The 55,796-nt window shown below is 71.4% G+C and carries 54 protein-coding genes (2 of these 54 running past the window's edge); 32 read left to right on the forward strand and 22 right to left on the reverse strand.

Features of this window, described 5'->3' with window-relative positions; translation table 11 throughout:
• On the forward strand, positions 1 to 242 hold the 3' portion of the coding sequence (locus tag ACH4SI_RS24275) for a hypothetical protein (RefSeq protein WP_398298930.1). 235 nt of this gene lie to the left of the window's left edge; the window shows 242 of its 477 coding nt (coding positions 236-477); the start codon falls outside the window, past its left edge; it ends in the stop codon at positions 240 to 242.
• Between the two features lie 115 nt (positions 243 to 357).
• Here the strand turns inward: ACH4SI_RS24275 and ACH4SI_RS24280 are convergent, their stop codons facing one another.
• Complete coding sequence (locus ACH4SI_RS24280; protein ID WP_398298932.1) at positions 358 to 996, reverse strand: hypothetical protein; 639 nt, start codon at positions 994 to 996, stop codon at positions 358 to 360.
• A gap of 221 nt (positions 997 to 1,217) precedes the next feature.
• Here ACH4SI_RS24280 and ACH4SI_RS24285 point away from each other — a divergent pair, with 221 nt between their 5' ends.
• From ACH4SI_RS24285 to ACH4SI_RS24300, 4 genes are read left to right on the forward strand one after another with little or no spacing between them, the layout of a single operon-like run.
• On the forward strand, positions 1,218 to 1,799 hold the full coding sequence (locus ACH4SI_RS24285) for a hypothetical protein (RefSeq protein ID WP_398298934.1): 582 nt from the start codon (positions 1,218 to 1,220) through the stop codon (positions 1,797 to 1,799).
• On the forward strand, positions 1,799 to 2,251 hold the full coding sequence (locus ACH4SI_RS24290) for a hypothetical protein (RefSeq protein WP_398298936.1): 453 nt from the start codon (positions 1,799 to 1,801) through the stop codon (positions 2,249 to 2,251). Before ACH4SI_RS24285 ends, ACH4SI_RS24290 begins: the two co-directional genes overlap by 1 nt.
• 23 nt (positions 2,252 to 2,274) lie before the next feature.
• Positions 2,275 to 2,715 (forward strand): hypothetical protein, encoded by a 441-nt coding sequence (locus tag ACH4SI_RS24295; protein WP_398298938.1) that lies wholly within the window; start codon positions 2,275 to 2,277, stop codon positions 2,713 to 2,715.
• Positions 2,716 to 2,740: 25 nt separating this feature from the next.
• On the forward strand, positions 2,741 to 3,784 hold the full coding sequence (locus ACH4SI_RS24300) for an ATP-binding protein (protein ID WP_398298940.1): 1,044 nt from the start codon (positions 2,741 to 2,743) through the stop codon (positions 3,782 to 3,784).
• Here ACH4SI_RS24300 and ACH4SI_RS24305 read toward each other — a convergent pair.
• Positions 3,749 to 4,768, reverse strand: coding sequence for an alpha/beta hydrolase (locus ACH4SI_RS24305; protein WP_398298942.1), 1,020 nt, complete (start codon positions 4,766 to 4,768; stop codon positions 3,749 to 3,751). The two genes, ACH4SI_RS24300 and ACH4SI_RS24305, sit on opposite strands and share 36 nt — an antisense overlap.
• A 242-nt stretch (positions 4,769 to 5,010) precedes the next feature.
• On the opposite strand from ACH4SI_RS24305, the gene ACH4SI_RS24310 reads away from it, so the two are divergent.
• Positions 5,011 to 5,607: a TetR/AcrR family transcriptional regulator gene (locus tag ACH4SI_RS24310; protein WP_398299482.1), complete on the forward strand. Its 597-nt coding sequence runs from the start codon at positions 5,011 to 5,013 to the stop codon at positions 5,605 to 5,607.
• A 23-nt stretch (positions 5,608 to 5,630) separates the two neighbouring features.
• On the opposite strand, the gene ACH4SI_RS24315 is transcribed toward ACH4SI_RS24310, so the two are convergent.
• The 5 genes from ACH4SI_RS24315 to ACH4SI_RS24335 form a co-directional block, all read right to left on the reverse strand.
• Positions 5,631 to 6,230 carry a hypothetical protein gene (locus ACH4SI_RS24315; protein ID WP_398298944.1) on the reverse strand — a complete coding sequence of 200 codons (600 nt, stop codon included), beginning with the start codon at positions 6,228 to 6,230 and terminating at the stop codon, positions 5,631 to 5,633.
• Complete coding sequence (locus ACH4SI_RS24320) at positions 6,227 to 6,727, reverse strand: hypothetical protein (RefSeq protein ID WP_398298946.1); 501 nt, start codon at positions 6,725 to 6,727, stop codon at positions 6,227 to 6,229. The genes ACH4SI_RS24315 and ACH4SI_RS24320 overlap by 4 nt, the downstream gene beginning before the upstream one ends.
• A 217-nt stretch (positions 6,728 to 6,944) precedes the next feature.
• Entirely contained in the window at positions 6,945 to 8,123 is a 1,179-nt protein-coding gene (locus ACH4SI_RS24325) for a lipase family protein (protein WP_398298948.1), read from the reverse strand.
• Positions 8,124 to 8,319: 196 nt separating this feature from the next.
• Positions 8,320 to 9,399: an AraC family transcriptional regulator gene (locus tag ACH4SI_RS24330; RefSeq protein WP_398298950.1), complete on the reverse strand. Its 1,080-nt coding sequence runs from the start codon at positions 9,397 to 9,399 to the stop codon at positions 8,320 to 8,322.
• 186 nt (positions 9,400 to 9,585) lie between these two features.
• Positions 9,586 to 9,789 (reverse strand): cold-shock protein, encoded by a 204-nt coding sequence (locus ACH4SI_RS24335; protein ID WP_009715975.1) that lies wholly within the window; start codon positions 9,787 to 9,789, stop codon positions 9,586 to 9,588.
• 362 nt (positions 9,790 to 10,151) lie between these two features.
• On the opposite strand from ACH4SI_RS24335, the gene ACH4SI_RS24340 reads away from it, so the two are divergent.
• The 6 genes from ACH4SI_RS24340 (at position 10,152) to ACH4SI_RS24365 (ending at position 16,867) form a co-directional block, all read left to right on the forward strand.
• Positions 10,152 to 11,024: a menaquinone biosynthetic enzyme MqnA/MqnD family protein gene (locus tag ACH4SI_RS24340; protein ID WP_398299484.1), complete on the forward strand. Its 873-nt coding sequence runs from the start codon at positions 10,152 to 10,154 to the stop codon at positions 11,022 to 11,024.
• 68 nt (positions 11,025 to 11,092) lie between these two features.
• Entirely contained in the window at positions 11,093 to 12,928 is a 1,836-nt protein-coding gene (locus ACH4SI_RS24345) for a serine/threonine-protein kinase (protein ID WP_398298953.1), read from the forward strand.
• Positions 12,929 to 12,985: 57 nt separating this feature from the next.
• Complete coding sequence (mqnC, locus tag ACH4SI_RS24350; protein WP_398298955.1) at positions 12,986 to 14,185, forward strand: cyclic dehypoxanthinyl futalosine synthase; 1,200 nt, start codon at positions 12,986 to 12,988, stop codon at positions 14,183 to 14,185.
• On the forward strand, positions 14,185 to 14,634 hold the full coding sequence (locus ACH4SI_RS24355; protein WP_398298957.1) for an imidazolonepropionase-like domain-containing protein: 450 nt from the start codon (positions 14,185 to 14,187) through the stop codon (positions 14,632 to 14,634). Before mqnC ends, ACH4SI_RS24355 begins: the two co-directional genes overlap by 1 nt.
• Positions 14,635 to 14,702: 68 nt before the next feature.
• Positions 14,703 to 15,395: a demethylmenaquinone methyltransferase gene (locus tag ACH4SI_RS24360; protein WP_391171968.1), complete on the forward strand. Its 693-nt coding sequence runs from the start codon at positions 14,703 to 14,705 to the stop codon at positions 15,393 to 15,395.
• A 149-nt stretch (positions 15,396 to 15,544) separates the two neighbouring features.
• The gene (locus ACH4SI_RS24365) at positions 15,545 to 16,867 is read left to right on the forward strand and encodes a geranylgeranyl reductase family protein (protein ID WP_398298959.1); all 1,323 of its coding nucleotides are present in this window, start codon (positions 15,545 to 15,547) and stop codon (positions 16,865 to 16,867) included.
• A 13-nt stretch (positions 16,868 to 16,880) separates the two neighbouring features.
• On the opposite strand, the gene ACH4SI_RS24370 is transcribed toward ACH4SI_RS24365, so the two are convergent.
• Entirely contained in the window at positions 16,881 to 17,666 is a 786-nt protein-coding gene (locus tag ACH4SI_RS24370) for a VOC family protein (RefSeq protein WP_398298961.1), read from the reverse strand.
• A gap of 212 nt (positions 17,667 to 17,878) precedes the next feature.
• Between ACH4SI_RS24370 and ACH4SI_RS24375 the strand changes: the two genes are divergently transcribed.
• On the forward strand, positions 17,879 to 18,298 hold the full coding sequence (locus ACH4SI_RS24375; RefSeq protein ID WP_398298963.1) for a CBS domain-containing protein: 420 nt from the start codon (positions 17,879 to 17,881) through the stop codon (positions 18,296 to 18,298).
• 119 nt (positions 18,299 to 18,417) lie between these two features.
• Here ACH4SI_RS24375 and ACH4SI_RS24380 read toward each other — a convergent pair whose 3' ends face one another.
• Positions 18,418 to 19,230 (reverse strand): C40 family peptidase, encoded by an 813-nt coding sequence (locus tag ACH4SI_RS24380; protein WP_398298965.1) that lies wholly within the window; start codon positions 19,228 to 19,230, stop codon positions 18,418 to 18,420.
• 760 nt (positions 19,231 to 19,990) lie between these two features.
• Here ACH4SI_RS24380 and ACH4SI_RS24385 point away from each other — a divergent pair.
• From ACH4SI_RS24385 to nuoN, 14 genes are read left to right on the forward strand one after another with little or no spacing between them, the layout of a single operon-like run.
• Positions 19,991 to 20,350, forward strand: coding sequence for an NADH-quinone oxidoreductase subunit A (locus tag ACH4SI_RS24385; RefSeq protein ID WP_398298967.1), 360 nt, complete (start codon positions 19,991 to 19,993; stop codon positions 20,348 to 20,350).
• A gap of 32 nt (positions 20,351 to 20,382) precedes the next feature.
• Complete coding sequence (locus ACH4SI_RS24390) at positions 20,383 to 20,937, forward strand: NADH-quinone oxidoreductase subunit B family protein (RefSeq protein ID WP_361485071.1); 555 nt, start codon at positions 20,383 to 20,385, stop codon at positions 20,935 to 20,937.
• On the forward strand, positions 20,934 to 21,671 hold the full coding sequence (locus tag ACH4SI_RS24395; RefSeq protein ID WP_398298969.1) for an NADH-quinone oxidoreductase subunit C: 738 nt from the start codon (positions 20,934 to 20,936) through the stop codon (positions 21,669 to 21,671). The genes ACH4SI_RS24390 and ACH4SI_RS24395 overlap by 4 nt, the downstream gene beginning before the upstream one ends.
• The gene (locus ACH4SI_RS24400) at positions 21,671 to 23,005 is read left to right on the forward strand and encodes an NADH-quinone oxidoreductase subunit D (protein WP_398298971.1); all 1,335 of its coding nucleotides are present in this window, start codon (positions 21,671 to 21,673) and stop codon (positions 23,003 to 23,005) included. The genes ACH4SI_RS24395 and ACH4SI_RS24400 overlap by 1 nt, the downstream gene beginning before the upstream one ends.
• Positions 23,006 to 23,022: 17 nt before the next feature.
• Positions 23,023 to 23,832, forward strand: coding sequence for an NADH-quinone oxidoreductase subunit NuoE (gene nuoE, locus ACH4SI_RS24405; protein WP_398299486.1), 810 nt, complete (start codon positions 23,023 to 23,025; stop codon positions 23,830 to 23,832).
• On the forward strand, positions 23,832 to 25,211 hold the full coding sequence (nuoF, locus tag ACH4SI_RS24410; RefSeq protein ID WP_398298973.1) for an NADH-quinone oxidoreductase subunit NuoF: 1,380 nt from the start codon (positions 23,832 to 23,834) through the stop codon (positions 25,209 to 25,211). Before nuoE ends, nuoF begins: the two co-directional genes overlap by 1 nt.
• Positions 25,208 to 27,697, forward strand: a complete 2,490-nt coding sequence (locus ACH4SI_RS24415; RefSeq protein WP_398298975.1) for an NADH-quinone oxidoreductase subunit G — start codon at positions 25,208 to 25,210, stop codon at positions 27,695 to 27,697. The genes nuoF and ACH4SI_RS24415 overlap by 4 nt, the downstream gene beginning before the upstream one ends.
• Positions 27,694 to 29,061 (forward strand): NADH-quinone oxidoreductase subunit NuoH, encoded by a 1,368-nt coding sequence (gene nuoH / locus ACH4SI_RS24420; protein WP_398298977.1) that lies wholly within the window; start codon positions 27,694 to 27,696, stop codon positions 29,059 to 29,061. Before ACH4SI_RS24415 ends, nuoH begins: the two co-directional genes overlap by 4 nt.
• On the forward strand, positions 29,051 to 29,695 hold the full coding sequence (gene nuoI, locus ACH4SI_RS24425; RefSeq protein ID WP_398298979.1) for an NADH-quinone oxidoreductase subunit NuoI: 645 nt from the start codon (positions 29,051 to 29,053) through the stop codon (positions 29,693 to 29,695). Before nuoH ends, nuoI begins: the two co-directional genes overlap by 11 nt.
• Entirely contained in the window at positions 29,692 to 30,564 is an 873-nt protein-coding gene (locus ACH4SI_RS24430; RefSeq protein WP_398298981.1) for an NADH-quinone oxidoreductase subunit J, read from the forward strand. The genes nuoI and ACH4SI_RS24430 overlap by 4 nt, the downstream gene beginning before the upstream one ends.
• Positions 30,561 to 30,860 (forward strand): NADH-quinone oxidoreductase subunit NuoK, encoded by a 300-nt coding sequence (gene nuoK / locus ACH4SI_RS24435; protein WP_009715954.1) that lies wholly within the window; start codon positions 30,561 to 30,563, stop codon positions 30,858 to 30,860. The genes ACH4SI_RS24430 and nuoK overlap by 4 nt, the downstream gene beginning before the upstream one ends.
• A gap of 16 nt (positions 30,861 to 30,876) precedes the next feature.
• Positions 30,877 to 32,817 carry an NADH-quinone oxidoreductase subunit L gene (gene nuoL, locus ACH4SI_RS24440; protein WP_398298984.1) on the forward strand — a complete coding sequence of 647 codons (1,941 nt, stop codon included), beginning with the start codon at positions 30,877 to 30,879 and terminating at the stop codon, positions 32,815 to 32,817.
• A gap of 3 nt (positions 32,818 to 32,820) precedes the next feature.
• Positions 32,821 to 34,485 (forward strand): NADH-quinone oxidoreductase subunit M, encoded by a 1,665-nt coding sequence (locus ACH4SI_RS24445; protein WP_398298986.1) that lies wholly within the window; start codon positions 32,821 to 32,823, stop codon positions 34,483 to 34,485.
• Entirely contained in the window at positions 34,482 to 36,134 is a 1,653-nt protein-coding gene (gene nuoN, locus ACH4SI_RS24450; protein WP_398298988.1) for an NADH-quinone oxidoreductase subunit NuoN, read from the forward strand. Before ACH4SI_RS24445 ends, nuoN begins: the two co-directional genes overlap by 4 nt.
• A gap of 598 nt (positions 36,135 to 36,732) precedes the next feature.
• On the opposite strand, the gene ACH4SI_RS24455 is transcribed toward nuoN, so the two are convergent.
• From ACH4SI_RS24455 to fahA, 8 genes are all read right to left on the reverse strand, one after another.
• Complete coding sequence (locus ACH4SI_RS24455) at positions 36,733 to 39,465, reverse strand: fumarate reductase/succinate dehydrogenase flavoprotein subunit (protein WP_398299488.1); 2,733 nt, start codon at positions 39,463 to 39,465, stop codon at positions 36,733 to 36,735.
• Positions 39,466 to 39,494: 29 nt separating this feature from the next.
• A complete protein-coding gene (locus ACH4SI_RS24460; RefSeq protein ID WP_398298990.1) occupies positions 39,495 to 40,277 on the reverse strand; it encodes an ABC transporter ATP-binding protein in 783 nt (260 codons plus the stop codon).
• Positions 40,274 to 41,062, reverse strand: a complete 789-nt coding sequence (locus tag ACH4SI_RS24465) for an ABC transporter permease (protein ID WP_398299490.1) — start codon at positions 41,060 to 41,062, stop codon at positions 40,274 to 40,276. Before ACH4SI_RS24465 ends, ACH4SI_RS24460 begins: the two co-directional genes overlap by 4 nt.
• 92 nt (positions 41,063 to 41,154) lie before the next feature.
• Positions 41,155 to 42,513 (reverse strand): ABC transporter substrate-binding protein, encoded by a 1,359-nt coding sequence (locus ACH4SI_RS24470; RefSeq protein ID WP_398298992.1) that lies wholly within the window; start codon positions 42,511 to 42,513, stop codon positions 41,155 to 41,157.
• A gap of 10 nt (positions 42,514 to 42,523) precedes the next feature.
• Positions 42,524 to 42,751: a ferredoxin family protein gene (locus ACH4SI_RS24475; protein ID WP_358627876.1), complete on the reverse strand. Its 228-nt coding sequence runs from the start codon at positions 42,749 to 42,751 to the stop codon at positions 42,524 to 42,526.
• Positions 42,752 to 42,814: 63 nt separating this feature from the next.
• Entirely contained in the window at positions 42,815 to 43,609 is a 795-nt protein-coding gene (locus tag ACH4SI_RS24480; protein ID WP_398298994.1) for a GntR family transcriptional regulator, read from the reverse strand.
• Between the two features lie 215 nt (positions 43,610 to 43,824).
• Complete coding sequence (locus ACH4SI_RS24485; RefSeq protein WP_398298996.1) at positions 43,825 to 44,328, reverse strand: hypothetical protein; 504 nt, start codon at positions 44,326 to 44,328, stop codon at positions 43,825 to 43,827.
• 58 nt (positions 44,329 to 44,386) lie between these two features.
• Complete coding sequence (gene fahA, locus ACH4SI_RS24490) at positions 44,387 to 45,652, reverse strand: fumarylacetoacetase (protein ID WP_398298998.1); 1,266 nt, start codon at positions 45,650 to 45,652, stop codon at positions 44,387 to 44,389.
• A 496-nt stretch (positions 45,653 to 46,148) separates the two neighbouring features.
• On the opposite strand from fahA, the gene ACH4SI_RS24495 reads away from it, so the two are divergent.
• From ACH4SI_RS24495 to ACH4SI_RS24510, 4 genes are all read left to right on the forward strand, one after another.
• The gene (locus ACH4SI_RS24495) at positions 46,149 to 47,156 is read left to right on the forward strand and encodes a polyprenyl synthetase family protein (protein WP_398299000.1); all 1,008 of its coding nucleotides are present in this window, start codon (positions 46,149 to 46,151) and stop codon (positions 47,154 to 47,156) included.
• A gap of 236 nt (positions 47,157 to 47,392) precedes the next feature.
• Positions 47,393 to 48,697: an outer membrane lipoprotein carrier protein LolA gene (locus ACH4SI_RS24500; RefSeq protein ID WP_398299002.1), complete on the forward strand. Its 1,305-nt coding sequence runs from the start codon at positions 47,393 to 47,395 to the stop codon at positions 48,695 to 48,697.
• 21 nt (positions 48,698 to 48,718) lie between these two features.
• Entirely contained in the window at positions 48,719 to 49,672 is a 954-nt protein-coding gene (locus ACH4SI_RS24505) for an ABC transporter ATP-binding protein (RefSeq protein WP_398299004.1), read from the forward strand.
• The gene (locus ACH4SI_RS24510) at positions 49,659 to 50,660 is read left to right on the forward strand and encodes an ABC transporter permease (protein WP_398299007.1); all 1,002 of its coding nucleotides are present in this window, start codon (positions 49,659 to 49,661) and stop codon (positions 50,658 to 50,660) included. Before ACH4SI_RS24505 ends, ACH4SI_RS24510 begins: the two co-directional genes overlap by 14 nt.
• Before the next feature lie 46 nt (positions 50,661 to 50,706).
• Here ACH4SI_RS24510 and ACH4SI_RS24515 read toward each other — a convergent pair whose 3' ends face one another.
• From ACH4SI_RS24515 to ACH4SI_RS24525, 3 genes are all read right to left on the reverse strand, one after another.
• On the reverse strand, positions 50,707 to 51,708 hold the full coding sequence (locus tag ACH4SI_RS24515) for a M28 family metallopeptidase (protein ID WP_398299009.1): 1,002 nt from the start codon (positions 51,706 to 51,708) through the stop codon (positions 50,707 to 50,709).
• Between the two features lie 222 nt (positions 51,709 to 51,930).
• Positions 51,931 to 52,935, reverse strand: a complete 1,005-nt coding sequence (gene rarD / locus ACH4SI_RS24520) for an EamA family transporter RarD (protein WP_398299011.1) — start codon at positions 52,933 to 52,935, stop codon at positions 51,931 to 51,933.
• Positions 52,936 to 53,059: 124 nt separating this feature from the next.
• On the reverse strand, positions 53,060 to 53,917 hold the full coding sequence (locus tag ACH4SI_RS24525; protein ID WP_398299013.1) for an SDR family oxidoreductase: 858 nt from the start codon (positions 53,915 to 53,917) through the stop codon (positions 53,060 to 53,062).
• 182 nt (positions 53,918 to 54,099) lie between these two features.
• On the opposite strand from ACH4SI_RS24525, the gene ACH4SI_RS24530 reads away from it, so the two are divergent.
• Positions 54,100 to 54,426 (forward strand): winged helix-turn-helix transcriptional regulator, encoded by a 327-nt coding sequence (locus ACH4SI_RS24530; protein WP_398299492.1) that lies wholly within the window; start codon positions 54,100 to 54,102, stop codon positions 54,424 to 54,426.
• 36 nt (positions 54,427 to 54,462) lie between these two features.
• Here ACH4SI_RS24530 and ACH4SI_RS24535 read toward each other — a convergent pair whose 3' ends face one another.
• Together ACH4SI_RS24535 and ACH4SI_RS24540 are read right to left on the reverse strand one after the other, a co-directional pair.
• Positions 54,463 to 55,545: a 2-oxoacid:ferredoxin oxidoreductase subunit beta gene (locus tag ACH4SI_RS24535; protein ID WP_398299015.1), complete on the reverse strand. Its 1,083-nt coding sequence runs from the start codon at positions 55,543 to 55,545 to the stop codon at positions 54,463 to 54,465.
• Positions 55,538 to 55,796, reverse strand: the 3' end of a protein-coding gene (locus tag ACH4SI_RS24540) for a 2-oxoacid:acceptor oxidoreductase subunit alpha (RefSeq protein WP_398299017.1). Its footprint extends 1,694 nt past the window's final position; the window shows 259 of its 1,953 coding nt (coding positions 1,695-1,953); its start codon lies beyond the right edge, outside the window; it ends in the stop codon at positions 55,538 to 55,540. The genes ACH4SI_RS24535 and ACH4SI_RS24540 overlap by 8 nt, the downstream gene beginning before the upstream one ends.

A 55,796-nucleotide genomic window follows, 5' to 3' on the forward strand; every position in this document is an offset into this window, starting at 1 on the left:
CCGAGTTCTTCAACGCTGGTGCGCACAAGGCGTGGACGGCTACCCGCCTGGTCGGCGGTGCCATGACTCTGGGAGCTTCGGCTTTGGCGACGGGCCGCAAGAACAAGGGTGCTGCGGCCATCAACGTCGTGTTCGGCAACGGGGCAGCCCAGTCCTGGGTCGTGAAGCCGGATGCTGCGGACCTGAAGGCGGCCAATCAGTACTCACGCCTTCAACGCCCTTGCTCGGCAGCTGGCGGCTGAGGAGAGCGAGAACAGTCCGGATGCCGATGAGTGAACCTGGACTGTCGCATCGGGGCCGACGAGCTGGAGCGTCGGTTGGCCATCGCGTAATCCTTCGGGGCGCTGGGGCACCGTGCTATGCGTTGAGGCCCAGCTTCATGTAGATCGTCTCGTAGCCGTCGGCGATGCTCAGGTCGGCATTGAGGAACGCGGTGCGTGGTGGGACGTTGACCCGCACCGTGGCCTCCATGCGCTCGTCGTCGGCGAGATGGTCGGGGAGGGCTTCGCGCTTCATGCCGTCGACCTTCCAGGTGCCGTACACGATCGAGCCGTCGGGCAGGGACTGGCCTTCGTGGAGGCTCTCGTAGAGGTCGCTGCCGGCGAGATCGAGGACCTTGCCGCTGCCGTTGATGATCAGAACGGTGTACGTATACGTGAGGTCGCCGGGCTCGTGGTTGTCGTCACCCGGGGCCGGACGGATCCGCCGGGGCGTGCCGAAGGTCACGTCCACCCCGTTTTCGTACGGCTGGAGGATCCCGTCACGCTCCGGGTTTTCGCCGGTCACATCGATGCTGCCGTCGTGGGCCTCGATGTCACGCTTCACCGACCAGTTCAAGTAGAGAAGCGCGCACATGCCGCACAGGACCAGGATGAGCAGCGTGACCAGGGCCGCTGTGACGGCGCTGCGGGGGCCGACGAACTCGGGTTCGGGCGTCGGGCTCAGCTCCAGCTGCGGTGGGTCGGGCCGGGTGGGGCGCGGGTGGGATGTGGGCATGGCCGGAAGCTACGGCGCCGGACCGGACCGTCACATCCGCGCGGGGGCGGAGGGCGCCTAGGTACGGAGGCTCAGACGGCGTCCGGGCGCCGCAGCCGCAGGGCGATTTTTTCGATCAGTGAGTGCTGTATTCCTGTCAGTTTCTTTCACGGTATGTGTTATCCACTGTTACGGCGCTAATATGTGCTCGTGTACATGCGGTCGTAACGGGGGGAACGCGCATGCCTGACACCACAGCGGGGAAATCACTGCGATCCGCGCGCGACTTGATCGAAAAGGCGCTGCGGGAGATGGCGGACAAGGCCGTCCTGCCGAAACCGGGAGCCGATCGGGGCGTTGTCGGCAAAATCGCGCTCCGGCACATCCTGAAGATGATCGACGTCGTGATCGCGGCGCTGGAGGCCCCGCCGGAATCGGACTCGATCGTCGTGTACGGGATCCTCGCCGAGGAGTGCGAGCCCGTTCTGGGGCTGCCGTCGAGTGACGTCTTCAGCGCCCTCGTCGAGATGTGCGGCGAGCCGCACGGGTCGTCCATCCGGCCGGAACTGCCGCGGGCGAAGGCGGGGGTGATCGAGACGCTCCGCCGGGAGCTCGTCGCGGTGACCGTCGAATACCGGGCCCGGCCCGGGGGCACGGGGGTGCGGGTCATCGAGATGCTGTACGGCGCGGACCGGCAGAAGGTCCGACGGAAGCGCATCAAGCAGGAGATCGACTGGGGCGATATACCCGAGGACGTGCGCGCGCGGATCATTCGTGACGGCGATGAGGGCGTCACCTTGAGCCTTCCACTGGGGAGGGTCTGATGGCTTTCTTCATTCCTCTGATCATCCTGGCCCTCGGGCTGACCATGTGGAATCAGATCATGGTCTGGGCCCGGGACCAGCTTTTCCCCTGGGTGGCCGAGCACCTTCCCTGGATGTCCGACACGGTGAAGCTCGCATTCACCGAGCTGGACAGGTACGCCACCGCGATCCGCAGGAATGTGAAGGCGGCCTGGAATCAGCTGCGGACATATCTGCTCGAACAGGTCATCGAGTTCGAGAAGGGATTGGTCCCGAACACCTACGTCCGGCGCATGACCGCGCTGATGAAGAGCCATCTGCGAAGCGACGCGCCGGTCAAGCGGATCGTGGTCGAGGAGGACGTCGCCTGGGACGACCTTCCCGAGAAATACCGTCAGTCGATCGTCGCGGGCAGCGCGGGCGGTTATCGCATGGACGTGACCAGGATGCGCGACCAGGAACTCGAAGAATGACCCGCAGAGGAAGAAACGGGCATATGTCGCTGTGGTGGTGGACGGGCGTCGGTGTAGTGGCGGTGGCGGCGGTCCTGGTGGTGTCGCGGCAGTGGCCGCGGCCCGCCGGGCGTGCGGGGGGCCGCGGTCTCACCGCCGTCGTGCTGGATGCCCTGGCCGAGGACTGGGCGGCGCGCTTGGACACGGGCCCCGATGACATCCGGGCCGCCGTTCTCGGGTCCGGAGCGCCCGAGTTGCGCGCCCGGCTCGCATCGGAAGTGCGTGAGGTGGAGGTCGTGTTCATCAGGCCCGCGACCGGGCGGTCGGACGCGCACACCGTCGTCCGCTGCGTCTTCGGAAATCCCGAAAGCGCATTGGTGACCGAGACGGTCACCGGCTGGGACGACATTCCCGACGCAGTCCGCGCGGAGTTCATCTGCCAGGAAAACGACGAGGTCAGCCGCCGCTGGACCGTGGCGGGCTGACACACACTGATACGGGGGGCAGTGCATGGACGAGGGACGTAACACCGTGCCGCGGCGCTGGACGTTCGCCGATTCCGGCGACGGCGCGGCCAAGTCGGCGACGGCGACCTCGACCGCGACCGTGAAGGCGGATGCCGGACGTACCGAAGGCGGCAGGGAATCAACGGAGGGGGTCGACTTCCGGGTGGAGCATCCCACCCGGACCTTCGACGATCTCGTCCTCGCGGATGTGGTGCGCAGACGCGTCGACACCGCGCTGAACGTCGTCGCGCACCGGGACGTGCTGTTCAAGGAATGGAATCTGGCCGCGATTTCACCGCACCGCGGCGGTGCGGTGGTGAGCCTGTACGGCCCGCCCGGTACGGGGAAGTCCGCGTGCGCGGAGGCCATCGCGCACCGGCTCGGCCGGCCGTATCTCCGGGTGAGCTATGCCCAGATCGAATCCCGTTACGTCGGCGAGACGCCGAAGAACATCGTGCGCTGTTTCGCCGAGGCCCGCCGGAGCGATGCCGTGCTCATCTTCGACGAGGCGGATTCCATTCTCGGGCGGCGGCTGAGCCGGGTCACCCAGAGCGCGGACCACAGCGTCAATGTGTCCCGCTCGGTGATGCTCACCGAACTGGACCATTTCGACGGCGTCGTCGTCTTCACGACGAACTTCCCGGAAAACTACGATGTGGCGTTCGTCCGGCGGATCCTGGCGCATATCCGGCTGGAACTGCCCGACCTCGCCGCCCGGCGCGATCTGTGGACGAAACTCCTCCCGGAGGAGATGCCGGTGCACCCCGAGGTCACCGCCGACATCCTGGCGGCCGAATCCGAGGGCATGGCCGGCGGCGACATCGTGAACGTCATCATGGCGGCCGCCGCGGCGGCCGTGGCCCGTCGCGGAGAGCGGCGCGTGGTCGAACTCGCCGATCTCCGCGACGAACTGACCGCCTCGGCGCGGGCGCGGCGCGAGGTCGGGCACCCGCCCGCGTCACCGCGCCTGGTGGCCTGGGAGGACGTGCCCCACCCCAGCCAGGAGCAGGCCTCAGGGGCGGGTGAGGGCGGTGGTCAGAAGAGGTAGCGCACGGCCCAGTTCGCGCTCCCAGTACGGCCAGGTGTGGGTGCCGGGGCCGTAGAGGCGGGCGGTGAGGGCCAGGCCGTGGGCCCGGGCGCGGCGTACGTAGTCCCGGGCCATCAGCCCGAGGCCCTGTTCGAGGGTGTCGACGGGACGGTCCGCGGGGTCCAGCGGCCCTGGGCTGCCGTCGCCGCAGGAGACGTACACCGGGTAGCCGCGGGGGAGGCGGGTGAGCTGGGTGTACGGGTCGTGGGCCGCCCAGAGGGCGGGCTGGGCCGCGGGGTCGCCCCACAGGGCGGTGGGGTCGGCTCCGTACCGCTGCACGATGCCCTGGATGCCGGCCGGGTCCCGCAGCGGGTGGATGACGCCGCTGAACGACGCGGCCGCGCGGAAGAGCCGGGGGTGGCGGGCCGCGTAGGACAGGGCGCCGAAGCCGCCCATCGACAGGCCCGCGATCGCCCGGCGGCCGTTGCCGCGCAGCGCGCGCTCCAGCAGCGGGCGCAACTCGGCCAGGTGGAAGGTCTCCCAGGCGGGCGGGCCGTAGGCGCCGCCGTTCCACCAGTCCGAGTAGAAGCCGGCGGGGCCGCCCTCCGGGGACACCACCAGGGCGGGGAGGGACGCGGTCAGCCCCTCGACGTCGGTGTTGAGGGTCCAGGCTTCCCAGCCCGGGCCCGGGTCGCAGCAGCCGTGCAGGAGGTACAGGACCGGCCAGCGGCGGTGCGGCAGGCGGTCGTAGCCGCGGGGCAGCAGCACCCGGGCGTGGCCGTCGCGGGCGAGGGCGGGGGAGTGGATGGTCAGGTCGAGGACGCGTTCGCCGACGCGGTCGGCGGCGGTGATGCGGGCCCGATCGGTGGTCGTGCCGCGGGCCCGGTCGGTGGAGGTGCTGCGGGTCCGGTCGGCGGGCCGGGAGCGGGCCTCGGCGGGGGTGGGGAGAAGAGGCGCGGCGGCCAGTGCGGCGAGAGCGGCTGCGGCGCGGCGGCGGGAGGGCATCGTCCGTATCTCCTTCGCTCGGTGCGTGCGGAGCTGAACGGGGCGTTGCACATGCGCAGTTGCCACTGTGAAGGGGTTGGCGGGCCGTGACAAGAGTGGTGCGCCGGGCAGGTGATCTTCGTCGTGGTCCGCCGTAGGCTGGTGGGCGTAAGGCGTGTGCGGGGGCACTGGCGGAGGGGGCGGTCCGCGTGGGCGGGGCGACGAGGAGCAAACGCGTACCGCGGGTGGTACGGGAGCAGCAGATGCTGGACGCGGCGGTGCGGGCCTTCGCGCGGCGCGGCTACAGCCACGCCTCCATGGACGACATCGCCGAGCTGGCCGGGGTGTCCAAGCCGCTGGTCTATCTGTACCTCAACTCCAAGGAAGACCTGTTCGCGGCGTGTATCCGGCGCGAGGCGGCGTCGCTGGTGGCTGCGGTGCGGGGCGCGGTCGAGCGGGGCGCGCCGGCGGACCGTCAGCTGTGGAGCGGGCTGAGCGGCTTCTTCGCGCACACCGCCCGGCACCCCGACGGATGGGCGCTGCTGCACGTTCAGGCGCGGACCCACGGTCACCCTTACGCGCACGAAGTGGCGGCGATGCGGGCGGAGATCGTGGCGTTCGTGACCCAACTGATCGCGGCGGCGGCGCGCAAGGGCGCGCGGGAGCGGCGGCTGGCCGCTGCCGAGGTGTCCGGGCTCGCGCACGCGCTGGTCGGGGCGGCCGAGTCGCTGGCGGACTGGGCGGGCGACGCGCCGGAGCCGGACGGGCCCTCGGCCCAGGAGGCGGCGGCGACCCTCATGAACTTCGCCTGGGCGGGGCTCGGGAACCTGCTGCGCGGACAGGGCTGGTCGCCCGCCTAAGGGCCCAAGGGCCCTAGGGGGTGTCAGCCGATCCGCGCCCGTGCGTACAGCGCCGCCGGGTCCGCCGCGCGGGACACCGCCGAGGGGTGCGCGTCCCGCTGGGACACCGGATGTCCGACGCCCTCCCGCCAGGCAGCGGACGGGTCCGTTCCGCTGTCCGAGCCCGCCTTGTCGGGCGCCAGGTCGAGCGGCAGGAAGTTGGACGGGGCGGTGTGCCAGCCGTCCGGTGCCACCCGGGTGGCCAGCAGGTACGTCCGTCCGGGCAGCAGTGCCGGGGCCTCGCCCACCTCGACCCGCTGCCGCCGCAGCGGATCGTCGCCGCCCTCCTGGGCGACCCGTACCTTCCCGGACACCTTCCCCTTGAGGGTGGACTGGACCTCGACCCGGTACGTCGTCCACAGCAGCCGGTCGCCGTCGGTGCGCCGCACCCCCTCGCGGGCGGTGACCTTGCCGAGGAACACGTCGTCGGCCCAGCCCGCGGCGAGCCCGGGCGTGTCCAGCCGGACCGCGTAGGTGGGGTGGTAGTGCGTACTGCCGTAGGGGACCTCGAACCAGGCAAGCGTGGCGCCGCCCACCGCCGCCAGGGCCGTGCCCAGCGCGATCGTCGCGGTGCGGGGCCTCATGAGCCCCACACGGCCCGGTACGCGGCGATGTCGGCGGCCGCGGGGGCGAAGGCGGTGCGGGTGTCGTTGCAGTACATGACCGCGCCGCGGGAGGAGCGGTGGCCCAGCCGGAGGGCGTGGCCCAGCTCGTGGGTGACGATGCCGCGCTTCACGTCGGCCGGATACGCGTCGAGGAAGTGGTGGTTGAGGACGATGTCGTCGGAGCCCAGCTCATGGGATTCCCACAGCCCCGACCAGCCGATGTCGGCGCGGTCGACGTCGGTCGTGTCGACGTCCGCGTAGGCCGAGCCGGAGTGCGGTTTGATGTCGACCTTGCCCAGGGCGTTCCAGGCCTCCCGGGCCCGCGCCCACTCCGCGGTGTACTTGGTGTGCAGGGTGTACGTCAGCTCCGAACCGTCCACCGATCCGGTCGTGTTCGGGTCGTCCGGGCAGTCGGCGGCGACGGCCGGTGCCGCGGGCAGCCCCGCGCACAGCCCGGCGGTCAGGGACGCGCTCACCGCGACGCGTATACACCGCCGGGTGAAACGGGCGCCATTCCATCGACCCACGTCCGCAAACCCCTCGTTCGTGTGAGGACCTTCGTGTGAGGACCCAAGAGCTTCAACGTACGAGGGGCCGCGGCGCGCCGCATGCGCACGGGGGCCTCCCGGGGGAACCGGAGGCCCCCGGGCCGGCTTCCGTGGTTCAGGTGCCGGTGGTTCAGGTGCCGCCGACTCAGGTGCCGCAGTTACCGGCGGTCGGCTCATCGGCGAGCCGCGCGCCGAGCCAGGCCATGGCGGGCGGGACCCCGCTGATCGCGGTCGTCACATGGTCGGTCGGGTAGCTCTTCCACTCCACCGGCGCGCCCCGCTCGCACCACCGGGTCCGCAGCCCCGCACCGACCTGGTACGGGATCAGCTCATCCGCCGTGCCCTGGTAGAGGTAGACCGGATGGTCGGGGGCGCGGTCGCCCAGATAGGAGGCGCGCAGCGCGGCCTTCCAGCGCGGCGAGGCCAGCGGATCCCGGACGGTCACGTCGGACAGGTTCTGGAAGAGCCCGGCGATGGTGCTGATCGTGGCGCAGTTGTTCCGCATGAAGGCGACGTCGTCCTTGCCCTTCTGGTTGAGGTAGGAGTCCAGGTCCAGTTCGGGGAAGGCCGCGTCCTGCCCGGCGAGCGCCATCAGGGCGAGCCCGGCGCCCACACCCCCGTCGTTGTACTCGAGGGTGGCCGGCAGATCGGCGGGGACGCCCCCGGCGACCGTGCCCTTCACCCGCAGCTCGGGCGCGTACGAGGAGCGCAGCTGGGCGGCCCATCCGGCCGCCTGGCCGCCCTGCGAGTAGCCCATGATCCCGACCGGGCCGTCCGGTGAGAGGCCCGCCTCGGGGAGCCGCTGCGCGGCGCGCGCCGCGTCCAGCAGGGCGTGCCCCTCGGACCGGCCGACCGTGTAGGTGTGGTCGCCGGGGGTGCCCAGGCCCTCGTAGTCGCTGACGGCGACGGCCCAGCCGCGGCGCAGCGCGAGGTCGATCAGCTGGCCCTCGGAGCTGGTGCCCTGCGGGAAGCGGTTGGAGGCGGCGCAGTCGTCGGCGAGGCCGACGGCGCCCATGCCCCAGGTGACGAGCGGACGGGGGCCGGTCTTGCCGTCGTCGGGGACGATGACGGTCCCGGAGACGACGTCTCCATCGCCCCGGGCGGTGGTCGAGCGGTAGGTGATGTGCCAGGAGCGGGTGGTGACCGGGGCGCCGGGCACGGTGCGGAACGATGTCGGGGACTTGGTGACGATGTCGCCGGGCCTGCCCTGGGTGGTGGCGGTCCGGTCGGTGTCGCTCGTGGCCATGGCCGGTGGCGCGAGGGGCAGCGCGGCGGGCAGGGCCAGGGCGGTGAGGGCGGCGAGCACGGTGGTGCGGGTGCGCATACGGCTCTCCCAAGGGTGCGATGGTGCTGCGGGCTGCGGTGCTGTGTGGGGGACCGTAGAGACGTGTGGTTTGCGTGTTGATGACCGGAGCGCTCAGATTCGCTGGCCCTATGTCTCACCGGGATGTCTCACCGGGCATGTCGCGCCGGGGATGTCTCACCCGCATGTCTCATCCGGCGTGTCTCGCCGGGCGTGCTCACCGGGCCGTGCGGCCGTACGCCAGCCGGTAGGCGCCGGGTGTCATCCCCGTCCAGCGCCGGAACGCCCGGTGGAACGCGGCGCCTTCGGAGAAGCCCAGCCGCACCGCCAGCTCCTCGATCGGTTCGCCGGTCCCGCGCAGGCTGCCGATCGCCGCGTCCCGCCGCACCTGGTCCTTGAGCCGCTGGAACGACGTGTCCTCTTCGTCCAGCCGCCGGCGCAGCGTCGCGGGGCTGACCGCGAGGCGGGCGGCGACCTCGCGCAGTTCCGGAAGCCGTCCGGTGGCGCGGCGGCCGCCCGGTCCGCCGCCGGTCCGCAGGCCCCCGGCGAGCGCGTGGCGCACCTGCTGGGCGACGGTCGTGCCGTACTCGGGGCGGCCGAGCAGTCCGTCGGGTGCGCGGCGCAGCAGCGCCTGGAGTGAGGCTTCGTCCTGGACCACGGGTGCGGACAGCCAGCGGGGGTCGAATCCGGCCGCGGTACGGTCCCCGCCGAAGTGCGGGGTGCAGTCGAAGAGATGCTCGTACTCGTCCGCGTGCGGGGGCGCGGGATGGGCGAACTGGGTCCACAGCAGCGGGATCCGGCGTCCGATCAGCCAGCCCGCGAGCCGGTGCCAGATGAGCATCAGCCATTCGGCGACGATCTGGCTCTCGTGGCGGGTGCGTAACCGCCCGTGGATGCCGAACACCGCCTCCCGGCCCTCGCCGCCCTCGCCGCGCTCAAGCGCCAGGTCCGGGCCGCCGGGGAAGAGCCGGTAGAAGCGTGCGCCGCGCTCCAGGGCGGTGCCGAGGTCGGGGCAGCCGAGCGAGGCGTAGCACATCATGGCGAACGTACCGGGCCGGCTGCGCGCGGATCCGAGCCCCAGGAACTCGTCCCCCGTGGCCCGGTGCAGGGCGCGCACCAGCCGGGCGAACTGCTCGGGGGAGAAACGCGCGTGGTCGTCGCCGAGCAGCAGCGGCGGTATCCGGGCCCGCTGGAGCAGCGGTGCGGTGTCCACGCCGAGCCGCTGCGCGCCGCGCACCGCGGCTCGTACGTGGTGCACCGTGACCGTTCGCCGCCCCCGGCCCTTGGTCCGCCCCATGGTGGAAACGGTAGCCCGACCGTGCGCGCGATGTCGACGGTGGGTCGTGTTCCGCTTACGTAGCGTGAGGCTCGGGGTTTCGATTTCGAAAGAAAATGAACGGTCCGTGAATGCAAAAAGCCGAAAAGGCAGGAGCCCTGCTCCCCCGCCGGTGCGGGGGAGCAGGGCTCCTTGGGTACTGCTAGCTCAGACCGCGCTGACGTTCTCGGCCTGCGGGCCCTTCGGGCCCTGCGTGACGTCGAAGGTCACGGCCTGGTTCTCCTCCAGGGAGCGGAAGCCAGACGCGTTGATCGCGGAGTAGTGAACGAAGACATCGGGGCCGCCGCCGTCCTGGGCGATGAAGCCGAAGCCCTTCTCGGCGTTGAACCACTTGACGGTTCCGGTAGCCATAAAGCCCTCCTTGGGCCAAAGGGTTGCCCTGCTCCAGAACCTGCAAGAAGTCTGAAAACTACAAAAGCCTGCGGTTACATGCTCCGCAGGCTCTGTACTGCAAGGGAAACCAAACTGCAACTTGCGGTGAGCTTAGCACGCTCCGTGTCCACGGGGAAAGAGCCGAAGATCACGAATGCGGGGGGTTTCCGGGCCCCGCGGGGCGGATAGGAACGCAGGTCGAGCGCGTGCTTCCCGCGAGATATCGGGCCATCCGGGTCACCCCGCCGCCGGTTCGCGGCAGGAGCGGGGCTAGCCTCCAGGTTGTGGACAATTCACCGAGTTCCCCCTCGCGGAGTACACCGGACGCCGCCGAAAGCGTCATCCCGAGGTCCCCGGGCCGCCGCGACCGACCGAGGGTCGGCCACATCCAGTACCTCAATTGCGTACCGCTGTATTGGGGTCTCGCCAGGACCGGCTCGCTGCTCGACTTCGAGCTGACCAAGGCGTCCCCCGACACGCTCAACGACCTGCTGGTCGCGGGCGGCCTCGACATCGGCCCGATCAGCCTCGTCGAGTACCTGCGCAACGCCGACGACCTGGTGGCGCTCTCCGACATCGCGGTGGGCTGCGACGGGCCCGTCATGTCCTGCGTGATCGTCTCGAAGGTGCCGCTGGAGCAGCTGGACAGGGCGCGCGTCGCGCTCGGCTCGGCCTCGCGCACCTCCGTACGCCTGGCCCAGCTGCTGCTCACCGAGCGGTACGGGATCGAGCCCGACTACTACACCTGCCCGCCCGACCTCAGCCTGATGATGCAGGAGGCCGACGCGGGGGTGCTGATCGGTGACGCCGCGCTGCGGGCCAACCTCCACCACGCCCCCAAGCTGGGCCTCCAGGTCCATGACCTGGGACAGATGTGGAAGGAGTGGACCGGGCTGCCCTTCGTCTTCGCGGTCTGGGCCGCCCGCCGTGAGTACCTGGAGCGCGAGCCGGAGATCGTGCGCGAGGTGCACCGGGCGTTCCTGGAGTCCCGGAACCTGTCCCTGGAGGAGGCGGGCAAGGTCGCCGAGCACGCAGCGCGCTGGGAGGACCTGGACGTGCCGGTGCTGGAGCGCTACTTCACCACCCTCGACTTCTCCCTGGGCGCGAAGCAGCTGGAGGGCATCGCCGAGTTCGCCCGCCGCACCGGCCCGACGACCGGCTTCCCGGCGGACGTCCGGGTGGATCTGCTGGAGGCCCCCGGCGTGAGCGGCTAGTCGACCGGGCTGGGCCGCCGCTGTCATGCCCGCCTAAGCTGGTCCGGCGCAGGCGATGGGGGAGGCACATGCATCCGCTGGGAGCGGAGGACCCGCAGGTCATCGGGGCTTACCGGCTGCTCGGACGGCTCGGCTCCGGCGGCATGGGCGTGGTGTACCTGGGCCGCAGCGCGGGCGGGCGCACGGTCGCGGTGAAGGTGGTGCACGCGCAGTTCGCGCTCGACGAGGAGTTCCGCGCGCGTTTCCGGCGCGAGGTCGACGCCGCGCGCCGGGTCGGTGGTTCCTGGACCGCGCCGGTCCTCGACGCCGACCCGGAGGCACGCGTTCCGTGGGTGGCCACCGGGTATGTGGCGGGCCCCTCGCTCAGCCAGGCCATCAGCGACGAGGGCCCACTGCCCGAGTCCTCGGTACGGGCCCTGGCCGCGGGGCTGGCGGAGGCGCTGGGCGCCGTCCACCGGCTGAGCCTGGTCCACCGCGACGTCAAGCCGTCCAACGTGCTGCTCGCCCTGGACGGCCCCCGGCTGATCGACTTCGGTATCGCCCGGGCCACCGAGGGCACCGTCTCCCTGACCTCCACCGGCGTCTCCATCGGCTCGCCCGGCTACATGGCGCCCGAGCAGATCCTCGGCCAGCCGGCGAGCGGTGCGGCCGACGTCTTCTCGCTGGGCGCCGTGCTGACGTACGCGGCCACCGGCGAGCAGCCCTTCCCGGGCGACAGCTCGGCCTCGCTGCTCTACAAGGTGGTCCACGAGGAGCCGCGGCTCGGCCCGGAGCTGACCGGTGAGCTGCGCGACGTGGTCGCGGAGTGCCTGGCCAAGGACCCCGCGGACCGCCCCACCCCCGAGCAGATCGCGCGACGGCTGGCCCCCGTGGACGGTGCCTCGGGGCTCGTACGGTCCGGCTGGCTGCCGGGGGCGCTGATCGAGCGGGTGAGCCGGCAGGCGATCGAACTGCTCGACCTGGAGGCGGAGGCGGTGGCGCCCTCGCCCGCCGCGAGCCCGCCCGCCGCGAGCCCGCCCGCCGCGAGCCCGCCCGCCGCGAGCCCGCCCGCCGTGAGCCCGCCCGCCGCAGCCGCAGCGTCCGGCACGCCCGGGTCCGGTACGCCGGTGCCTGGAACGCCCGCGTCCGGTACGCCGGTACCCGGTACGCCCGTACCCGGAACGCCCGCCGCATCGCCCCCGTCGGCCCCGGCGCTGGGCGCGTTCGGTCCGCCGGACCCGTCGTACGCGAACCGGCCGGGCCACGGGCCGGGCGACCCCGCGACCCCGCCGCCCGGCAACCGCCCGCCGAAGAGCGACGGCGAGGGGCAGGGCACGGATGGGCACGGCGGCCGCGGCTTCGCGCTCTCCGCCGCCCTCGGCGGCAAGAAGCGCCCCAAGGCCCTGAGTTGCTCCCTGGTGCTGTCCGTCGCGGGGGCGCTGGCCGTCGCGACGACCGCCGCGGTCCTCTTCCAGGTGCTCCCCGGGTCCGGCAGCGACGACAGCGGGTCCGACAAGAGCGCCGGCACTCCCACCCACACCCCGTCCGACGCGGCGTCCAAGCCCGGCGCGTCCGACGTGCCCAAGGGGTTCCTCGGTACCTGGCAGGGCGACCTCACCTCCAAGAACGGCATCCCCGTCGGCACCATGACCATCACCTTCCAGCGCGGCTCCACCGGCGAGCAGGTCGCGTCGGGCCGGGTGAAGCTGTCCGTGGTGCGCTGCGACTTCACCTGGAAGCTGGTCTCCGCCGCGCCGAAGGAACTGCACCTCGACGCCCGGTTCCGGGGTGACGGACCCCGGGAGGGGTGCAGCGACAGCTCGACCGACGAGCAGTACACCCTCGCCCCCGACGGCACCCTGAAGTACCGGGCGAAGGACCGGCAGGCCGGCGATCCGACCGGTACCCTGCGCCGCTTGCGCTGAGATGCGGGGGCGTACGCTGGGTCGGTCCGCCCGTAGACCTCCGAAAGGGACGCCCCGGTGACCGCACACGCCACGCTGCAGGCAGTCCTCGACCGCGCCGCCGCCGGGGGGCGCATCACCCCGGAGGAGGCGCTGGACCTCTACCGGTCCGCGCCGTTGCACGCCCTGGGGACCGCCGCCGACACCGTACGCCGCCGCCGCTACGCGGGCACCGAGCACATCGCGACATACATCATCGAGCGGAACATCAACTACACCAACGTGTGCGTGACGGCGTGCCGGTTCTGCGCGTTCTACGCCGCGCCCAAGGACACCGCCAAGGGCTGGACCCGCGACCTCGACGACATCCTGCGGCGCTGCGCCGAGACCGTCGAACTGGGCGGCACCCAGATCATGTTCCAGGGCGGCCACCACCCGGACTACGGCGTCGAGTACTACGAGAAGCACTTCGCGGCCATCAAGGAGGCGTTCCCCCAGCTGGTGATCCACTCGCTGGGCGCCTCCGAGGTCGAGCACATGGCGCGCATCTCGGGCGTATCGGTGGAGGAGGCGATCCGCCGCATCCACGCCGCGGGTCTGGACTCCTTCGCGGGCGCGGGCGCCGAGTTGCTGCCCGAGCGGCCGCGCAAGGCCATCGCCCCGCTGAAGGAGTCCGGCGAGCGGTGGCTGGAGATCATGGAGATCGCCCACAACCTCGGGGTCGAGTCCACCTCCACGATGCTCATGGGCACCGGTGAGACCAACGCGGAGCGGATCGAGCACCTCCGCATGATCCGCGACGTACAGGACCGGACGGGCGGCTTCCGCGCCTTCATCCCGTACACCTACCAGCCCGAGAACAACCACCTGAAGGGCCAGACGCAGGCGACCGTCTTCGAGTACCTGCGGATGATCGCGATCGCCCGGCTCTTCCTCGACAACGTGGCCCACATCCAGGGCTCCTGGCTGACCGTCGGCAAGGAGGCCGGACAGCTCTCGCTGCACTACGGGGCGGACGACCTCGGCTCGGTGATGCTGGAGGAGAACGTGGTCTCCTCGGCAGGCGCCCGCCACCGCTCCAACCGGATGGAGCTGCTCCACCTCATCCGTACGGCCGGGCGGGTGCCCGCGCAGCGCGCGACCACGTACGAGCACCTGGTGGTGCACGACGACCCGGGACACGACCCGGTGGACGACCACGTCGTCTCGCACCTGTCCTCGACGGCGATCGACTCCGGCAAGGCCCACCCCGAGCTGAAGCTGATCGACGCCTCCTGATGCGCACGCTCCACGCGGCGCCGGTGGTCCGGTACACCCTCGGCGAGGGCGCGGTCCTGCACGACGGCGCGGTTCTGGTCGACGGCGGCCGCATCGGTGCCATCGGCCCCCTGGACGCGCTGCGGGCCGCGCATCCGCAGGCCCGGGTGCGGCGGTGGCCCGGCACCCTCGGCCCCGCCCTCGTCCACGACGGGCCGGTGCCGGACGCGCCGACGCCCCGGGAGCGGATCCACGCCCTGTTGCGGCTGGGCGCGACGGCGGTCCTGGCGGAGCACGTCGCCGATCCCGGGCTGCGCGCCGCCGCCGAACGCAACGAGATCGCCGTCGTCGACCGGCCGCGCCCGGCAGCGCTGGCCGAGGCCGCCCGCGCCGACCTGGCGGTCTTCGACGCGGACGGGGCATGCCTGGCCACCGTGCTCGCCGGGCGCCTGGTGCACCGCCGCCGCTGACCGTGTCTCCCGCGAGCCACGGCCAACCCCTGCGCGGGGCGGCGCGGGGCGAGGTGAACAATGGGCGGGTGACCCGAGCATCCCTGGACAAGCAGCCGCACGAAGTCGCCGCCATGTTCGACGACGTGGCGGCCAACTACGACCTGACCAACGACGTGCTGTCGCTCGGCCAGGCTCGGCTGTGGCGCAAGGCGGTCGCCCGCGCCGTAGACGCCCGCCCCGGGGACCGGGTGCTCGACCTCGCCGCCGGTACGGGCACCTCCTCGCTGCCCTACGCGGAGGCCGGTGCGTACGTGGTGCCGTGCGACTTCTCGCTCGGCATGCTCCGCGAGGGCAAGCGCCGCCACCCGCGGCTGCCGCTGACGGCGGGCGACGCGACCCGGCTGCCCTTCGCGGACGGGGTCTTCGACGCCGTCACGATCTCCTTCGGGCTGCGCAACGTGCAGGACACCGACGGTGCGCTGCGCGAGATGCTGCGGGTGACCCGGCCGGGCGGGCGGCTGGTGATCTGCGAGTTCAGCCACCCCACGTGGGCCCCGTTCCGCACGGTCTACACCGAGTACCTGATGCGCGCGCTGCCGCCGATCGCGACGGCGGTCAGCAGCAGCCCGGACGCGTACGTCTACCTCGCCGAGTCCATCCGCGCCTGGCCCGACCAGCCCCGGCTCGCCGCCCGCCTCCGCGAGGCCGGCTGGGCCCGCCCGGCCTGGCGCAATCTGACCGGCGGCATCGTGGCCCTGCACCGGGCCACCCGTCCCTGACGCCGCGGCGATGGAAAGCCGTAGCACTGGCTGAGCTACGGTCAGGGAGGACCGCCCAGCGCAAGCGCCCGAGTGCCCCCACATAGACTGCACATGTCCAGTGCCCGGCGCGACCGGCACGCTGTTACCCAGGCCACGGGAGACCCTGCGTGAGCGAGACCGCACCCACCGCGAGCGCCACCGGAAGCGCATCCTCCGGGATCTCGGAGCGCAGCGCCGATGTGATCGTCGTCGGCGCCGGACCGGCCGGTTCCACTACGGCGTACCACCTGGCCAAGTCGGGACTCGACGTCCTGCTGCTGGAGAAGACGGCTTTCCCGCGCGAGAAGGTGTGCGGCGACGGTCTGACCCCGCGGGCGACCAAGCAACTCGTCGCGATGGGCATCGACATCTCCGAGGAAGCGGGCTGGCTGCGCAACCGGGGCCTGCGGATCATGGGCGGGGGGCATCGGCTGGAGCTGGACTGGCCGGACCTGGCCGAGTATCCGAATTACGGCCTGGTGCGTAAGCGCGACGACTTCGACGACCAGCTGGCGCGGCAGGCCCAGAAGGCCGGGGCGCGGCTGTACGAGCGCTGCAACGTGGGCGCCCCGATCGTCGACGACCGCACCGGCCGCATCACCGGCGTCGAGGCGAAGCTGGGCGAGGAGAAGACGCCCGTCACCTTCCACGCCCCGCTGGTCGTCGCCGCCGACGGCAACTCCACCCGGCTCTCGCTCGCCATGGGCCTGCACCGGCGCGACGACCGCCCGATGGGCGTGGCGGTGCGCACGTACTTCACCTCGCCCCGCCACGACGACGACTACCTCGAATCCTGGCTGGAGTTGTGGGACCGGCGCGGCGCGGAGGACCGGCTGCTGCCCGGCTACGGCTGGATCTTCGGCATGGGCGACGGTACGAGCAACGTCGGCCTCGGCGTGCTCAACACCTCCAACTCCTTCAAGGAGCTGGACTGGCGCGAGATCCTCAAGGCGTGGTGCGCGTCCATGCCGGAGGAGTGGGGCTACACCCCGGACAACATGACCGGCCCGATCCGCGGCGCGGCGCTCCCCATGGCCTTCAACCGCCAGCCGCACTACACCCGCGGGCTGCTGCTGGTCGGTGACGCGGGCGGCATGGTCAACCCGTTCAACGGCGAGGGCATCGCCTATGCGATGGAATCCGGCCAGATCGCGGCGGACGTGATCGTCCAGGCCCACTCCCGCACCACCCCGGCCCAGCGCGAAATGGCCCTCCGGCGCTACCCGCAGGTCCTCAAGGACGTGTACGGCGGCTACTACACGCTGGGCCGCGCGTTCGTGAAGCTGATCGGCAACCCGAAGGTGATGAAGCTGGCGACGCAGCGCGGGCTCACGCACCCGATGCTGATGCGCTTCACGCTGAAGCTGCTGGCCAACCTGACGGACCCGACGGGCGGCGACGCGATGGACCGCATCATCAACGGCCTGACGAAGGTGGCACCGCGCGCCTGACGCTTCGGAGCGCCTAGGCGGCGTCGGGGCTCGCGCTGGTGATCACGCCGAACGGGGCCCCGGCCACGTCCGTCAGCCACGCCATCCGCCCGATGCCCTCCGACGTCATGGCGGGCATCAGCACGGACCCGCCCAGCTCCTGACCCTTGGCGACGACCCGGTCGCAGTCCGCGACCTCGAAGTACGGCAGCCACTGCGGCGGCGTCGAATGCCCCTCCTGGAGCTGTGCGACGCCGCCGAAGGTGCGGTCCTTGCCGCCGTCGGCCGTCGACAGGACGGTGTACGTCCCGCCGGGGAAGGACATCTCCTCGTAGTCCCAGCCGAACACGGTGCGGTAGAAGGCGCGGGCCTCGGCGGGGTCGGGGGAGTGCAGCTCGGTCCAGCACAGCGAGCCGGGCTCGGTGACCGCCTCCAGACCGGACGTCTTGCCGGGCTGCCAGACCGCGAACCGGGCGCCGCCGGGGTCGGTGAACTGCCCCATCCGCCCCTCGTCGAAGACGTCGAACGGCGCGGCGCGCACGTGGCCGCCCGCCTGCACGACGGAGAGCGCGGTGGCGTCGGCGTCGGGCGTCTGGAAGTACGGGGTCCAGGCGGACCGTGACCCGGCGTCGGTGAGCGGGCCGAGGGCGGCGACGGTCTTGCGGCCGTGGGTGAAGAATCCGTATCCGCCCGCTTCGGGACCGGCCGACTCGAAGGCCCAGCCCAGCAGCCCGCCGTAGAAGGCCCGGGCCGCCTCGATGTCGGGGGCGCCGAGATCCAGCCAGTTGGGTGCGCCGGGGACGAAATCGGTGGTGAGCATGGCTGCTCCTTCAACGATCGTGCGCAAGGGGCTCATGTGGTGCTGTGACGACAGTTCTCAGTCTGGCACCGGGCGGTCGCGCGGGCCCGCCGACGGTGGTGACAATGAAGAGAAGGGGGCGCCGCGCGCGTCCGCCGCGGCGACGCCGGATCGATCGGGCCCACGGGCCGGTTCTTCCGCCGGTGGCCGGTGGGCCTTTACGGAGGTACACCATGACGAAGGCCGCAGACATCATGCACCCGGGCGCGCAGTGGATTCCGGCGACGGAGAACCTGGAGCGCGCCGCGCAGTTGATGCGCGATCTGGACGTGGGTGCGCTGCCCATCAGCGACAGCCAGGAGCGGCTGTGCGGCATTCTCACCGACCGCGACATCGTCGTCGGCTGTGTGGCCCAGGGCCACGATCCGTCCCGGATGACGACGGGGGACCTCGCCAAGGGCACGCCGCGCTGGATCAGCTCGGACGCCGACGTCTCGGAGGTGCTGCGGGAGATGGAGGATCACCGGATCCGCAGGCTGCCGGTGATCGACAAGAACAAGCGGCTGGTCGGCATGATCAGCGAGGCGGATCTGGCCCGGCACCTCTCCGAGCAGCAGATCGGCCAGTTCGTGGAGAAGGTCTACGCCACGTAGACGGGCGTGAGGCCGCCGTTCCACCACGAGCGGCGAGGAACGGCGGCCCCATGGCCGAAAACAGCCTGAATGAGCCGTAAAGGCGGCTCAGAGGCTCAGAGTCTCCGGGTCTCCGGGTCTCAGAGGACGCGCACGGCCCCGGTCGGCTGGTCGTAGTCCAGCGGACGCTCGACGATGCCCGTGCTCGGGTTCTGGGCGCCGATGAACTTGCCGCCGCCGACGTAGACGCCGACGTGGTACGCGCTGCCGGAGCTGCCCCAGTAGAGCAGGTCGCCCGGCTGAAGGTTGTCCAGCGACACCTGGGTGCCGACGGTCGACTGGTCCTGCGAGACCCGCGGCAGGTCGATGCCGACCTGCTTGAACGCGGCCTGGGTCAGGCTGGAGCAGTCGTAGGAGGACGGCCCGCTGGATCCCAGCACATACGCCTTGCCCAGCTGCGCCTTGAGGAAGCTGATCACCGAGGCGGCGTTGCCGGTGGCGTTCGAGACGGAGGTGGAGGCGGAGCTGGTGGAGAGGGTGGCGCGCTCGGCGGAGCGGGACGCCTTCTCGGCCCGGGCCTCGGCGGCGCGCTTGGCGGCGGCGCGGCGCGCCTCGGCCTCCCGCTTCTTCTTGTCGGCCTCCGCCTTTGCCTTCTTGGCGGCGGTCTTCGCGTGGGCGGCGGCCTGGTCCTGCTGGGCCTGGAGCTCGTAGCCGGAGGCCGCCTGCTGGGTGGCGGCAGCCGTCTGCGCGGCCGTGCTCGCCAGCGTGTCGCTGACGGTCGGCATCTCGAGCGTCGCCTCGGGGGCGGCGGGCTCGGCGGCGGAGGCGGGCACCGCAGCGCCGGCCACCGCGAGGGTGAGGAAGCCACCGGTCACCCCTGCGCGAAGTGCACGCGTGGGAGCCGCGGCACGGCGGGGCTTCCGGTGGCTGGGTATGTGTGCGATCGGGGACATAGGTCACTGGGTACCAGGGCCCAAAGGCCCGGATCAACAAAGGTGGGCTGCACCACATTGTGCATGTACACGCCCAAAATCCGGGCTGAATGATCTCCATCGCGGGCGCCGACGCCATGTCCGACTTCCTCGATCATGTGCGTACGCATGGCATTTGGCGTCACGCGGTCACGGCGGGCGGCCTATCACTGATGCGGCCCGCATAACAATGGTTCCCGTCAAATCGAGATCCACAACTCTTCCCGAGGTGGGATACCTCACTCAGTCGTGCCCTTTTTGTGAAGCTCGTGAACGGAAGCGTGAAGCGGTGTTCAAGGGGTGCCGGGCCGCGGCTCGGGCCGGGGTCGAGTGAGGGAGCCGAGTGAGGTTCGGGCCGGGGGCCGGCCGGGGGGGGGTCACTCGCGCGAATGGCGACCCAATATCAGCTGACGACGCCCCTCTCAAATTTGCTTGTATGTACCATATCTTGGTAGAGGCGCAACGCGCTCACCTGTGATGACGTCCTCGAATGTCACCTCTCGTGACCGAATGGATGCTTCACGTACAAGATCACCGCTCATCCGACTTCATGATCCTTCGTCAGGTGGTGGAGATCACAAAGACGTTGGTGCACCCCGTGTCGCAGATCACAGACCGACGGGCATAAGATGCAGGCGAAACGGGCTTGTGAACTGCCTCACATGAGCACGATCTTCGTGGGGCGACGGCACGTCCGTGCGGTCCGCCAGCCAGTCATCGTCGACTGAAGGGAGCGAGGACGGTGAACGCATACGCGCCCATCCTCGTACTGGGAGCCCTCGGGGCAGCTTTTGCGATCTTCTCGGTGCTCATGGCCGCGATCATCGGCCCCAAGCGCTACAACCGGGCCAAGCTCGAGGCCTACGAGTGCGGCATCGAGCCGACTCCGCATCCGGCCGGCGGTGGGCGCTTCCCCATCAAGTACTACCTGACGGCGATGCTCTTCATCGTCTTCGACATCGAGATCGTCTTCCTCTACCCCTGGGCCGTCACCTTCGACGCCCTCGGGTTGTTCGGGCTCGTGGAGATGCTCCTCTTCGTGCTCACCGTCTTCGTCGCCTACGTGTACGTCTGGCGGCGCGGCGGCCTGGAGTGGGACTAAAGGGGCTCAAGAGGAGATAGGGGAAACAGCGCATGGGTATCGAAGAGAAACTTCCGAGCGGGTTCCTGCTGACCACCGTCGAACAGGCCGCCGGGCTGGCCCGTAAGTCCTCCGTCTTCCCGGCCACCTTCGGCCTGGCCTGCTGCGCCATCGAAATGATGACGACGGGCGCCGGACGGTACGACCTGGCCCGCTTCGGTATGGAAGTCTTCCGCGGCTCGCCCCGGCAGGCCGATCTGATGATCGTCGCCGGGCGGGTCAGCCAGAAGATGGCTCCGGTGCTGCGCCAGGTCTACGACCAGATGCCGAACCCGAAGTGGGTCATCTCGATGGGCGTGTGCGCCTCCAGCGGCGGCATGTTCAACAACTACGCGATCGTGCAGGGCGTCGATCACATCGTCCCCGTCGACATCTATCTGCCCGGCTGCCCGCCGCGGCCCGAGATGCTTTTGGACGCGATCCTCAAACTGCACCAGAAGATCCGCGAGGAGAAGCTCGGCGTGAACCGCGAGCGTGCGGCCCGTGAGGCGGAGGAAGCGGCGATGAAGGCGCTCCCGACGATCGAGATGAAGGGGCTGCTGAGGTGACAGTGAACGGTAACGGGGTCAACCCCGAGAAGGACCTCAACGCCGAGAACCTCCCCGGCCACCGCGGCGACGAGGGCGAGCCGATCCGCGTCCAGCGCGGCATGTTCGGCGCCAACAACGGCGGCGACACCACCGGCTACGGCGGCCTGGTGCGCCCCGTACGGCTGCCGGGGCAGGCCACCCGCCCGTACGGGGGCTGGTTCGACGAGGTCGCCGACGAACTCGAAGGCGCGCTGGAGGAGCAGGACCTGCTCCCGGCGAACGCGATCGAGAAGACCGTCGTGGACCGCGACGAGCTGACCTTCCACATCGCCCGCGAGCACCTGCCGCGGGTCGCCCGGACCCTGCGCGACGACCCGGCGCTCCGCTTCGAGCTGTGCACGGGCGTCAGCGGCGTGCACTTCCCCGGCGACAAGGGCCGTGAGCTGCACGCCGTCTACCACCTGCGGTCGATCACCCATAACCGGGTGATCCGGCTGGAGGTGAGCGCCCCGGACAGCGATCCGCACATCCCGTCGGTCGTCGACGTCTATCCGACCAACGACTGGCACGAGCGGGAGACCTACGACTTCTTCGGCATCGTCTTCGACGGTCACCCCGCACTGACGCGGATCATGATGCCCGACGACTGGCAGGGCTTCCCGCAGCGCAAGGACTACCCGCTCGGCGGCATCCCCGTCGAGTACAAGGGCGCCCAGATCCCGGCTCCGGACCAGCGGAGGTCGTACAGCTGATGTCTGCACCCCATGCAACCCCCTCCGCCTCCGCGCGCGAGACCACCGAGGGCACCGTCTACACCGTCACCGGCGGCGACTGGGACGAGGTCGTGGCCGCCGCGGCGAAGGCCGACGACGAGCGGATCATCGTCAACATGGGTCCGCAGCACCCCTCCACCCACGGGGTGCTCCGGCTGATCCTGGAGATCGACGGCGAGACGGTCACCGAGGCCCGCTGCGGAATCGGCTACCTGCACACCGGGATCGAGAAGAACCTCGAATTCCGGAACTGGACGCAGGGCACCACGTTCGTGACGCGCATGGACTATCTGACGCCCTTCTCCAACGAGGCGGCGTACTGCCTGGGCGTCGAGAAGCTGCTCGGCGTCGAGGACCAGATCCCGGACCGCGCCTCCGTCATCCGGGTGCTGATGATGGAGCTGAACCGGATCTCCTCCCATCTGGTGTGCATCGCCACCGGTGGCATGGAACTGGGCGCGACCACCGTCATGATCTACGGCTTCCGCGACCGCGAACTGGTCCTGGACCTCTATGAGCTGATCACCGGCCTGCGGATGAACCACGCGTACATCCGGCCCGGCGGCCTCGCCCAGGATCTGCCGCCCGGCGCGGTCGACCAGATCCGCGCGTTCCTGAAGACGATGCGCAAGAACCTGGTCGAGTACGACAAGCTCGCGACCGGGAACCCGATCTTCAAGGCCCGCCTCCAGGACGTCGGCTACCTCGACATCGCGGGCTGCATGGCGCTCGGCGTGACCGGCCCGATCCTGCGCTCCACCGGCCTGCCGCACGATCTGCGCAAGGCCCAGCCGTACTGCGGCTACGAGACGTACGACTTCGAGGTGCCGACCACCGACACCTGCGACGCGTACGGCCGCTTCCTGGTCCGGCTGGAGGAGATGCGCCAGTCGCTGCGGATCGTCGAGCAGTGCCTGGACCGGCTGGAGCCCGGGCCGGTGATGGTCGCGGACAAGAAGATCGCCTGGCCCGCGCAGCTCGCGCTCGGGGCGGACGGGCTCGGCAACTCCCTCGACCACATCAAGAACATCATGGGCACCTCCATGGAGGCCCTCATCCACCACTTCAAGCTGGTGACCGAGGGATTCCGGGTCCCGCCCGGACAGACGTACGTGGCCGTCGAGTCGCCCAAGGGCGAGCTGGGCGTGCACATGGCCAGCGACGGCGGCACGCGTCCGTACCGCGTCCACTTCCGCGATCCGTCGTTCACCAATCTGCAGGCCGTGGCGGCCATGTGCGAGGGCGGCCAGGTCGCCGACGTGATCGTCGCCGTCGCGTCCATCGACCCCGTGATGGGAGGTGTCGACCGGTGAGTGATGTGACACTCGGGATGCCGCAGCTGCCGGCCCCCGACTACCCGGCCGAGGTGAGGTCCCGGCTCGAAGCGGACGCCGCGGAGGTGATCGCCCGCTACCCGGACAGCCGCAGCGCCCTGCTGCCGCTGCTGCACCTGGTGCAGTCCGAGGAGGGCCATGTCACCCGCACCGGCATGCGGTTCTGCGCCGAGATGCTGGACCTGACCACCGCCGAGGTCACCGCGGTCGCCACCTTCTACACCATGTACCGGCGCAAGGCCTCGGGCGACTACCAGGTCGGGGTGTGCACCAACACCCTGTGCGCGGTGATGGGCGGGGACGCGATCTTCGAAGAGCTGCAGCGCCATCTGGAGCTGGGCAACGGGGAGACCACCGAGGACGGCAAGGTCACCCTGGAACACATCGAGTGCAACGCGGCCTGCGACTTCGCCCCCGTGGTGATGGTCAACTGGGAGTTCTTCGACAACCAGACGGTCGACTCCGCCAAGCGGCTGGTCGACGACCTCAGGGCGGACCGCACGGTCACCCCGACCCGCGGCGCGCCGCTGTGCACGTTCAAGGAGACCGCGCGCATCCTCGCCGGTTTCCCCGACCCGCGCCCCGGAGCCGTCGAGGCCGGTGGCTCCGCCGGTCCCGCCTCGCTCGTCGGACTCCGGCTGGCCAAGGGGGAGGAGGCGCCCGGCCGGGTCGTCTCCCCGAGGCACGGAGGCGCACCACAGGACGAGACGCCGCCGACGCATCCCAGCTCGCACGACGCGCCGCAGCGGACCTCGGCCTCCGATCCGCACCACCCGTCAGGTCCGGTCGCCGAGGAGGGGGAGTGATGACCGTGACGACCGAGCGATCCGAGCACAGCCCCGAGAAGCTGCTGGCCCCCGTGCTCTCCGCGCACTGGGACGAGGCGAACTCCTGGACGCTGCGCGCCTATTTGCGGCACGAGGGCTATCAGGGGAGCGCCAAGGCGCTCGCCATGGACCCCGACGCCGTGATCGCGCTGGTGAAGGACGCCGGACTGCGCGGCCGCGGCGGCGCCGGCTTCCCCACCGGAATGAAGTGGCAGTTCATTCCGCAGGGCGACGGCAAGCCGCACTACCTCGTCGTCAACGCCGACGAGTCGGAACCCGGCACCTGCAAGGACATCCCCCTTCTCTACGCCAATCCGCACGCCCTCATCGAGGGCATGGTCATCGCCTGCCACGCCATCCGCTCCGAACACGCCTTCATCTACCTGCGCGGTGAGACCGTGCCGGTGCTGCGGAGGCTGCACGAGGCCGTGCGAGAGGCATACGAGGCGGGCTACCTGGGCACGGCCGAGCGGCGCAGGCAGAAACTCGGGGTGGACGGGCTTCCGGGCCTCGACATCACGGTGCACGCGGGCGCGGGTGCGTACATCTGCGGTGAGGAGACCGCGCTGCTGGACTCGCTGGAGGGGCGCCGTGGCCAGCCCCGGCTGCGGCCTCCCTTCCCCGCGGTCGCCGGTCTGTACGCGTGCCCCACTGTTGTCAACAACGTCGAATCCATCGCCTCGGTTCCCTCGATCCTGAACAAGGGCAAGGAATGGTTCCGGGCGATGGGCAGCGAGAAGTCCCCGGGCTTCACGCTCTACTCGCTGTCCGGCCATGTGGCCAACCCCGGCCAGTTCGAGGGGCCGCTCGGCATCACGCTGCGCCAGCTGCTCGACATGAGCGGCGGCATGCGCCCCGGCCACCGGCTGAAGTTCTGGACGCCCGGCGGCTCGTCCACCCCGCTGCTCACCGAGGAGCACCTCGACGTCCCGCTGGACTACGAGGGCGTCGGCGCGGCCGGGTCGATGCTGGGCACAAAGGCCCTCCAGTGCTTCGACGAGACCACCTGCGTGGTGCGGGCGGTGACCCGCTGGACCGAGTTCTACGCGCATGAATCCTGCGGCAAGTGCACACCCTGCCGCGAGGGCACGTACTGGCTGGTGCAGCTGCTGCGCGACATCGAGGCGGGCAAGGGGCGCATGGCCGACCTCGACAAGCTGGCCGACATCGCCGACAACATCAACGGCAAGTCGTTCTGCGCGCTGGGCGACGGCGCCGCCAGCCCCATCTTCTCTTCGCTCAAGTACTTCCGCGCGGAGTACGAGCAGCACATCACCGGGGGAGGCTGTCCCTTCGACCCGGCCAAGTCCACCGTCTGGGCCGACGAGCCGCGCACCACTCTGGGGGTGACCGCATGACCGTGACCACCAACGCACCCTCGGGAGGCGGGGAGGCGGCCGTGCCGCGAGAGGATCTGGTCTCCGTCACCATCGACGGGATCGAGATCTCCGTCCCGAAGGGGACGCTGGTCATCCGCGCCGCCGAACTCCTCGGGATCGAGATCCCGCGCTTCTGCGACCATCCGCTGCTCGACCCCGCGGGCGCCTGCCGCCAGTGCATCGTCGAGGTGGAGGGCCAGCGCAAGCCGATGGCCTCCTGCACCATCACCTGCACCGACGGCATGGTCGTGAAGACCCAGCTCACCTCGCCGGTCGCCGAGAAGGCGCAGCGCGGGGTGATGGAGCTGCTGCTGATCAACCATCCGCTGGACTGCCCGGTCTGCGACAAGGGCGGTGAATGCCCGCTGCAGAACCAGGCGATGAGCGCCGGGCAGGCCGACAGCCGCTTCGAGGGCCAGAAGCGCACGTTCGAAAAGCCGGTGCCGGTCTCGGCCCAGGTGCTGCTGGACCGCGAGCGCTGTGTGCTGTGCGCGCGCTGCACCCGCTTCTCCAACCAGATCGCGGGCGACCCGATGATCGAGCTGCTGGAGCGCGGCGCGCTCCAGCAGGTGGGCACCGGCGAGGGCGACCCGTTCGAGTCGTACTTCTCCGGCAACACCATCCAGATCTGCCCGGTGGGCGCGCTCACCTCGGCCGCGTACCGCTTCCGCTCCCGCCCCTTCGACCTGGTCTCCTCGCCGAGCGTGTGCGAGCACTGCGCGGGCGGCTGCGCGACCCGCACCGACCACCGGCGCGGCAAGGTGATGCGGCGGCTCGCGGCGGACGACCCGGAGGTCAACGAGGAGTGGATCTGCGACAAGGGCCGCTTCGGCTTCCGCTACGCCCAGCTCCCCGACCGGCTCACCACCCCGCTGGTGCGCAGCCGCGAGTCGGGGAAGCTGGAACCGGCGGGCTGGCCCGAGGCCCTGGCCGCCGCGGCCGAGGGGCTGGCCGCGGCGCGCGGCCGCACCGGGGTGCTGACCGGCGGCCGGCTGACCGTCGAGGACGCGTACGCGTACGCCAAGTTCGCGCGGACCGTCCTGGAGACCAACGACATCGACTTCCGGGCCCGGGCGCACAGCGACGAGGAGGCCGACTTCCTGGCCGCCCACATCGCGGGCCGCGGCCGTGACCTGGACGGCAGCGGACTGACGTACGCCGCGCTGGAGAAGGCGCCGGCGGTGCTGCTGGCCGGGTTCGAGGCCGAGGAGGAGTCGCCCGGCGTCTTCCTGCGGTTGCGCAAGGCGCACCGCAAGCACGGACAGCGCACCTTCTCGCTCGCCACCCACGCCACCCGGGGCCTTACGAAGGCGGGCGGCACCCTGCTGCCGGCCGCGCCCGGCACCGAGACCGAGTGGCTGGACGCGATCGCGGGACGCACGGGTCTGGACGAGGACGGCGAGGCGGCCGCCGACGCGCTGCGCCAGGAGGGCGCGGTCATCGTCGTCGGCGAGCGGCTGGCGTCGGTGGCGGGCGGACTGACCGCCGCCGTACGGGCCGCGGCCGCCACCGGCGCCACGCTCGCGTGGATCCCGCGCCGGGCGGGCGAGCGGGGCGCGGTCGAGGCGGGCGCGCTGCCCGGGCTGCTGCCCGGCGGCCGCCCGGCGCACGACCCGCGGGCCCGCGAGGAGACCGCCGAGGTGTGGGGGATCTCCGATCTGCCGCACCAGGTGGGCCGCGACACCGGCCAGATCGTCGAGGCCGTGGCGAGCGGCGGGCTCGGCGCGCTGCTGGTCGGCGGGGTCGAGGTCGCGGATCTGCCCGATCCGGAACGGGCCGTGGCCGCCTTGGACGCGGCGGAGTTCGTGGTCAGCCTGGAACAGCGGCCCTCGGAGGTCACCGAGCGGGCGGATGTGGTGCTTCCGGTCGCGGCGGTCGTCGAGAAGTCCGGCACGTTCCTCAACTGGGAGGGCCGGGCCCGGCCGTTCGAGGCCGCGCTCAAACCGGATCAGATGACCCGCCGTCACACTCTCCCGGACGCCCGGGTGCTGCACATGCTGGCCGACGCGCTCGACAAGGACCTGGGCCTGCCGGACGTGGCGGCCGCCCGCACCGAGCTGACCCGGCTGGGCACCTGGCAGGGGCTGCGCGCCACCGCCCCGCTGGAGACCGGGGGCCCGCTGCCCCGGCCCGCCGAGGGCGAGGCGGTGCTCGCCGGTCACCGGCTGCTGCTCGACCAGGGACGGCTCCAGGAGGGCGATCCGGCGCTGGCCGCGACCCGGCACGCCGCGGTGGCCCGGCTCTCGGCGGCGACCGCCGAGGAGGCGGGGGTGCGCGACGGCCAGACGCTCCGCGTCACCGGCCCGGCCGGCTCCGTCCACCTGCCTCTGTGCGTGACCCCGATGCCCGACCGGGTCGTCTGGCTGCCGCTGGCCTCCACGGGCGGCGGCGCGCAGCGCGACCTGGGGGCCCGCCCCGGTGACGTCGTCACGATCACCGCTCCCGCGACGGAGGTGACCGCATGAGGTATCTCGCCGCAGAGGACCTGTCGATGTTCGGCCGCGACCCGTGGTGGCTGATCCTGATCAAGGTCGTCTTCTGCTTCGCGTTCCTGATGCTGACGGTGCTGATCTCCATCGTCATGGAGCGCAAGGTGATGGGCTGGATGCAGCTGCGCATCGGCCCGAACCGGCACGGGCCCTGGGGCATGCTGCAGTCCCTCGCGGACGGCGTGAAGCTGATGCTCAAGGAGGACGTGGTCGTCAAGGGCGCCGACAAGGTGGTCTACGTCCTGGCGCCGATCGTCGCGGCCATCCCCGCCTTCATGGCGGTCGCGGTGATCCCGTTCGGACCGGCCGGCGGGGAGGTGTCGGTCTTTGGGCACCGCACCGCGATGCAGCTGACCGACCTGCCGATCGCCGTCCTCTACATCCTCGCCACCGCCTCCGTCGGCATCTACGGCATCGTGCTGGCGGGCTGGTCGTCCGGGTCGACGTACCCGCTCCTCGGCGGCCTGCGCTCCTGCGCCCAGATGATCAGCTACGAGATCGCGATGGGCCTGTCGTTCGCGGCGGTGTTCCTCTACTCCGGGTCGATGTCGACCTCGCAGATCGTCGCCTCCCAGCAGGACCGCTGGTACGTGGTGCTGCTCCCGGTCTCGTTCCTCATCTACATCGTGGCGATGGTCGGGGAGACCAACCGGGCGCCGTTCGACATGCCGGAGTCCGAGGGCGACCTGGTGGGCGGCTTCAACACCGAGTACTCGTCGATCAAGTTCGCGCTGTTCATGCTCGCCGAGTACATCAACATGGTCACCGTCTCGATGGTCGCCGTGACCCTCTTCCTCGGCGGCTGGCGGGCACCCTGGCCGATCAGCACCTTCTGGGAGGGCGCCAACCACGGCTGGTGGCCGCTGCTGTGGTTCCTCGGCAAGGTCGTCTCGTCGCTGTTCGTCTTCATCTGGATCCGCGCCTCGGTGCCCCGGGTGCGCTACGACCAGTTCATGAAGCTGGGCTGGAAGGTCCTCATCCCGATCTCGATGGTCTGGCTGATGCTGGTCGCCACCGTGCGGGCGCTGCGCAACGAGAACTACGACAACCAGTCCATTGTCCTGTACGTCGGCGGCGCGGTGATCGCGCTGCTGCTGCTGTCCTTCGTCGTCGACGTCTTCCGCGACCGCGGGGTGGCGGCGAAGGGCGAGGCCGGAGCTGCGGTGGAGGAGGGCCCCGAGCCCGCCTTCGACCCGATGGCGGGCGGATTCCCGGTACCGCCGCTGCCCGGCCAGTCCCTGCCGCCCGTACCGCGACGGCGCTCCCGACAGGACCGGGAGCTGATTGTCAGTGGTGGCCCCGACACTGTCAGTGACGGAAAGGAGGCCGATGGTGTCTGACTTCCAGAACCCGGTGGCCGGCTTCGGCGTGACCTTCAAGGCCATGTTCAAGAAGCGGCTGACCGAGCAGTACCCCGAGGAGAAGAAGCCCACCGCGCCCCGCTTCCACGGACGTCACCAGCTCAACCGGCATCCGGACGGGCTGGAGAAGTGCATCGGATGCGAGCTGTGCGCCTGGGCCTGCCCGGCGGACGCGATCTATGTGGAGGGCGCGGACAACACCGAGGAGGAGCGCTACTCCCCGGGTGAGCGCTACGGCCGCGTCTACCAGATCAACTATCTGCGCTGCATCCTGTGCGGCCTGTGCGTCGAGGCGTGCCCCACCCGGGCGCTGACCATGACCAATGACTACGAGCTGGCCGACCGCACCCGCGAATCGCTCATCTACACCAAGGAGGAGCTGCTCGCGGGGCTCACCGAGGGCATGGTCGACAGCCCGCACGCCATCTACCCGGGGATGGACGAGCAGGACTACTACCGGGGGCTGGTGACCGAGGCCGCGCCCGGGACGACCCGTCAGACCGCGGTCAGCAAGGGCGAGACCCTGTCCGACCAGGCCGCGGGCAACGAGGAGATCCAAGCCGAGGCGCAGGCCGAGGCACAGGGGGAGTCGCAGCAGGGGGTGCAGGCATGAGCGGCGCACTGGCCGCGGCGGCCACCACCACCTCCACCGGTGAGGCCCTCCAGTTCTGGGTGCTCGGCACGGTCGCCGTGATCGGCGCGCTGTGCACGATCCTGATGCGCAAGGCCGTGCACAGCGCCCTGAGCCTGGCCGGCACCATGATCGTCCTGGCGATCTTCTACCTCGCCAACGGGGCGTATTTCCTGGGCGTCGTCCAGATCGTCGTCTACACCGGCGCGATCATGATGCTCTTCCTCTTCGTCGTGATGCTGGTCGGTGTCACCGCGGCCGATTCGCTGAAGGAGACCCTGAAGGGGCAGCGCTGGCTCGCCGCCCTGTGCGGGCTCGGCTTCGGCATCCTGCTGTGCGCCGGAATCGGGAACGCCTCGCTGAAGACGTTCGCCGGGCTGGGGCAGGCCAACTCCGGCGGCAATGTGGAGGGTCTGGCGGCCCTGGTCTTCACCAAGTACGTGTTCGCGTTCGAGATCACCGGCGCGCTGCTGATCACCGCGGCGGTCGGCGCGATGGTGCTGACCCACCGCGAGCGCACCGAGCGCGCGCTCAGCCAGCGCGAGCAGTCCGAGGCGCGGGTGCGCACCGGCAAGCACGTCCCGCCGCTGCCCGCCCCGGGTGTCTACGCCCGGCACAACGCGGTGGACATCCCCGGTCTGCTGCCGGACGGCACGACCTCCGAGCTGAGCGTCAACGCGACGCTGCGCGGCCGCGGCCAGGTCCGGGACGTCTCCGGTGAGGCGCTGGCGGAGCTGGCGGCGCTGGAGCAGCGCTCGGAGCGCTGGCTGGGGCGGCGGAAGCCTGAGGGCGGCGAGGACGCCGGCAGCGCCTCCGAGGACGCCGAGCACCACAAGGGAGTCGCCAAGTGAATCCGGTCAACTACCTCTACCTGGCCGCCCTGTTGTTCACCATCGGTGCGGCCGGGGTCGTGATCCGGCGGAACGCGATCGTCCTCTTCATGTGCGTCGAGCTGATGCTGAACGCGTGCAACCTGGCGTTCGTCACCTTCTCCCGGCTGCACGGCAACCTCGACGGCCAGATCATCGCGTTCTTCACGATGGTCGTCGCGGCGGCGGAGGTCGTGGTCGGCCTCGCGATCATCGTGACCGTCTTCCGCTCCCGCCATTCGGCCTCGGTCGACGACGCCAGCCTGATGAAGCTCTAGAAGGGGTCGCGTTCAAGTGGAGAACCTCATCGGATTGCTCGTCGCGGCCCCGCTGCTCGGCGCGGCCCTGCTGCTGTGCGGCGGCAGGCGGCTGGACCGCACGGGCCACTACCTCGGCACGGTGCTCGCGGGCGCCTCCTTCGTGATCGGTGCCGTGCTCTTCGCCGACATGCTCGGCCGGGGCGAGCACGACCGCGCCCTGCACAGCCAGGTCTTCAGCTGGATTCCGGTGGGCGGCTTCCGCGCGGACGTCGCCTTCCAGCTCGACCAGCTGTCGATGACCTTCGTCCTGCTGATCTCGGGTGTGGGCACGCTGATCCACATCTACTCGATCGGCTATATGGCGCACGACGAGCGGCGCCGCCGCTTCTTCGGCTATCTCAATCTCTTCCTCGCGGCCATGCTGCTGCTCGTCCTCGCCGACAACTACCTGCTGCTGTACGTCGGCTGGGAGGGCGTCGGCCTCGCCTCGTACCTGCTCATCGGCTTCTGGCAGCACAAGCCGAGCGCGGCGACGGCGGCGAAGAAGGCGTTCATCGTCAACCGCGTCGGCGACATGGGGCTGTCCATCGCGATCATGCTGATGTTCACGACCTTCGGGACCTTCGCCTTCGCGCCCGTCCTTTCGCACGCGAACGACGCGAGCGAGGGCAAGCTCACCGCCATCGGGCTGATGCTGCTGCTCGCCGCGTGCGGCAAGTCGGCCCAGGTGCCGCTGCAGTCCTGGCTCGGCGACGCGATGGAGGGCCCGACCCCGGTCTCGGCCCTGATCCACGCGGCGACCATGGTGACCGCGGGCGTCTACCTGATCACCCGCTCCGGCGCGATCTTCAACGCCGCGCCCGACGCACAGGCGGCGGTGGTCGCGGTCGGCGCGGTCACGCTGCTCTTCGGTGCGATCGTCGGTTGCGCGAAGGACGACATCAAGAAGGCCCTCGCCGGGTCCACCATGTCGCAGATCGGCTACATGATCCTGGCCGCCGGGCTCGGCCCGATCGGCTACGTCTTCGCGATCATGCACCTGGTCACCCACGGCTTCTTCAAGGCGGGCCTGTTCCTCGGCGCCGGGTCGGTCATGCACGCCATGAACGACGAGGTCGACATGCGCAAGTACGGGGGCCTGCGGAAGTACATGCCGGTCACCTTCGTCACCTTCGGGCTCGGCTACCTCGCCATCATCGGCTTCCCGGGGCTCTCCGGCTTCTGGTCCAAGGACAAGATCATCGAGGCGGCCTTCGCCAAGGGCGGCACCGAGGGCTGGATCCTCGGCGGCGCGGCCCTGCTGGGCGCGGCCATCACCGCGTACTACATGACGCGCGTGATGCTGATGACCTTCTTCGGCGAGAAGCGGTGGGAGCCCGCGCCCGACCCGGACAAGGCGCCCAGCGTCGAGCCCGGTATCGATGTGCGCCCCGGCGAGCTGCCGCATCCGCACGAGTCGCCGAAGTCCATGACCATCCCCATGATCGTCCTGGCCTTCGGGTCGGTCTTCGCGGGCGGGCTGTTCAGCCTGAACGACGCGTTCCTGAAGTGGCTGGAGCCGGTCACCGGCCACAGCCACGGCGACTCCCCGCTCAGCGCCGCCGCGGTCACCGCCGGGACGATGGTCGTGCTCGCCATCGGCGTGGCCCTCGCCTGGGCGCAGTACGGCCGCAAGCCCGTGCCGCGCACCGCGCCGCGCGGCTCCCTGCTCACCCGGGCCGCCCGCCGCGACCTGCTCCAGGACGACTTCAACCACGTCGCGCTCGTCCAGCCCGGCCGCTACCTCACCCGCGGCCTGGTCTACGTCGACCACAAGCTGGTCGACGGGGTGGTCAACGGCACCGCGGCCGGGGTCGGCGGACTTTCCGGCCGATTGCGCAAGCTCCAGAACGGCTACGCCCGTACGTACGCGGTCTCGATGTTCGGCGGTACGGCGGTGCTCATCGCCGCGACCCTGCTGATGAGGGCGGTCTGAGTCATGTCCTTTCCCCTGCTGACGGCCACGGCCGCGGTGCCCGCCCTGGGCGCCGTCGCCACCGCCGCCGTGCCCGCCGCCCAGCGTGCCGCCGCCAAGTGGGTGGCGCTGGCCTTCTCCCTCGTCACCCTCGCCCTCGCGGCGGTCGTCGCGGTCCGGTTCGACCCCGGCGGCGGCCGCTTCCAGCTCACCGAATCCCACGCCTGGATCAAGGACTTCGGGGTCCGCTACGAGCTGGGCGTGGACGGCATCGCGGTGGCCCTGATCGCGCTCACCGCCGTGCTCATCCCCTTCATCATCCTGGCGGGCTGGCATGACGCCGACCCGCTGGAAGGCGCCCGGCCCAACCGCCGCTGGCGGCCCACCCAGGGCTTCTTCGCGCTGATCCTGCTGGTCGAGGCGATGGTGGTGATCTCCTTCGAGGCCACCGACGTCTTCCTCTTCTACATCTTCTTCGAAGCCATGCTCATCCCGATGTACTTCCTCATCGGCGGCTTCGGGGACCGGGCCGGGGAGCGGTCCGAGGAGGAGACGGCGACCCAGCGCTCCTACGCCGCCGTGAAGTTCCTGCTCTACAACCTGGCCGGCGGGCTGATCATGCTGGCCGCGGTGGTCGGTCTCTACGCGGTCACCGCCGACGACCTGGGCACCGGCACCTTCTCGCTCCAGCAGATCGTGGACGCCCGGGCGAGCGGACAGCTCGACTTCGCGACCGGCACCGAACGGCTGCTGTTCCTGGGCTTCTTCTTCGCCTTCGCGGTGAAGGCCCCGCTGTGGCCGCTGCACACCTGGCTGCCCAACGCGATGGGCGAGTCCACGTCCCCCGTCGCCGTCCTGATCACCGCGGTCGTCGACAAGGTCGGCACCTTCGCGATGCTCCGCTTCTGCCTCCAGCTCTTCCCCGAGGCCAGCAAGTGGGCCACCCCGGTGATCCTGGTGCTCGCGCTCATCAGCATCATCTACGGCGCGCTGCTGGCCATCGGCCAGCGGGACATCAAGCGGCTGATCGCCTACGCGTCGATCTCCCACTTCGGCTTCATCATCCTCGGCATCTTCGCCATGACCACCCAGGGCCAGGGCGGCGCCACCCTCTACATGGTCAATCACGGGATCTCGACCGCCGCGCTGATGCTGGTGGCCGGGTTCCTCATCACCCGGCGCGGCTCGCGGCTCATCGCGGACTACGGCGGCGTGCAGAAGGTCGCCCCGGTGCTCGCCGGCACCTTCCTGATCGGCGGTCTGGCCACCCTCTCGCTGCCCGGGCTCGCGCCCTTCATCAGCGAATTCCTGGTGCTCGTCGGCGCGTTCAGCCGCTATCCGGTGGTCGGCGTGATCGCCACCATCGGCATCGTGCTCGCCGCGTTGTACGTCCTGATCCTCTACCAGCGCACCATGACCGGCCCGGTGAAGGAGGAGGTGCGCTCCATGCCCGATCTGCGGCCGCGCGAGCTGCTCGTCGTCGCGCCGCTGATCGCGCTGCTGCTCTTCCTCGGCGTCTACCCCAAGCCGCTGACGGCGATCGTCAACCCGGCGGTCGACCACACGCTGTCCGTGGTGGACGAGAAGGATCCCAAGCCCGATCACCCCGTCACCGACGCGGGCTGGTTCCACTACAGCCCCAAGCCCGAGGGTGCGTCCCACGACGGTGCTTCCGGAGGTGCCAAGTGACCCACGCGGCCACTGTCCACAGCCTGTGGACGACAGCGGCGGCGGCGCCCGACAAGATCCCCGCGCCGCACATCGAGTACGGGCAGCTGGCGCCCACCCTGATCGTCCTCGGCGCCGCGATCATCGGCGTACTGATCGAGGCGTTCCTGCCGCGCGCCCAGCGGTACGCCGCGCAGCTGTTCGTCTCCGTCGTCTCCCTCGCCGCGGCCTTCGCGGCCGTCATCGGCCTCGCCGCGAGCGACTACGGCACCGGAAAGGCCCATGTCGCGGCCATGGGTGCCGTCGCCGTCGACGGGCCCGCGCTCTTCCTCCAGGGCACCATTCTCCTGGTCGCGCTGGTCTCGGTGTTCACCTTCGCCGAGCGGCGGCTCGACCCGGTCGTCCACGGCAACCGCGTCGACAACTTCGCGGCCCAGGCCGCCGCCGTGCCCGGCGGCGAGGCCGAAAAGGCCGCCGTCAAGGCCGGGTTCACCACCACCGAGGTCTTTCCGCTGGTCCTCTTCGCGGTGGGCGGCATGCTCGTCTTCCCCGCCGCGAACGATCTGCTGACCCTCTTCGTGGCGCTGGAGGTCTTCTCCCTCCCGCTGTACGTCCTGTGCGCGCTCGCCCGGCGCCACCGGATGCTCTCCCAGGAGTCCGCCGTCAAGTACTTCCTGCTCGGCGCCTTCTCCTCCGCGTTCCTGCTCTTCGGGATCGCCCTGCTGTACGGGTACGCGGGCACCGTGGCGTACGCCGGTATCGCCGACGTCGTCGACGGCCAGGTCCGCAACATCACCCCGGCGCTCGCCGGGACCATGGGCAACGACGCGCTGCTGCTCCTCGGCGGGGCGCTGGTGCTGATGGGTCTGCTGTTCAAGATCGGCGCCGTGCCGTTCCACATGTGGACCCCGGACGTCTACCAGGGCGCCCCCACCCCGGTCACCGGCTTCATGGCCGCGGCCACGAAGGTGGCGGCCTTCGGCGCGCTGCTGCGGTTGCTGTACGTCGTGCTGCCGGGGCTGCGCTGGGACTGGCGGCCGGTGATGTGGGGCGTCGCCATCGTCACCATGCTGGGCGGCGCGATCGTCGCCGTCACCCAGACCGATGTGAAGCGGCTGCTGGCCTACTCCTCCATCGCGCACGCCGGTTTCATCCTGGCCGGTGTCATCGCCACGACCCCCGAGGGCATCTCCTCCGTCCTCTTCTACCTCGCCGCGTACTCCTTCGTGACCCTCGGCGCCTTCGCCGTGGTCACCCTGGTGCGCGACGCGGGCGGCGAGGCCACCCACCTGTCGAAGTGGGCCGGGCTCGGCCGCCGTTCGCCCCTGGTGGCCGCCGTGTTCGCGGTCTTCCTGCTGGCGTTCGCCGGTATCCCGCTGACCAGTGGTTTCGCGGGGAAGTTCGCGGTGTTCAAGGCGGCGGCGGATGGGGGTGCGGGTGCGCTGGTCGTGATCGGTGTGATCTCGTCCGCGATCGCGGCCTTCTTCTACATCCGGGTCATCGTGCTGATGTTCTTCAGCGAACCGCGCACCGACGGCCCCTCGGTGGCCGTCCCGAGCCCCCTGACGTCCTCGGCGATCGCGATCGGCGTGGCGGTCACTGTGGTGCTGGGCGTGGCGCCGCAGTACTTCCTCGACCTGGCAGGCCAGGCGGGCGTCTTCGTGCGCTGAGCGCTCCGCCTCTGGACCCCTGCCTCGGCCGGGACACCGCAGACGGTGTCCCGGCCGAGGCGCGTCTTGCCCCACCCTGCCGCGTGGCCGAGCCAGGGTGCTGCGCCCCCTGGACCCTCGCCCCGGCGGGGGCGCGCTGGGGCGTGTCCGGCCACGTGGCCGCGCCCGGTGCCAGGCGGCTGAGGGCTTGGGGGCCGAACAATTCCCCACCCCGCCCCTTCCCGAACCCAGGGACTGCGCCCCTGGACCCCGCCCCGGCGGGGCACCGTTGATGGTGTCCCGGCCGAGGCGCGGTGCGTGGCCCACGGGGGACCGCCCGGCGGGGCGGGTGGCGGCCCAGGGCTTGGCTCGTCGGCACCAGCCCGCGGGGGCGGTGGGGCGTGCAGTCCGGCCATCAGCGCGGCTCGGCCTTGCCGCGGGGCGGCCCCAGGCGCGGGGCGGAGCCCCGCAGCGGGGGGCCAGGGGGCGGAGCCCCCTGGGATCGGGTAGGGGCGGGGTGGGGAGACGCACCCGCTGGGCGCGCTCAGCCCGGCGCCGGCGGTGGGGCGGAGCCCCGAGGCCGGGCGCCCAGGGGGCAGCCCCCTGGTTCGGGTGGGGGCTAGGCCGGTGCCTTCGCCGCGTAGGCGCGGACGTCGGCGTCCGGGTCGGCGCGGACCGAGGCCAGGGCCTCGCGGGCGGCCGGTTCGTGCCCCGCCAGCGGCAGCAGCGCCAGCACCGCCGCCTTCCGGACATCGGCGTGCGCGTCGGACAGGGCCCGGGCCAGGGCGGGGACGCCCAGGCCCGGCGCGGCGGCGGACAGGGCCGTCGCCGCTCCCTTGCGCACCTGCCAGGCGGGATCGTCCAGCGCCGCCACCGCCTCGGCGTCCAGTGGGGCCGGGCATCCGGCCGGGGCCAGGGCCTCCAGGGCGGCGGCCCGTACGAGGACGTCCGGGTCCCGCAGCAGCGGGGCGAGCAGCCGCCGGGCCTGCGCCGAAGGGCCGCCGGGCGCCAGGGTGCCCAGGGCGCCCGCCGTCGCCACCCGCACCTCACGGGAGGCGTCCGCGGCTCCCGGTTCCAGCGCGGCGAGCGCGTCCACCGACACCAGCCCCCGCACGGCCTGGAGACGGACCTCGATCGCCGCGTCCGTCAGCGCCTTCGCGAACAGTTCCGCGTCGCCGAGTCCGAGTACGCGCAGGACGTCGAGGGCCGCTGCCCGCACTGATGGGTCGGTCACCGTGAGGGCGCGGATCAGGGGTTCGCCCAAGGCGGCGTCCGGGGGCAGGACCTCCACCAGTTCGCGCAGGCCCGCCGCGGCCCCGGCGCGTACCCCGGCGTCCGGGTCGGCCAGCGCCGCCGCCAGGGCCGGGCCGGTGCCCGGCGGGGCGGTCTCGGTGAGCGTGGCGACGGCGGCCCGGCGGACCGCGGGGTCCGGGTCGGCCAGATAGGGCCGGAGGGCCGGGAGTTCGGGCTGTTCCTCGGCGAGGGCGAGGAGTTCGAGGATGCGGGGGGAGGAGGCCACGGCCGACGCCCCCGCCTCCTCGTGCCGGGGGCCGCCGACGGGCGTTCCCGATCCGCGCGGTGCGGCCTCGCGCGGTCCCGCCGTGGCGACCTGCTCGGGGCGCACCTCGCCGATCCGGCGGGGCTCCCCGCCCACCGGCGTGTACTCGTCGATCGGCACGAGGTACGGGGCCACCGGCCGGGCCGTGAACTCCATCGCCCCCGAGGCCGACTTCCGCAGATCCAGATGGTGCAGCCAGTCGGTGTCGTTCCGCCGCGGGTGGTCCGTGCGCTCGTGGTAGAGCCCCCAGCGGCTCTCGGTCCGGGCGAGCGAGGACCGCGCCGCCATCTCGGCGCAGTCGCGGATGAAGGTGACCTCCGCGCACCGCATCAGTTCGTGCGGGGTGCGGGCGCCCATGGCGGCGATGTCCCCGCGCATCCGCTCGAACGCCTCGACGGCCAGCGACAGCCGGGCGCCGCTCTTGGGCGGGGCGACGTAGTCGTTGACGAAGCGCCGCAGCTTGTACTCGACCTGCGGCTGCGGCGGCCCGTCCGGGTTCCGCAGCGGACCGTAGACGAGGGCGTGCGCGTCGGCGAGCTGGTCGCGCGGGAGTTCGCCGTCGTACGCCCGGTGCCGGGCGGCGTCCGCGCCCGCCAGATCGCCGAAGACGAAGGCCCCGATCATGTAGTTGTGGGGTACGCACGCCAGGTCCCCGGCCGCGTACAGCCCCGGCACCGTGGTGCGCGCGTGGTCGTCGACCCGTACGCCCGAGGCCGAATGGCCGCCGCACAGGCCGATCTCGGAGATGTGCATCTCCACGTCGTGGGTGCGGTAGTCATGGCCGCGGCCCGCGTGGAAGGCGGCGCGGGTGGGGCGTTCGGTGGAGTGCAGGATGCCTTCCAGCGCGGCCACGGACTCCTCCGGCAGATGGCTGAGCTTGAGGTAGACCGGGCCGCGCTCGCTCGCCACCTCCGCCGCGAATTCGGACATCATCTGCCCCGACCAGTAGTCGGAGTCGACGAACCGCTCACCGTGCCGGTTGACCTGGTAGCCGCCGAAGGGGTTGGCGACATAGGCGCAGGCCGGGCCGTTGTAGTCCTTGATCAGCGGGTTGATCTGGAAGCATTCGATCCCGGTCAGCTCGGCGCCCGCGTGGTACGCCATGGCATAGCCGTCGCCCGCGTTGGTGGGGTTCTCGTACGTCCCGTACAGATAGCCGCTGGCGGGCAGCCCGAGCCGGCCGCACGCCCCGGTGGCGAGGATGACGGCCCCGGCCCGGACGGCGACGAAGTCCCCGGTGCGGGTGTGGAAGGCGGCGGCGCCGACGGCCCGGCCGCCCGCGGTCAGGACGCGGACCGGCATGAGCCGGTTCTCGATCCGGATCCGCTCGCGCATCTCGCGCCGCCGCAGCTGCCGGTAGAGGACCTTCTTGACGTCCTTGCCCTCGGGCATCGGCAGGACGTACGAGCCGGAGCGGTGCACCTGGCGGACCGCGTACTCGCCGTGCTCGTCCTTCTCGAACTTCACCCCGTACCGCTCCAGGCGCTTGACCATGTCGAAGCCCCGGGTGGCGGTCTGCCGGACGGTGGACTGGTCGACGACGCCGTCGTTGGCGCGGGTGATCTCGGCGACGTAGTCGTCGGGTTCGGCCCGGCCGGGGACGACGGCGTTGTTGACGCCGTCCATGCCCATCGCGAGCGCGCCGGAGTGCCGGACGTGCGCCTTCTCCAGCAGGAGGACGTCTGCCCCGCGCTCGGCGGCGGTGAGCGCGGCCATGGTGCCGGCCGTGCCGCCGCCGATGACCAGGACGTCGCAGGTCAGCTCCTCGGCCGCGTCGAGGGAGGGGATCTCCAGGGTTTGCTCGGTTGTCACGGGAGGCCCTTTCAGGTGCCGAGGGATTCGAGGACCTGGCGGCGCAGAGCGGCGGTCGCGGCGGCGTCGTGCGCGGCGCGCTCGCGCGGATGCGGCACGTCGAGCACCCTGGCGGTGCCCGCGCCGTCCAGGAGGGCGATGCGGTCGCCGAGGAAGACCGCCTCGTCCACGTCGTGGGTGACGAAGACGACCGTGGCGTGCGTACCGTCCAGCACCTCCACCAGCAGCCGCTGCATCCCGGCCCGGGTCTGCGCGTCGAGCGCGCCGAACGGCTCGTCCATCAGGACGGCGCGCGGCGCACCGGCCAGCGCGCGGGCGAGCTGTACGCGCTGCCGCTGCCCGCCCGACAGCTGGTGCGGAAGGCGCCGGGCGTGGTAGGTGAGCCCGACCCGCTCCAGCCACTCCGCGGCCCGGGCGCGGCGCTCGGCCCGCGGTACGCCCCGTATGACGAGGGGGAGTTCCACATTGGCCTGCACGGTGCGCCAGGGGAGCAGCGCGTCATCCTGGAAGATCAGGGCGCGGTCGGCGGCGGGGCGGGTGAGCGGCTCGCCGTCCTGGGTGACCTGGCCGCCGAGGACCGGCAGCAGTCCGGCCAGGGTGCGCAGCAGGGTCGACTTGCCGCAGCCGGACGGGCCGACGACGGTCAGCACCTCACCGGGCGGTATGTCCAGGTCGAGGCCGTGCAGGACCGGCGCCCCGGGGCGCCCCAGCAGGGCGCCGCGCAGCTCCAGTCGCAGACCGGGCGGGGCCGGGACGGTGACCGGCGGGGCGGTGGTGACGTCGGGCGTGGTCACGGTGTGCCCTTCCCTGTGAGGTGCGCCGACGGGGCCGCGGTCTCGGTGCGCGGCAGCCAGCGGGTCAGCCGGCGGCCCGCCAGCTCCACCGCGGTGGAGGTCAGCCAGCCGAGGAGGCCGATGGTGGTCATGCCGACGAAGACACCCGGATAGTCGACGATCGTGTAGTCCTGCCAGGTGCGGTAGCCGACCCCGTACGCGCCGGAGATCATCTCGGCGGAGATCACGCAGATCCACGAGACGCCGATGCCGACCGACAGCCCGCCGAGGATGCCGGGCAGCGCGCCGGGCAGGACCACCGAGCCGAGGACGCGCCGCCGTCCGCCGCCCATGGTCAGCACGGCCTCCTCCCACACCGGGGTGAGGGCGCGCACCGCGTGCCGGGTGCTGACCATGACGGGGAAGAAGGCGGCGGTGAAGGTGATGAAGACGATGCCCTGCTCATTGCTGGGGAACAGCAGGATCGCGACCGGGACGAGGGCGATGGCCGGGATCGGGCGGAGGACTTCGAGGAGCGGGCTCAGCAGATCGGACGCCAGGGGCGAGCGGGCGATCGCGGTGCCGACGACGACGCCGAGGACGGCGGCGAGCGCGAAGCCGGTGAGGATGCGGGTGAGGCTGTCGGTCAGGTCCTGCCAGTAGGCGCCGGTGCCCAGGCGGCCGGCGAAGGCGTGGGCGACCTGGGTGACGGTCGGGAACTGTGCGAACCGCAGCCACAGGGTGACCTTCAGCGTGGTGAGGAGCTGCCACAGGCCGAGCGCGGCCAGCAGCGAGGCGGCGCGCAGGGCGTAACGCGGCCAGGGGCGGCGTCGCCGGGGCGCGGGGGCGGGCGCCGAACGTACGGGGGTGGGTACCGCGCTTCGTTCGGCAGAGGTCGTCACTTCGCCTCCTTCAGCGCCGTGGCGTACGAGACGAGCCGGGCGCCGGGGTGCGCGGCGATCCACGTACGGGCGTTGGCCGGCGTGACGAACGCGTGCGGCTGCCCGGCATCCTCGGCCCACACCGCCCGGTCCGCGAACCAGCGCGTCTCGGTGGCCGCGTCGGGCACGTACGCCGCCCGGACCCGGCCCTGGTGGGCGGCGGTGAAGCGCAGCAGCGCGGCGGAGGAGGGGAAGCTGCGGACCTCGTTCTCGCCCTTGAGCCACACCTGGTTGGAGGAGGCGGGCGGGGCGGCGCGCAGCGCCTTCGCGTAGGCGCCCGCGCTCCCGTACGCCCGTTTGACGTAGCGGTCGTCGATGAAGGAGTTCACGTCCACCGGGCCGGTCAGTTTGGCCTCGCGCAGGATCGGGACGTCCTTCTTGAGGGCCGCGATCAGGGCGGGCTTGAGGGTGGGGTCGAAGGTCGAGATGCCGCCCACGCCGTTGTAGAGGTAGACCACCTCGGGCGGCAGCCCGGTCGCCTTCGCCACCTTCTGGGCGGCGGGGAGCGGATGGGCGTCCAGATAGCGGGTGGCGTCGATCTGGGCGGACAGGAACGCCTGGAGGACGTCCGGGTTCTCCTTCGCGAACGCGTCGCGCGCGGTGACACCGTGGAAGGTCGGCAGGTTCAGCCGGGCGCCGTCGTACAGCGCCTTGGCCTTCCCCTGGAAGGCCAGCAGTCCCGGCCAGGCCACGAACTGCGAGAGGGCGTCCGCGCTGCCCGCCTCCAGGGCTGAGGCGCCGACGGCGGGCTGCTGATTGAGCTTTTCGATGCCGTTCTCGGGGTCGATACCGGCCCCCCGCAGGGCTCGGACGAGCGTGCCGTCGGCGGCCGAACCGACGCTGGTGGAGACCTTCTTGCCGCGCAGTCCTGACAGGTCGCGCAGCTTCGATCCGGGCGCGGTGACGATGGTGTTGAGGCCGCCGCGCAGGTTGTAGCCGGTCGCGGAGATCAGGCGGGTGGGCGCGTTCAGCTGCGTGCCGCGCCCGGAGTTGATCAGCAGCGGGAAGTCGCCCATCGAGCCGATGTCGACCTTCCCGGCCACCATCTGCGCGGTGATGGGCGCCCCGGTGGCGTAGTCCTGCCACTTCACCTTGTACGTGACGCCCTTGCGGTGGCCGAGCGCGCGCAGTTCGCGCTCGAAGTAGCCGAGCGAACGCAGCAGGGTGCCCGCGGTCGTGGTGTTGATGGTCTTGGACTGGTAGCCGACGGTGACGGTCACGGTCTTGCCGCCCGCTTCCGCGTCGCCGCCGCAGCCGGTCAGGGACAGCAGCAGGGTGCCGGCGGCAAGGGCGGCCGGAAGGGTCGTGCGATGCATCGGGGGCCTTTCACCTGAGGAGATAGGGCATGTTGACCGTGACCGCGTCGGTGGGACAGCGGGCGGCGCACGGGCCGCAGTACCAGCACTCGTCCACGTGCATGTACGCCTTGCCGCTGTCGGGGTGGATCGCGAGGGAGTCCAGGGGGCACATGTCCACGCAGAGGGTGCAGCCGTCGATGCACTTCGACTCGTCGATCGTCACGGGAACGTCGGCACGCTGAGGCGTCAGAGGCATGGCGGTCTCCAGGGAGGGCGTGAAAGGGGGTGAGGGGGTTCGCGGGGGGCTTGCGGGGAACGTCTACGCGGTTGTCTGTGCGGACCGGCGCAGCAGCCCGCTCATGGTGATCCGGTCGCCGCGGAACCGGATGAACTCCAGGTCCACCGGGCGGCCGTCGGCCAGGTGACTGAGCCGTTCCAGCATGAGGACGGCCGCGCCGCGCGGGGCCTGGAGCACGGCGGCCGAGTGCGCGTCGGCGTTGACGGCCTCGACGGTGATCTCGGCGGTACCGAGCCGCTGTCCGGTGATCTTCTCGATCAGCCGGAAGACATCGGTGTTCTCCAGATCGGCGCCCAGCAGTTCGGCGCCGATGTCCATCGGGAGGTAGGTGAGGTCGAGGGAGAGCGGAAGGCCGTCGAGCTGCCGCAGCCGCTCGACGTAGAGGACATCGGTGCGTACGGGGACGCCCAGCCGGTCGGCGACGCAGGCCGGGGCGGGCACCGGACCGACGGTGCGCACCTCGTTGGTGACCCGGCCGTGTTCCTTCAGGGTCTCGGCCAGACCCTGCAGCCGGTCGAGGCCGTGCGGGTACTTCTCGGCCACGACGACCGTGCCCACGCCCGGCTGCCGCTCCACCAGACCCTCGGCGCGCAGCAGGCCGAGCGCCAGGCGCACGGTGTTGCGGGACGCGCCGTAGTCGGCGCCGAGCGCGTCCTCCAGGGGCAGCGCGCCCCCGGGGAAGCCCCCGGTGAGGATCTGGTGGCGGAGCAGGTCGGCGAGCTGCCTTGCCTGGTCGGCGCGCAACCGGCGGCGGCGCGCGGCGGCGAGCGGCGGGGCGTGCTCGCGGTTGCGTTCGCGGGTGCGTTCGGCTGGCATCGGCCGGCTCCGGGGTGGGTGTGCTGGGCGGTGGGTCGCGTTTCGGACCATACCGACGGGGCCGGTGCGATGGTGTTGCCAGTACATTGCGCCACCTGGCGGCCCGTTGGACACCGCCCTGACCTGCCCTTCAACAGGCGCGGAAGCAAGATCTGCCACTGTGCGCGGCGAGCCCCCGGCGGTTTTGCCGGGGGCTCGCGGTCAGCCGGCGGGGGTCAGCTGGAGGGGAGGTTGGTCGGCAGGTTGGTGGGGATGTCGGAGGGCAGCGAGGTCGGGATGTCCGACGGGAAGTCGCTGGGGGAGTTGGTCCGGGTGAACGTGTCGTTCTCGGAGAGCGCGTCCCAGTCGACGGTGAGCGACTTGCCGTCCCCGCTCGGGGCCACCTTGCCCATGCTGCGGTCGCTGTTGCCGTCGGCGCACTTGAGCATCAGCATCTTCTCGCCGGTGTCGGTGTACTCCCCGCTGCACATGTGCTTGCCCGCGATCAGGGTGGCCTTCTCGCCGCCGATGGACAGGATGATCGTCTGGCCGCCGGTCTTGGCCACGTAGGCGCCGGTGATCTTGGAGTTGGCGCCCCCCTCCGCCGGGGCGCTCGACTCCTGTGCCGACGGGGTGTCCTTGGACGTGTCCTTCTTCCCCTCGTCGCTGTCACTGCCGCACCCGGTCAGCAGGAGGGCGGCCGCGGCCACCGTTCCGGCGATGCTCGCTGCCTTCTTCACGCGCTTCTCCTCGGATTTCAGGGTTATCAGGGCAGGAGCACGACAAATTAGCAGTCGCTCATGACGCGGCCGGAACAACGTGGCCGGTCACCTCACCCATACCGATGCGGACCCCGTTCGGGCCGGGCGCCCAGGCGGTGAGGGTCACCTCGTCGCCGTCCTCCAGGAAGGTCCGGGTGCCGTCGGGGAGGCGCAGCGGATCGCGGCCGCCCCAGGTGAGTTCGAGCAGACAGCCCCGCTCGTCCGGGCGCGGGCCGCTGACCGTGCCGGAGGCGAAGACGTCGCCGGTGCGCAGCGAGGCGCCGTTCACCGTCAGATGGGCGAGCTGCTGGGCCGCCGTCCAGTACATGGCGGAGAAGGGGGGCCGGGAGACGGTGTGGCCGTTGATGGCGACCTCGAGGCGCAGATCGAACCCGCCGGGCGCGGCGGCCGCGTCGTCGAGATAGGGGAGCGGCGGGACGTCGCGGGCGGGCGGGGCGGTACGGGCCGCCGCGAGCGCGTCCAGCGGGGTGACCCAGGCGGCGAGGGAGGTGGCGAAGGACTTGCCGAGGAAGGGGCCGAGGGGGCGGTACTCCCAGGACTGGATGTCGCGGGCGGACCAGTCGTTGAGGAGGCAGACGCCGAAGACGTGATCGTGGAACCCGGCGAGCGGCAGCGGTGTATTCAGAGGTGAGGGCGCGCCGACGACGAAGGCGACCTCGGCTTCGAAGTCGAGGCGCAGCGAGGGGCCGAAGACCGGCCGGGGAGGAGCGGGCGATGCGGGAGCGGGCGATGCGGGAGCGGGTGCGGCCGGGGGCAGGCGCTGGCCGTGGGGGCGGACGATGGGCGAGCCCGAGACGAGCACGGTTCCGGCCCGGCCGTGGTAGCCGATCGGCATGTGCTTCCAGTTGGGGGTGAGGGCGTCGCCGTCCGGGCGGAAGATCTTGCCCGCGTTGGAGGCGTGATGCTCGCTGGCGAAGAAGTCGACGTAGTCCGCCACCTCGATCGGGAGGTGGAGCGCGAGGGTGGCGAGGGGGTGCATCAGGGGCTCGATGGCGTGCCGGTGCGCCGGGTTGGTCAGCCAGTCGCGCAGCTCCGCGCGGACGGCCTGCCAGACCGGACGGCCCGCGGCCATCAGCGGGTTGAGCGAGGAGGCGCCGAGCAGTTCGGCGTGTGGTGAGGCCGCGGCCGCCGCGGCGGCGCCCGCGTCCAGCACATGACTGCCGTAGCGCACGCCGATTTTCCGCAGATGAGGGGCGTCGGAGGTGGTGAACACGCCATAGGGGAGGTTGTCCGGGCCGAAGGGATCGCCTTCGGGCAGGTCGAGCGGGCTTCGCTGCGCCATGGATGGTGCCTCGCCTTCTCCTCGTCGCCACGGTTGGCCAGCCCACACCCTAGGGCGCGTCCGCAGAGTCGCGTCGTATCAGCCCGCGGCGTCAGGGGGCACCTCCCAGCGGTAGCTGGGGGAGCGTGCCAGGCTTCGGCGGCGGCCTCCTTCGGCCCGGTGATGCGATTCGTCTGCGGCACGGAGTACGCGTCGCCCCGGCTGGCGAAGGCGGTGGCCGCCGCGCACGCGTGAGCGGTCCGGGCCGGGGTACTGGGGGGTGGTCCGGGCCGGTTCGGCCCCCGATCGGTGAACGGTCGGGGGCCGCCTGATGAATGATCTGCTGGTGATCGCGGTACGGGGTGGAGAAGCCGGTCGATCCGGGCGAGGGCGTTGTGCGGCGCACAAGGCGGGAAGGCGCCCACAGTGATCGATACCCGACCGGATACGCTGCCTTTTGGTGGAGGCGGCGACACATCGACATTCCGCGGATACGCAGGCAGACAGGAGTACCCCCGTGAGCGTCATCGGGCCCTTCGGGCTGAGCGTGCGGGACCAGACTCTGGAAGCCGATACCCAGGCCGGGCTGACGGCTGTCGAAGAGGGCCTGCTGGAGGCCACCAAGAGCGACGTGCCGTTCATCACCGAGGCCGCCCAGCATCTGGTGCGCGCGGGCGGCAAGCGTTTCCGGCCGCTGCTGGTGCTGCTGGCCGCGCAGTTCGGTGACCCGTACGCCCCCGGAGTGGTGCCCTCGGCGGTCGTCGTCGAGCTGACGCATCTGGCCACGCTCTACCACGACGACGTGATGGACGAGGCGGAAGTGCGGCGCGGGGTGTCCAGCGCCAACGCCCGCTGGGGCAACTCGGTCGCGGTGCTCACGGGTGACTTCCTCTTCGCCCGCGCCTCGCACGTCCTGGCCGATCTCGGTCCGGAGGCGGTGCGGGTCCAGGCCGAGGCGTTCGAGCGGCTGGTGACGGGCCAGATCCTGGAAACCGCCGGTCCGCGCGACCGCGACCCCATCGAGCACTATCTGGACGTCCTCGCGGGCAAGACGGGCTCGCTGATCGCCGTCTCGGGGCGGTTCGGCGCGATGATGTCGGGCGCCGACGAGTCCATCGTCAACATCCTGACCCAGTACGGTGAGCGGCTCGGGATGGCCTTCCAGCTGGCCGACGACGTGCTGGACATCGCCAGCGACAGCCATGAGTCCGGCAAGACCCCCGGCACCGATCTGCGCGAGGGCATCGCCACCCTGCCCGTCCTGCACTTGCGGGCGCAGGCGGAGGCGAGCGGTTCGCCGGAGGACCGGGAGCTGTGCGAGCTGCTCGCGGGGGACCTCACCGACGACGCCCGCCATGCGGAGGTGCTGCGCCGGCTGCGCGCCCACCCCGCCCTGGAGCAGGCCCGCCAGGACACGCTGCGCTATGCGGCGGAGGCCCGTTCGATGCTGGCCCCCCTCCCGGAGGGACCGGCGAAGTCGGCCCTGGAGGGCCTGTGCGACGCGGTGGCGCACCGGGCCGGGTGATCCCCACTTCCGCGGGAGCGCGAACCACCCCTACGGGATACCCCGAGGGGGATCCGCCTCGCGGTGCGGGCCGTCATACCCGAGCAGTACGTCAACGTGATCCTGCGGGCTGACGTATCGGCGCTCCCGATTTGGTGGGATGAGAACACCACCACATGGCGGGATCGGGAGACAATGGCCCGAGAGGTGGACGAGTGCAGGCTGACAACCGCCGCCGACGACGGAGGTAGAGCAACATGGCACGGATCCGACCGATACAGGTCGCCGACGACGGCTTCTGGGACGAGGAACGACCAACACGACGCACGAAGGCGCTCCGCTACGGAGCGCCGGTCGCGGTGGTGGGCATCGCGGCCGCGACGATCGGGCTCGTCCCGGCACTGGCCAGCAGCGGCGCCCCGGATCTGCCGAAGATCACGGCGCAGCAGCTGATCAGCAAGATGGCAGCCTCGGACCAGCAGCAGGTGTCCGGCTCGCTGAAGATCACCACCGATCTCGGCCTCCCCACGATGCCGGGCGGCGGCTCCCTCCTCGGTGCCGCGAACGACCTCGCGGGCGAGAAGGGCGGCGGCGCGGCCGCCTCGCCGGAGTCCAAGCTCACCGAGCTGGCGTCCGGTACGCACACCCTGCGCGTGGCCGCCGACGGCCCCGAGAAGCAGCGGGTGTCGATCGTCGAGAACGCCGCCGAGTACAGCATGATCCACAACGGCGACCAGATGTGGGCGTACGACAGCGGCAGCAACTCCGTCTTCCACTCGAAGGACGCCGCGGGCAAGCGTGACCACCGGGGCGAGTCGCCCCGCGACCTGCGGGACGCCACCCCGCAGCAGTTCGCCAAGCAGATGCTCGCCGCCGTGGACGACACCACCGAGGTGACGGTCGACGGCACCACCAGCGTCGCCGGGCGGGACGCCTACCAGCTGCTGATCAAGCCCAAGCAGAGCGCCTCCACGGTCGGCTCGATCCGTATCGCGGTCGACGCGGACAACGGGGTGCCGCTGAAGTTCACCCTCACCCCGAAGAGCGGCGGCAAGGCCGCCGTCGACGTGGGCTTCACCAAGGTGGACTTCGGCAAGCCCGCCGCGGGCACCTTCGACTTCACGCCGCCCAAGGGCGCCAAGGTCACCGAGGACGGCGCCGCCGACCACCGGGAGAAGGGCCACCAGGGGAAGGGCTTCCACGAGAAGGGCTTCCAGGGGAAGAGCTTCAAGGACCGGTCGCCCGGCAAGTCGCCCGGTATGGCCGCCGGTGAGGGCCCCCTGTCCGGGCTGAACGTCACCGGTAAGGGCTGGGACACCATCGCCCGCCTCGACGGCCCGGGCGCCGGTGCGTCCGGCGGTGCTCCCTCCGCCCCGGGCGGCGACAGCGGAGCGGCCTCCGGCCTCCTCGGCAGCTTCGGCAAGAAGGTCAAGGGCGACTTCGGCTCCGGCACGGTGTTCAGCACCCGCCTGGTGAACGCGCTGATGACCGACGACGGCAAGGTCTTCGTCGGCGCCGTCGACAAGGACGCGCTGGTCGCGGCCGCCAACAAGGCCAAGTAGAAGAACAGGGAAGGAGAGCCCGTGGACGAGCCGTCCGCCGATGCCGTGGTGGAGACCCGCGGGCTCACCAAGCGCTACCGGGGCGGGCAGCTCGCCGTCGACGCGCTCGACCTGACCGTCCCGCGCGGCAGCGTCTTCGGCTTCCTCGGGCCCAATGGTTCGGGGAAGACGACGACCATCCGCATGCTCATGGGCCTGATCGAGCCCACCTCGGGCGGCGCCCGGCTGCTGGGGCGGCCGATGCCGCGCGCCGCCCGCAGCGTGCTGCCGAGGGTGGGCGCCCTCATCGAGGGGCCCGCCCTCTACCCGTATCTGAGCGGCCGGGACAACCTGCTGCGCTACGACGCCGCCGACCCGACCGCCGACCCCCGCACCCGTGCCGCCCGCGCCGCATCGGCCCTGGACCGGGTCGGGCTCGGGGCCGCGGCGGGAAAGAAGGCCCGGGCGTACTCGCTCGGGATGAAGCAGCGCCTCGGCCTGGCCGCCGCCCTGCTCCAGCCGCGTGAGCTGCTGGTTCTCGACGAGCCGACCAACGGGCTCGACCCGCAGGGCATGCGCGAGATCCGCACCCTGGTGCGCGAGCTGGCCCGGGAGGGCACCACGGTCTTCCTCTCCTCGCATCTCCTGGACGAGATCGAACAGGTCTGTACGCATGCGGCGGTCATGGCCCGGGGCCGGCTGATCGCCCAGGGCACGGTCGCCGAGCTGGCGGCGGGCAGCCGCGGCAGGCTGTCCGTCACCACCCCGGACCCGGCCGACGCCGTCCGCGTCCTCAAGGAGCACGGGGTGACGGACCTGGTGGTCCTGGAGGAGCGGGTCTCCGGGGAGCTGCCCGTCCCCGCGCCCGAGCCCGCCGACCTGAACGCCGCCCTGGTGCGCGCCGGGGTGCGGGTACGGGCCTTCGGCGCCGAGGGTGCCTCGCTCGAGGACGCCTTCGTCGCGCTGACCGGGGAGGGATTCGATGTCGCGGGCTGAGCGGGCCGAGCGGGCCGAGCGGGCTGAGCGGGCTGAGCGGGCCGAGGCGGCCGAAACCGCTGGAACGGCTGAAACGGCCGAAACGGCTGGGACAGCTGAAGCGATCGAGGCGCCCCGGCCGCGTCCGCTCTGGACCCTGGCCCTCTTCCGCAGCGAGCTGGCCACCACCTTCCGCCGCTGGCGGACGCTGGCGCTGCTCGGGGTGCTCGCGGCCGTCCCGGTCCTCATCGGCGTCGCCGTGAAGATCGAGACCAGCGACGGCGGCGGCTTCGGCCGAGGCGGCGGGGGAGGCGGAGGGGGCGGCGGAAGCGGCGACGGGCCCGCCTTCTTCTCCCAGATCACCAACAACGGGATCTTCCTCGTCTTCGCCGCGCTGGCGGCGACGCTGCCCGTCTTCCTGCCCATGGCCATCGGCGTGATCGCCGGGGACTCCATCGCCGGTGAGGCGGGCCCGGGGACGCTGCGCTATCTGCTGGTCGCCCCCGCCGGGCGCACCCGGCTGCTGCTCGCCAAGTTCGTCACCATCCTGGCGTTCTGCCTGGCCGCGACGGTGGCGGTGGCCGCCGCCGGACTCGCCACCGGGGCGATGCTGTTCCCCCTCGGCGATGTCACGCTGATCTCCGGCACCTCGGTGTCCTTCGGCGACGCGCTGGTGCGGGCGCTCGGCGTGGCGGGCGCCGTGGCGCTGTCACTGGTGGGGATCGCGACGGTGGGCCTGTTCATCTCCACCCTCACCAACAGTGGCATCGCGGCCATGGCGACCACCGTGGGGCTCGTGGTCACGGTGCAGATCCTGGACACGATCCCGCAGCTGCACGCGATCCACCCGTATCTCTTCCCGCACTACTGGCTCAGCTTCGCGGATCTGCTCCGCCAGCCGGTCTACTGGGATCAGCTGGTCAAGAACGCCGAGCTGCAGGGGCTCTACCTGGCCGTGTTCGGCTCGGCGGCCTGGGCCCGGTTCACCTCGAAGGACATCACGGTCTGAGCGGTCGGTGCGGCTCTGCACCGACCGCTCGGACCGTGCCGGTGCGTCAGGAGGACAGCGTCCAGACGGCGTACGCGATGGCGTCGCTGTTGCGGTCCAGCGCGGTGTCGTTGGTGTTGGACGTGGTGTCGCACGAGCGGTGGTAGCAGCGGTCGAAGGCCTGACCGGAGGTGCCGCCCCACTTCTGGGCCTGGGCGGCGGTCTTGATGTAGTCGGCGCCGCTGAACAGGCCGCCCACCGGGATGCCCGCGTTCTTGAACGGCGCGTGGTCGGAGCGCCCGTCGCCCTCGGTCTCGATCTCCGTCGGGACGCCCTTGGTGGCGAAGAAGTCCTTGAGGACCCCTTCGAGCCGGCTGTCGTCGTCATAGACGAAATAGCCCGGGTTGGGCGAGCCGATCATGTCGAAGTTGAGATAGCTGTCGATCTTCGCGCGGTTGGCGGACGACAGGCCGTTGACGTAGTTCCGGGACCCGACCATGCCCAGCTCCTCGGCGCCCCACCAGGCGAACCGCAGGTGCTTGGCCGGCTTCAGCCCCGAGCGGGCGACGGTGAGCGCGGTCTCCAGGATGCCGGCGGACCCCGAGCCGTTGTCGTTGATGCCGGGGCCCGCGGTGACGGAGTCCAGGTGGGCGCCGGAGAACACCACGTTGTCGGTGTCGCCGCCGGGCCAGTCGGCGATGAGGTTGTAGCCGGTGGAGCCGCTGGAGGTGAACTGCTGGACCGTGGTGGTGAACCCGGCCGCGTCCAGCGCGCCCTTGATGTAGTCGAGCGACGCCTTGTAACCGGGGCGGCCGTGGGCGCGGTTGCCGCCGTTGGCGGTGGCGATGGACTGGAGCTTGGTCAGATGGGCCTTGACGTTCGCGAGGGGAACGTCCGGTACGGCGAGGGCGGCCCGGGACGCGGTGGCCGCCGTGGGCGCGGCGGCCGCGGAGGTGGCGGGCGCGGCCGCGACAAGGGCGGCGATCGCCGTACCGGCGGCGACGGCGACGGCCGCCCGGCGGGACGCGGATCTTCGGGGGGTGCGGTGCGGGTCAGCACATGACGACATGGGGGGCTCCGATTCCGAACGGGAAGTGCACGGAATGACGTGACGCTGTGTGATGCACGGACGTACGTACCCATGGGGGTGGTGGAGCTGTGCGACAAGATGATAGTGCGACAAGATGGTGCTGTGATGGCGCGAGGCTGATGCTCCGGGTGTGGCTGACCCTGCGTCAAGAGTGGAAACCGGACACGGAAACCGGACATCAGCTGCCGGATATCGGTCCCGTCAGCTGCCGGATACCGGTCCCGTCCGTGCCTCCGCCGTCCTGACCGGTGCCGCGGCCGTCGGTGTCGTGGCCTCCGGTGCCGCGGCCTCCGCCAGCTGTCGGCGGGTCCGGTGTCCCGTCCGCAGCGCGTCCCAGCTCAGCAGCGCGAGCGCGAGCCAGACGAGGACGAAGCCCGCCCACCGCTCGGGCGGCATCGACTCGTGGAAGAGGGCCACTCCGAGGATGAACTGGGAGGTGGGCGTGAGGTACTGGAGCATCCCGATCGTCGACAGCGGCAGCCGTACCGCCGCGGCCCCGAAGCAGATCAACGGCACCGCGGTGATCAGCCCGCAGCTCGCCAGCAGCGCCGAGTGCCCGATGCCACCGCTGCCGAACGTGCTGTCGCCGCGCGCCCCGAGGAACAGCAGGAAGCCGAGCGCGGGCAGGAACTGGACGGCGGTCTCGGCGGCCAGCGACTCCAGCCCGTCCAGCCCGATCCGCTTCTTGACCAGGCCGTACGTGCCGAAGGAGAAGGCCAGGGTGAGCGCGATCCAGGGCGGCTTGCCGTAGCCGAAGGACAGCACGACCACCGCCACCACGCCCACGCCGACCGCCGTCCACTGCGCCGGGCGCAGCCGCTCGCGCAGCAGCAGGACGCCGAAGGCGATGCTGACCAGCGGATTGATGAAGTAGCCGAGCGCGGTCTCGACGACGTGTCCGCTGTTCACGCCCCAGATGTAGAGGCCCCAGTTGACGGAGATGGCGGTCGCGGCGAGCGCGACGAGACCGAGCCGCCGGGGCTGCCGCAGCAGCGGGCGGATCCAGGACCAGCGGCGCAGCGCCGTCAGGATGAGCCCGACGACCAGCAGCGACCAGACCATGCGATGGGCGAGGATCTCGACCGCGCCGGCGGGCTGGAGCAGCGGCCAGAAGAGCGGGGCGAGGCCCCACAGGCCGTACGCGGCGAAGCCGTAGAGGAGACCGGCGCGGTTCTGCTGGTGGTGCGTCTGCGGCTGCGTCTGCATGAAGGCCCTCCCCAGCGGCGTGTCGGCCCTGATGAGGGGGCCCGTCCGACGGTAGCGCCGGGCGGGGCGCCTGTCATGCCCGTATCCGCGATACGGACATGACAGGCGCGTCCCGCTCGGGCGCTCAGCCCTTGAGGGCCACCGCGAGGGATTCTGCGATCGGCGTGGTCGGGCGGCCGGTCAGCCGGGACAGATCGCCGGGGGTGGCGGCCAGCAGCCCGCGCTCGATCGCCGTGTCGACGTCGGCCAGGATGGCGGCGAACGGCTCGGGCAGGCCCGCGCCGGTCAGGATCCCCTGGACCTCCTCGGCGGAGACGGCGCGGTAGGCGATCTCCTTGCCGGTCTGCCGGGCGATCTCGGCGGCGTACTCGGCGAAGCTCCAGGCGGTGTCGCCGGACAGCTCGTACGCCGTGTTCTCGTGGCCCTCGCCGGTCAGTACGGCGACGGCGGCCGCCGCGTAGTCGGCGCGCGCGGCGGAGGCGACCCGGCCCTCGCCCGCGGCGGCGACGACGGCGCCGTGCTCCAGCACGGGGGCCAGCCGCTCGGTGTAGTTCTCGTTGTACCAGCCGTTGCGCAGCAGCGAGTACGGCAGACCGGACTCGGTGATGGCCTGCTCGGTGACCCGGTGCTCGTCGGCGAGGCGGAAGTCGGCGGCCGGGCCGCCCAGCACGCTGGTGTAAGCGAGCAGCGCGACCCCGGCCTCCTTGGCGGCGTCGATGACGGCCTGGTGCTGCGGAACGCGCTGCCCGACCTCGCTGCCGGAGATCAGCAGCACCTTGTCGCCCGCGGCGAAGGCGCCGCGCAGGGTCTCGGGGCGGCTGTAGTCGGCCACCTTCAGGGTGACGCCGCGGGCGGCGAGCGGGGCGGCCTTGTCGGCGTCGCGTACGACCGCGGTGATCCGGTCGGCCGGAACCCGCTCCAGCAGGCCGTCGATGACGAGGCGGCCGAGCTGCCCGGTGGCTCCGGTGACGACGATGCTCATGGGGATGTCTCCTGTTCGATCAGCACGGTGTTCTGTCCGCGATCCACCGTAGGCGCAGCGCTAACCAATCGAAAGTACCCACTTTGACGTAAGGTACTGGCATGGGAGTAAGTGTGAACGCCGAGAAGGTGCGGGAGTGGACCGGGGCCGATGGTGGTGGGCCCACGGCCTGCCCCTCGCGGATGATCCTGGAGCACATGACCAGCCGCTGGGGCGTGCTGGTCCTCGCCGTCCTGCTGGAGGGCACGTACCGCTTCAGCGAGCTGCGGCGCATGATCGGCGGGGTGAGTGAGAAGATGCTCGCCCAGACGCTCCAGACCCTGGAGCGCGACGGGTTCGTCCACCGCGAGGCGCACCCCGTCATCCCGCCGCATGTGGACTATTCGCTGACCGATCTGGGCCGGGAGGCGGCGAGCCGGGTGTGGGCGCTGGCGGGCTGGGCGGAGGAGCGCACCCCGCAGGTGCTGGCGGCCCGGGCGGCATACGACGCGGCCAGGCCGGGTGCGTAGACCCCGGCCTGGCCGCGTTCGTGGGAAAGGTACGGCTCAGCCGACGACGGTCCAGGTGTCGTTCCCCGCGAGCAGCGCGCCCAGGTCGCCCTTGCCCTCGCGCTCGACGGCGGCGTCGATCTGGGTCGACATCTGGTCGTCGTAGACCGGCCGCTGGACGTCCCGCAGCACCCCGATGGGGGTGTGGTGCAGGGTGTCCGGGTGGGCCAGCCGGGACAGCGCGAACGCGGTGGTGGGGGAGGCCGAGTGGGCGTCGTGGACCAGGATCCGGCCCTCGTTCTCCGCGGTGACCTCGACGACCTCCAGATCCCCGGTGGCCTGGTCCCGTACGACGCCCTTGGCGCCGTCGGCACCGAAGCGGATCGGCTTGCCGTGCTCCAGCCGGATCACGGCTTCCTCGGCCTGCTCCTTGTCCTTGAGGGCGTCGAAGGCGCCGTCGTTGAAGATGTTGCAGTTCTGGTAGATCTCCACCAGCGCCGTGCCCGGGTGGGCGGCGGCCTCGCGCAGCACCTGGGTGAGGTGCTTGCGGTCGGAGTCCACGGTGCGGGCGACGAAGCCCGCCTCGGCGCCGATCGCCAGGGACAGGGGGTTGAACGGGGCGTCCAGGGAGCCCATCGGGGTGGACTTGGTGATCTTGCCGACCTCGGAGGTCGGGCTGTACTGGCCCTTGGTGAGGCCGTAGATGCGGTTGTTGAAGAGCAGGATCTTCAGGTTCACATTGCGGCGCAGGGCGTGGATGAGGTGGTTGCCGCCGATGGACAGCGCGTCGCCGTCACCGGTGACCACCCACACCGACAGGTCGCGCCGGGCCGCGGCGAGGCCGGTGGCGATGGCGGGGGCGCGGCCGTGGATCGAGTGCATCCCGTAGGTGTTCATGTAGTACGGGAAGCGGGAGGAGCAGCCGATGCCGGAGACGAAGACGATGTTCTCCTTCGCCAGCCCCAGTTCCGGCATGAAGCCCTGGACGGCGGCGAGGATCGCGTAGTCACCGCAGCCGGGGCACCAGCGCACCTCCTGGTCGGACTTGAAGTCCTTCATGGACTGCTTGCCCTCGGCCTTGGGCACCAGGGACAGCGCCTGGGACAGGGCGACGGGCGGCTGCGAGATGGTCTCAGTCATCGATGGCCTCCTTGAGGGCCGTCGCCAGCTGCTCGGCCTTGAACGGCAGCCCCCGCACCTGGGTGAAGGAGCGGGTGTCGACGAGGTACTTGGCGCGGATGAGGGTGGCGAGCTGGCCGAGGTTCATCTCGGGCACGACGACCTTGTCGTAGCGGGCCAGCACCGCGCCGAGGTTGGCCGGGAAGGGGTTGAGGTGGCGCAGATGGGCCTGGGCGATCCGGTCGCCGGCCCGGCGCACCCGGCGCACCGCG

The sequence above is a fragment of the Streptomyces sp. NPDC021212 genome, from assembly GCF_044332925.1.
Lineage (GTDB): Bacteria > Actinomycetota > Actinomycetes > Streptomycetales > Streptomycetaceae > Streptomyces.

Excerpts from the sequence above, each read along its gene's own strand:
- ACH4SI_RS24280 (WP_398298932.1), bottom strand. The coding sequence starts at position 996 with ATGCCCACATCCCACCCGCGCCCCACCCGGCCCGACCCACCGCAGCTG.
- ACH4SI_RS24285 (WP_398298934.1), top strand. The coding sequence starts at position 1,218 with ATGCCTGACACCACAGCGGGGAAATCACTGCGATCCGCGCGCGACTTG.
- ACH4SI_RS24290 (WP_398298936.1), top strand. The coding sequence starts at position 1,799 with ATGGCTTTCTTCATTCCTCTGATCATCCTGGCCCTCGGGCTGACCATG.
- ACH4SI_RS24295 (WP_398298938.1), top strand. The coding sequence starts at position 2,275 with ATGTCGCTGTGGTGGTGGACGGGCGTCGGTGTAGTGGCGGTGGCGGCG.
- ACH4SI_RS24300 (WP_398298940.1), top strand. The coding sequence starts at position 2,741 with ATGGACGAGGGACGTAACACCGTGCCGCGGCGCTGGACGTTCGCCGAT.
- ACH4SI_RS24305 (WP_398298942.1), bottom strand. The coding sequence starts at position 4,768 with ATGCCCTCCCGCCGCCGCGCCGCAGCCGCTCTCGCCGCACTGGCCGCC.
- ACH4SI_RS24310 (WP_398299482.1), top strand. The coding sequence starts at position 5,011 with ATGCTGGACGCGGCGGTGCGGGCCTTCGCGCGGCGCGGCTACAGCCAC.
- ACH4SI_RS24315 (WP_398298944.1), bottom strand. The coding sequence starts at position 6,230 with ATGAGGCCCCGCACCGCGACGATCGCGCTGGGCACGGCCCTGGCGGCG.
- ACH4SI_RS24325 (WP_398298948.1), bottom strand. The coding sequence starts at position 8,123 with ATGCGCACCCGCACCACCGTGCTCGCCGCCCTCACCGCCCTGGCCCTG.
- ACH4SI_RS24330 (WP_398298950.1), bottom strand. The coding sequence starts at position 9,399 with ATGGGGCGGACCAAGGGCCGGGGGCGGCGAACGGTCACGGTGCACCAC.
- ACH4SI_RS24335 (WP_009715975.1), bottom strand. The coding sequence starts at position 9,789 with ATGGCTACCGGAACCGTCAAGTGGTTCAACGCCGAGAAGGGCTTCGGC.
- ACH4SI_RS24345 (WP_398298953.1), top strand. The coding sequence starts at position 11,093 with ATGCATCCGCTGGGAGCGGAGGACCCGCAGGTCATCGGGGCTTACCGG.
- ACH4SI_RS24355 (WP_398298957.1), top strand. The coding sequence starts at position 14,185 with ATGCGCACGCTCCACGCGGCGCCGGTGGTCCGGTACACCCTCGGCGAG.
- ACH4SI_RS24370 (WP_398298961.1), bottom strand. The coding sequence starts at position 17,666 with ATGCTCACCACCGATTTCGTCCCCGGCGCACCCAACTGGCTGGATCTC.
- ACH4SI_RS24375 (WP_398298963.1), top strand. The coding sequence starts at position 17,879 with ATGACGAAGGCCGCAGACATCATGCACCCGGGCGCGCAGTGGATTCCG.
- ACH4SI_RS24380 (WP_398298965.1), bottom strand. The coding sequence starts at position 19,230 with ATGTCCCCGATCGCACACATACCCAGCCACCGGAAGCCCCGCCGTGCC.
- ACH4SI_RS24390 (WP_361485071.1), top strand. The coding sequence starts at position 20,383 with ATGGGTATCGAAGAGAAACTTCCGAGCGGGTTCCTGCTGACCACCGTC.
- ACH4SI_RS24400 (WP_398298971.1), top strand. The coding sequence starts at position 21,671 with ATGTCTGCACCCCATGCAACCCCCTCCGCCTCCGCGCGCGAGACCACC.
- nuoE (WP_398299486.1), top strand. The coding sequence starts at position 23,023 with ATGCCGCAGCTGCCGGCCCCCGACTACCCGGCCGAGGTGAGGTCCCGG.
- nuoF (WP_398298973.1), top strand. The coding sequence starts at position 23,832 with ATGACCGTGACGACCGAGCGATCCGAGCACAGCCCCGAGAAGCTGCTG.
- ACH4SI_RS24415 (WP_398298975.1), top strand. The coding sequence starts at position 25,208 with ATGACCGTGACCACCAACGCACCCTCGGGAGGCGGGGAGGCGGCCGTG.
- nuoH (WP_398298977.1), top strand. The coding sequence starts at position 27,694 with ATGAGGTATCTCGCCGCAGAGGACCTGTCGATGTTCGGCCGCGACCCG.
- nuoI (WP_398298979.1), top strand. The coding sequence starts at position 29,051 with ATGGTGTCTGACTTCCAGAACCCGGTGGCCGGCTTCGGCGTGACCTTC.
- ACH4SI_RS24430 (WP_398298981.1), top strand. The coding sequence starts at position 29,692 with ATGAGCGGCGCACTGGCCGCGGCGGCCACCACCACCTCCACCGGTGAG.
- ACH4SI_RS24445 (WP_398298986.1), top strand. The coding sequence starts at position 32,821 with ATGTCCTTTCCCCTGCTGACGGCCACGGCCGCGGTGCCCGCCCTGGGC.
- ACH4SI_RS24470 (WP_398298992.1), bottom strand. The coding sequence starts at position 42,513 with ATGCATCGCACGACCCTTCCGGCCGCCCTTGCCGCCGGCACCCTGCTG.
- ACH4SI_RS24475 (WP_358627876.1), bottom strand. The coding sequence starts at position 42,751 with ATGCCTCTGACGCCTCAGCGTGCCGACGTTCCCGTGACGATCGACGAG.
- ACH4SI_RS24480 (WP_398298994.1), bottom strand. The coding sequence starts at position 43,609 with ATGCCAGCCGAACGCACCCGCGAACGCAACCGCGAGCACGCCCCGCCG.
- fahA (WP_398298998.1), bottom strand. The coding sequence starts at position 45,652 with ATGGCGCAGCGAAGCCCGCTCGACCTGCCCGAAGGCGATCCCTTCGGC.
- ACH4SI_RS24500 (WP_398299002.1), top strand. The coding sequence starts at position 47,393 with ATGGCACGGATCCGACCGATACAGGTCGCCGACGACGGCTTCTGGGAC.
- ACH4SI_RS24510 (WP_398299007.1), top strand. The coding sequence starts at position 49,659 with ATGTCGCGGGCTGAGCGGGCCGAGCGGGCCGAGCGGGCTGAGCGGGCT.
- ACH4SI_RS24515 (WP_398299009.1), bottom strand. The coding sequence starts at position 51,708 with ATGTCGTCATGTGCTGACCCGCACCGCACCCCCCGAAGATCCGCGTCC.
- rarD (WP_398299011.1), bottom strand. The coding sequence starts at position 52,935 with ATGCAGACGCAGCCGCAGACGCACCACCAGCAGAACCGCGCCGGTCTC.
- ACH4SI_RS24525 (WP_398299013.1), bottom strand. The coding sequence starts at position 53,917 with ATGAGCATCGTCGTCACCGGAGCCACCGGGCAGCTCGGCCGCCTCGTC.
- ACH4SI_RS24530 (WP_398299492.1), top strand. The coding sequence starts at position 54,100 with ATGATCCTGGAGCACATGACCAGCCGCTGGGGCGTGCTGGTCCTCGCC.
- ACH4SI_RS24535 (WP_398299015.1), bottom strand. The coding sequence starts at position 55,545 with ATGACTGAGACCATCTCGCAGCCGCCCGTCGCCCTGTCCCAGGCGCTG.